This window comes from Pseudomonas sputi, from assembly GCF_021603585.1.
In the GTDB taxonomy this organism is placed as follows: Bacteria; Pseudomonadota; Gammaproteobacteria; order Pseudomonadales; family Pseudomonadaceae; genus Aquipseudomonas; species Aquipseudomonas sputi.
The window spans coordinates 1-55162 of record NZ_BQHI01000026.1 but is presented as its reverse complement, the minus strand read 5'-3'; the positions used below and the strand labels follow the sequence as shown (position 1 = coordinate 55162).

The 55162-nt window shown below is 58.4% G+C and carries 54 protein-coding genes and 5 pseudogenes (1 of these 59 cut by a window edge); 33 read left to right on the top strand and 26 right to left on the bottom strand.

From position 1 onward, the window contains the following. From L6D81_RS24700 to L6D81_RS24685, 4 genes are all read left to right on the top strand, one after another. Positions 1 to 235: the 3' portion of a DUF1120 domain-containing protein gene (locus L6D81_RS24700; RefSeq protein ID WP_236182293.1), read on the top strand. It extends 416 nt beyond the left edge of the window; 235 of the gene's 651 nt are visible here — the last part of the coding sequence; its start codon lies beyond the left edge, outside the window; it ends in the stop codon at positions 233 to 235. A gap of 101 nt (positions 236 to 336) precedes the next feature. After that, entirely contained in the window at positions 337 to 1047 is a 711-nt protein-coding gene (locus L6D81_RS24695; protein WP_236182292.1) for a fimbria/pilus chaperone family protein, read from the top strand. Beyond that, a complete protein-coding gene (locus L6D81_RS24690) occupies positions 1047 to 3470 on the top strand; it encodes a fimbria/pilus outer membrane usher protein (protein ID WP_236182291.1) in 2424 nt (807 codons plus the stop codon). Before L6D81_RS24695 ends, L6D81_RS24690 begins: the two co-directional genes overlap by 1 nt. A 13-nt stretch (positions 3471 to 3483) precedes the next feature. Beyond that, on the top strand, positions 3484 to 4011 hold the full coding sequence (locus L6D81_RS24685; RefSeq protein ID WP_236182290.1) for a DUF1120 domain-containing protein: 528 nt from the start codon (positions 3484 to 3486) through the stop codon (positions 4009 to 4011). Here L6D81_RS24685 and L6D81_RS24680 read toward each other — a convergent pair. Further along, on the bottom strand, positions 4008 to 5429 hold the full coding sequence (locus tag L6D81_RS24680) for an aminotransferase-like domain-containing protein (RefSeq protein WP_236182289.1): 1422 nt from the start codon (positions 5427 to 5429) through the stop codon (positions 4008 to 4010). The two genes, L6D81_RS24685 and L6D81_RS24680, sit on opposite strands and share 4 nt — an antisense overlap. 179 nt (positions 5430 to 5608) lie before the next feature. Between L6D81_RS24680 and L6D81_RS24675 the strand changes: the two genes are divergently transcribed. After that, positions 5609 to 5854: a DUF1127 domain-containing protein gene (locus L6D81_RS24675; RefSeq protein ID WP_236182288.1), complete on the top strand. Its 246-nt coding sequence runs from the start codon at positions 5609 to 5611 to the stop codon at positions 5852 to 5854. A 35-nt stretch (positions 5855 to 5889) separates the two neighbouring features. On the opposite strand, the gene L6D81_RS24670 is transcribed toward L6D81_RS24675, so the two are convergent. Then, entirely contained in the window at positions 5890 to 7200 is a 1311-nt protein-coding gene (locus tag L6D81_RS24670) for an NAD(P)/FAD-dependent oxidoreductase (protein WP_236182287.1), read from the bottom strand. Positions 7201 to 7345: 145 nt separating this feature from the next. Here L6D81_RS24670 and L6D81_RS24665 point away from each other — a divergent pair, with 145 nt between their 5' ends. After that, positions 7346 to 7699 carry a YkgJ family cysteine cluster protein gene (locus tag L6D81_RS24665; protein ID WP_236182286.1) on the top strand — a complete coding sequence of 118 codons (354 nt, stop codon included), beginning with the start codon at positions 7346 to 7348 and terminating at the stop codon, positions 7697 to 7699. Positions 7700 to 7760: 61 nt separating this feature from the next. On the opposite strand, the gene L6D81_RS24660 is transcribed toward L6D81_RS24665, so the two are convergent. After that, positions 7761 to 8249, bottom strand: coding sequence for an Lrp/AsnC ligand binding domain-containing protein (locus L6D81_RS24660; protein ID WP_003177284.1), 489 nt, complete (start codon positions 8247 to 8249; stop codon positions 7761 to 7763). 155 nt (positions 8250 to 8404) lie between these two features. On the opposite strand from L6D81_RS24660, the gene dadA reads away from it, so the two are divergent. The 6 genes from dadA (at position 8405) to L6D81_RS24630 (ending at position 14497) form a co-directional block, all read left to right on the top strand. Beyond that, positions 8405 to 9709 (top strand): D-amino acid dehydrogenase, encoded by a 1305-nt coding sequence (dadA, locus tag L6D81_RS24655; RefSeq protein WP_007954487.1) that lies wholly within the window; start codon positions 8405 to 8407, stop codon positions 9707 to 9709. Continuing rightward, positions 9681 to 10034, top strand: coding sequence for a RidA family protein (locus tag L6D81_RS24650; protein ID WP_039765240.1), 354 nt, complete (start codon positions 9681 to 9683; stop codon positions 10032 to 10034). Before dadA ends, L6D81_RS24650 begins: the two co-directional genes overlap by 29 nt. A 95-nt stretch (positions 10035 to 10129) precedes the next feature. After that, a complete protein-coding gene (gene alr, locus L6D81_RS24645; RefSeq protein WP_236182308.1) occupies positions 10130 to 11203 on the top strand; it encodes an alanine racemase in 1074 nt (357 codons plus the stop codon). Positions 11204 to 11291: 88 nt separating this feature from the next. After that, complete coding sequence (locus L6D81_RS24640; protein ID WP_003229444.1) at positions 11292 to 11840, top strand: cupin domain-containing protein; 549 nt, start codon at positions 11292 to 11294, stop codon at positions 11838 to 11840. Between the two features lie 181 nt (positions 11841 to 12021). Further along, entirely contained in the window at positions 12022 to 12438 is a 417-nt protein-coding gene (locus L6D81_RS24635; RefSeq protein WP_236182307.1) for a c-type cytochrome, read from the top strand. 136 nt (positions 12439 to 12574) lie between these two features. Beyond that, a complete protein-coding gene (locus L6D81_RS24630) occupies positions 12575 to 14497 on the top strand; it encodes an acetyl-CoA hydrolase/transferase C-terminal domain-containing protein (protein WP_236182285.1) in 1923 nt (640 codons plus the stop codon). 68 nt (positions 14498 to 14565) lie between these two features. On the opposite strand, the gene L6D81_RS24625 is transcribed toward L6D81_RS24630, so the two are convergent. Continuing rightward, positions 14566 to 15138 (bottom strand): xanthine phosphoribosyltransferase, encoded by a 573-nt coding sequence (locus L6D81_RS24625; protein WP_003229440.1) that lies wholly within the window; start codon positions 15136 to 15138, stop codon positions 14566 to 14568. A gap of 57 nt (positions 15139 to 15195) precedes the next feature. After that, a complete protein-coding gene (gene rep / locus L6D81_RS24620) occupies positions 15196 to 17205 on the bottom strand; it encodes a DNA helicase Rep (protein WP_011336539.1) in 2010 nt (669 codons plus the stop codon). A 264-nt stretch (positions 17206 to 17469) separates the two neighbouring features. On the opposite strand from rep, the gene L6D81_RS24615 reads away from it, so the two are divergent. Beyond that, positions 17470 to 19140, top strand: a complete 1671-nt coding sequence (locus L6D81_RS24615) for a putative bifunctional diguanylate cyclase/phosphodiesterase (protein WP_236182284.1) — start codon at positions 17470 to 17472, stop codon at positions 19138 to 19140. A gap of 41 nt (positions 19141 to 19181) precedes the next feature. Here the strand turns inward: L6D81_RS24615 and L6D81_RS24610 are convergent, their stop codons facing one another. Next, positions 19182 to 20576 (bottom strand): NorM family multidrug efflux MATE transporter, encoded by a 1395-nt coding sequence (locus L6D81_RS24610; RefSeq protein ID WP_236182283.1) that lies wholly within the window; start codon positions 20574 to 20576, stop codon positions 19182 to 19184. A 159-nt stretch (positions 20577 to 20735) separates the two neighbouring features. On the opposite strand from L6D81_RS24610, the gene L6D81_RS24605 reads away from it, so the two are divergent. Together L6D81_RS24605 and L6D81_RS24600 are read left to right on the top strand one after the other, a co-directional pair. Beyond that, on the top strand, positions 20736 to 21656 hold the full coding sequence (locus L6D81_RS24605; RefSeq protein WP_236182282.1) for a LysR substrate-binding domain-containing protein: 921 nt from the start codon (positions 20736 to 20738) through the stop codon (positions 21654 to 21656). A gap of 182 nt (positions 21657 to 21838) precedes the next feature. After that, a complete protein-coding gene (locus L6D81_RS24600; protein WP_236182281.1) occupies positions 21839 to 23815 on the top strand; it encodes a methyl-accepting chemotaxis protein in 1977 nt (658 codons plus the stop codon). A 104-nt stretch (positions 23816 to 23919) separates the two neighbouring features. On the opposite strand, the pseudogene L6D81_RS24595 reads toward L6D81_RS24600, so the two are convergent. After that, positions 23920 to 24780: pseudogene (locus tag L6D81_RS24595) on the bottom strand (YifB family Mg chelatase-like AAA ATPase); the annotation flags it as partial. Between the two features lie 200 nt (positions 24781 to 24980). On the opposite strand from L6D81_RS24595, the gene L6D81_RS24590 reads away from it, so the two are divergent. Both L6D81_RS24590 and L6D81_RS24585 read left to right on the top strand, forming a co-directional pair. After that, positions 24981 to 26384 carry a hypothetical protein gene (locus L6D81_RS24590; RefSeq protein ID WP_236182280.1) on the top strand — a complete coding sequence of 468 codons (1404 nt, stop codon included), beginning with the start codon at positions 24981 to 24983 and terminating at the stop codon, positions 26382 to 26384. A 387-nt stretch (positions 26385 to 26771) separates the two neighbouring features. Next, positions 26772 to 27236 carry a hypothetical protein gene (locus L6D81_RS24585; RefSeq protein ID WP_236182279.1) on the top strand — a complete coding sequence of 155 codons (465 nt, stop codon included), beginning with the start codon at positions 26772 to 26774 and terminating at the stop codon, positions 27234 to 27236. Here the strand turns inward: L6D81_RS24585 and L6D81_RS24580 are convergent. Continuing rightward, positions 27229 to 27537, bottom strand: coding sequence for a hypothetical protein (locus L6D81_RS24580; RefSeq protein WP_236182278.1), 309 nt, complete (start codon positions 27535 to 27537; stop codon positions 27229 to 27231). The two genes, L6D81_RS24585 and L6D81_RS24580, sit on opposite strands and share 8 nt — an antisense overlap. 113 nt (positions 27538 to 27650) lie before the next feature. Here L6D81_RS24580 and L6D81_RS24575 point away from each other — a divergent pair, with 113 nt between their 5' ends. The 6 genes from L6D81_RS24575 to L6D81_RS24550 all read left to right on the top strand — a co-directional run bounded on the left by L6D81_RS24575 (position 27651) and on the right by L6D81_RS24550 (position 32802). Further along, a complete protein-coding gene (locus L6D81_RS24575) occupies positions 27651 to 27872 on the top strand; it encodes a helix-turn-helix domain-containing protein (RefSeq protein WP_236182277.1) in 222 nt (73 codons plus the stop codon). A gap of 33 nt (positions 27873 to 27905) precedes the next feature. After that, positions 27906 to 28124 (top strand): hypothetical protein, encoded by a 219-nt coding sequence (locus tag L6D81_RS24570; protein ID WP_236182276.1) that lies wholly within the window; start codon positions 27906 to 27908, stop codon positions 28122 to 28124. 198 nt (positions 28125 to 28322) lie between these two features. Beyond that, positions 28323 to 30002, top strand: a complete 1680-nt coding sequence (locus L6D81_RS24565; protein WP_236182275.1) for a Mu transposase C-terminal domain-containing protein — start codon at positions 28323 to 28325, stop codon at positions 30000 to 30002. Between the two features lie 2 nt (positions 30003 to 30004). Further along, entirely contained in the window at positions 30005 to 30913 is a 909-nt protein-coding gene (locus tag L6D81_RS24560; RefSeq protein ID WP_000393453.1) for a TniB family NTP-binding protein, read from the top strand. A 20-nt stretch (positions 30914 to 30933) separates the two neighbouring features. Then, positions 30934 to 32127 (top strand): TniQ family protein, encoded by a 1194-nt coding sequence (locus L6D81_RS24555; RefSeq protein WP_156867124.1) that lies wholly within the window; start codon positions 30934 to 30936, stop codon positions 32125 to 32127. Positions 32128 to 32187: 60 nt separating this feature from the next. Next, positions 32188 to 32802 carry a recombinase family protein gene (locus tag L6D81_RS24550; RefSeq protein ID WP_010981357.1) on the top strand — a complete coding sequence of 205 codons (615 nt, stop codon included), beginning with the start codon at positions 32188 to 32190 and terminating at the stop codon, positions 32800 to 32802. 38 nt (positions 32803 to 32840) lie between these two features. On the opposite strand, the gene L6D81_RS24545 is transcribed toward L6D81_RS24550, so the two are convergent. The 4 genes from L6D81_RS24545 to merB (L6D81_RS24530) form a co-directional block, all read right to left on the bottom strand. Next, a complete protein-coding gene (locus L6D81_RS24545) occupies positions 32841 to 33044 on the bottom strand; it encodes a DUF3330 domain-containing protein (protein WP_005413391.1) in 204 nt (67 codons plus the stop codon). A gap of 132 nt (positions 33045 to 33176) precedes the next feature. Further along, positions 33177 to 33413 carry a broad-spectrum mercury transporter MerE gene (gene merE, locus L6D81_RS24540; protein WP_005413392.1) on the bottom strand — a complete coding sequence of 79 codons (237 nt, stop codon included), beginning with the start codon at positions 33411 to 33413 and terminating at the stop codon, positions 33177 to 33179. Next, a complete protein-coding gene (gene merD / locus L6D81_RS24535) occupies positions 33410 to 33775 on the bottom strand; it encodes a mercury resistance co-regulator MerD (protein WP_000995361.1) in 366 nt (121 codons plus the stop codon). The genes merE and merD (L6D81_RS24535) overlap by 4 nt, the downstream gene beginning before the upstream one ends. Before the next feature lie 111 nt (positions 33776 to 33886). Next, positions 33887 to 34525: an organomercurial lyase MerB gene (gene merB / locus L6D81_RS24530; protein WP_000761850.1), complete on the bottom strand. Its 639-nt coding sequence runs from the start codon at positions 34523 to 34525 to the stop codon at positions 33887 to 33889. A gap of 68 nt (positions 34526 to 34593) precedes the next feature. Between merB (L6D81_RS24530) and L6D81_RS24525 the strand changes: the two genes are divergently transcribed. Both L6D81_RS24525 and L6D81_RS24520 read left to right on the top strand, forming a co-directional pair. Beyond that, positions 34594 to 35028 (top strand): mercury resistance transcriptional regulator MerR, encoded by a 435-nt coding sequence (locus L6D81_RS24525; protein WP_010981353.1) that lies wholly within the window; start codon positions 34594 to 34596, stop codon positions 35026 to 35028. An 84-nt stretch (positions 35029 to 35112) separates the two neighbouring features. Further along, positions 35113 to 35571 carry a hypothetical protein gene (locus L6D81_RS24520; RefSeq protein WP_011405611.1) on the top strand — a complete coding sequence of 153 codons (459 nt, stop codon included), beginning with the start codon at positions 35113 to 35115 and terminating at the stop codon, positions 35569 to 35571. Positions 35572 to 35661: 90 nt separating this feature from the next. On the opposite strand, the pseudogene merD (L6D81_RS24515) reads toward L6D81_RS24520, so the two are convergent. The 6 genes and pseudogenes from merD (L6D81_RS24515) to L6D81_RS24490 all read right to left on the bottom strand — a co-directional run bounded on the left by merD (L6D81_RS24515) (position 35662) and on the right by L6D81_RS24490 (position 39950). Further along, positions 35662 to 36009, bottom strand: a pseudogene (gene merD / locus L6D81_RS24515) (mercuric resistance transcriptional repressor MerD). Continuing rightward, positions 36006 to 36644 (bottom strand): organomercurial lyase MerB, encoded by a 639-nt coding sequence (gene merB / locus L6D81_RS24510; RefSeq protein WP_011405610.1) that lies wholly within the window; start codon positions 36642 to 36644, stop codon positions 36006 to 36008. Before merB (L6D81_RS24510) ends, merD (L6D81_RS24515) begins: the two are co-directional and overlap by 4 nt. Positions 36645 to 36724: 80 nt before the next feature. Then, the gene (gene merG / locus L6D81_RS24505; RefSeq protein WP_011405609.1) at positions 36725 to 37378 is read right to left on the bottom strand and encodes a phenylmercury resistance protein MerG; all 654 of its coding nucleotides are present in this window, start codon (positions 37376 to 37378) and stop codon (positions 36725 to 36727) included. Positions 37379 to 37413: 35 nt separating this feature from the next. Next, positions 37414 to 39123, bottom strand: coding sequence for a mercury(II) reductase (merA, locus tag L6D81_RS24500; protein ID WP_011405608.1), 1710 nt, complete (start codon positions 39121 to 39123; stop codon positions 37414 to 37416). 187 nt (positions 39124 to 39310) lie between these two features. Next, entirely contained in the window at positions 39311 to 39586 is a 276-nt protein-coding gene (gene merP / locus L6D81_RS24495) for a mercury resistance system periplasmic binding protein MerP (RefSeq protein ID WP_011405607.1), read from the bottom strand. Between the two features lie 13 nt (positions 39587 to 39599). After that, positions 39600 to 39950 (bottom strand): mercuric transport protein MerT, encoded by a 351-nt coding sequence (locus L6D81_RS24490; protein ID WP_001294663.1) that lies wholly within the window; start codon positions 39948 to 39950, stop codon positions 39600 to 39602. A 71-nt stretch (positions 39951 to 40021) separates the two neighbouring features. On the opposite strand from L6D81_RS24490, the gene merR reads away from it, so the two are divergent. From merR to L6D81_RS24470, 4 genes and pseudogenes are all read left to right on the top strand, one after another. Beyond that, the gene (gene merR / locus L6D81_RS24485; RefSeq protein WP_236182274.1) at positions 40022 to 40456 is read left to right on the top strand and encodes an Hg(II)-responsive transcriptional regulator; all 435 of its coding nucleotides are present in this window, start codon (positions 40022 to 40024) and stop codon (positions 40454 to 40456) included. 34 nt (positions 40457 to 40490) lie between these two features. Then, positions 40491 to 40949, top strand: a pseudogene (locus L6D81_RS24480) (DUF4113 domain-containing protein); the annotation flags it as partial. 321 nt (positions 40950 to 41270) lie between these two features. Continuing rightward, positions 41271 to 42314, top strand: coding sequence for a nucleoid-associated protein (locus L6D81_RS24475; protein WP_023446890.1), 1044 nt, complete (start codon positions 41271 to 41273; stop codon positions 42312 to 42314). Between the two features lies 1 nt (position 42315). Continuing rightward, positions 42316 to 43266 (top strand): hypothetical protein, encoded by a 951-nt coding sequence (locus L6D81_RS24470; protein WP_236182273.1) that lies wholly within the window; start codon positions 42316 to 42318, stop codon positions 43264 to 43266. Here the strand turns inward: L6D81_RS24470 and L6D81_RS24465 are convergent. The 3 genes and pseudogenes from L6D81_RS24465 to L6D81_RS24455 form a co-directional block, all read right to left on the bottom strand. Beyond that, positions 43214 to 43924, bottom strand: a pseudogene (locus tag L6D81_RS24465) (OprD family outer membrane porin); the annotation flags it as partial. The gene L6D81_RS24470 and the pseudogene L6D81_RS24465 overlap by 53 nt on opposite strands. A gap of 115 nt (positions 43925 to 44039) precedes the next feature. Continuing rightward, positions 44040 to 45266, bottom strand: coding sequence for a benzoate/H(+) symporter BenE family transporter (locus L6D81_RS24460; protein WP_236182272.1), 1227 nt, complete (start codon positions 45264 to 45266; stop codon positions 44040 to 44042). Between the two features lie 16 nt (positions 45267 to 45282). After that, positions 45283 to 45858 (bottom strand): carboxymuconolactone decarboxylase family protein, encoded by a 576-nt coding sequence (locus tag L6D81_RS24455; RefSeq protein ID WP_445009271.1) that lies wholly within the window; start codon positions 45856 to 45858, stop codon positions 45283 to 45285. Positions 45859 to 45933: 75 nt separating this feature from the next. On the opposite strand from L6D81_RS24455, the gene L6D81_RS24450 reads away from it, so the two are divergent. The 3 genes from L6D81_RS24450 to L6D81_RS24440 all read left to right on the top strand — a co-directional run bounded on the left by L6D81_RS24450 (position 45934) and on the right by L6D81_RS24440 (position 49155). After that, on the top strand, positions 45934 to 46776 hold the full coding sequence (locus L6D81_RS24450) for a helix-turn-helix transcriptional regulator (protein ID WP_236182270.1): 843 nt from the start codon (positions 45934 to 45936) through the stop codon (positions 46774 to 46776). Positions 46777 to 47217: 441 nt separating this feature from the next. Beyond that, positions 47218 to 47760 (top strand): recombinase family protein, encoded by a 543-nt coding sequence (locus L6D81_RS24445; RefSeq protein ID WP_236182269.1) that lies wholly within the window; start codon positions 47218 to 47220, stop codon positions 47758 to 47760. A 381-nt stretch (positions 47761 to 48141) separates the two neighbouring features. Continuing rightward, a complete protein-coding gene (locus tag L6D81_RS24440; protein ID WP_236182306.1) occupies positions 48142 to 49155 on the top strand; it encodes a RelA/SpoT domain-containing protein in 1014 nt (337 codons plus the stop codon). A gap of 214 nt (positions 49156 to 49369) precedes the next feature. Here L6D81_RS24440 and L6D81_RS24435 read toward each other — a convergent pair whose 3' ends face one another. The 4 genes and pseudogenes from L6D81_RS24435 to L6D81_RS24420 form a co-directional block, all read right to left on the bottom strand. Next, on the bottom strand, positions 49370 to 51067 hold the full coding sequence (locus L6D81_RS24435) for a recombinase family protein (protein ID WP_236182268.1): 1698 nt from the start codon (positions 51065 to 51067) through the stop codon (positions 49370 to 49372). Between the two features lie 51 nt (positions 51068 to 51118). Beyond that, a pseudogene (locus tag L6D81_RS24430) lies at positions 51119 to 51763 on the bottom strand (magnesium chelatase domain-containing protein); the annotation flags it as partial. Between the two features lie 191 nt (positions 51764 to 51954). Continuing rightward, positions 51955 to 53571 carry an anti-phage dCTP deaminase gene (locus L6D81_RS24425; RefSeq protein ID WP_236182267.1) on the bottom strand — a complete coding sequence of 539 codons (1617 nt, stop codon included), beginning with the start codon at positions 53569 to 53571 and terminating at the stop codon, positions 51955 to 51957. 41 nt (positions 53572 to 53612) lie between these two features. Beyond that, the gene (locus L6D81_RS24420) at positions 53613 to 53786 is read right to left on the bottom strand and encodes a hypothetical protein (protein ID WP_165369534.1); all 174 of its coding nucleotides are present in this window, start codon (positions 53784 to 53786) and stop codon (positions 53613 to 53615) included. Positions 53787 to 54205: 419 nt separating this feature from the next. Between L6D81_RS24420 and L6D81_RS24415 the strand changes: the two genes are divergently transcribed. Continuing rightward, positions 54206 to 54475 (top strand): HigA family addiction module antitoxin, encoded by a 270-nt coding sequence (locus tag L6D81_RS24415; protein WP_236182266.1) that lies wholly within the window; start codon positions 54206 to 54208, stop codon positions 54473 to 54475. Here L6D81_RS24415 and L6D81_RS24410 read toward each other — a convergent pair. Beyond that, positions 54470 to 54997, bottom strand: a complete 528-nt coding sequence (locus L6D81_RS24410; protein WP_236182265.1) for a BRO-N domain-containing protein — start codon at positions 54995 to 54997, stop codon at positions 54470 to 54472. The two genes, L6D81_RS24415 and L6D81_RS24410, sit on opposite strands and share 6 nt — an antisense overlap. Positions 54998 to 55162 lie beyond the last annotated feature (165 nt).

The following is a 55162-nucleotide window of genomic DNA, read 5'->3' as shown; positions in this document are numbered from 1 at the left end:
ACTGCTGACCCGGACGCTGGCGGCCCCGGCATGGCGTGTGCCGACCAGTACGCTGGTCAGCAATGCGCCGCAGTTGTACTCGTGGGGCGCCAGCGCTGCGACCGGTCCCGTTGCCGCTCGTCACCACGGTTTCCCGATGCACCTGCTGCCGATCATCGGCCCAAGCAACGCCCTGCCGATTGCCAACGAAATCCCGCTGGATGGCTCCGTGACATTCGACATGTTCTACCTCTGACGGATGCGTCCCGGTACCTCTCAGGCACCGGGACGGACTGGCTCATGCGAGCGCGGTCCGGCACCTGCCGGATCGCATCCAGGATTTCACGGATTATCCCGATGCCCATTTCTTTCAAGTCTGTTTTCAAGACGGCACCGCTGTGCCTGTCCGCATGGTTTTCAGTGCCTCTGGTCCACGCCGCCGGAATGGTTCCACAGACGCCGGTGCTGTTGGTGGAGGAGGGCATGGGTGAAGCGGTGATGAACGTGCGCAATACCGATACGCAACCTGCATTGCTGCACACCACCGTTGAGGACATCGAAGACAGCGACGACGTACTGCTGATCTTCACCCCACCCATTGCCCGGGTCGAACCCGACGGCATTCAGCAAGTGCGATTCATTCTGCAAAACCGGCAACCGTTGAAGGTGGAACGTCTGAAACGGGTGATCTTCGAGGGAATCAGCCCGGCCAGTGACGCCGCCGGAGCGCGGGTTACTCTCGGTGTACGCCAGAACTTGCCGGTGATTTTGCGTCCTGCCGGGTTGCCGGTCGAACGTGAACCCTGGAAGCGACTGACCTGGTCAATGGATGCCGCAGGTGTGCAGGTCGTCAATCCGAGCCCCTATGTTGTGCGGCTGGCGAAAACCATTGTGCCTCTGCCGGGCACCCGCTCGGTGAATCTCCCAAAGACCTACATCTTGCCCGGCGAGCGCCTGCACGCTGATCTACCCTTGCACGCCTCGGCACAGACGATGGCGGTGAGGATTTTTCCGGCCACGACCTACGGCTTTGCTGTCGATCATTACGATGCGCCGGTTACTCGCTGATGAGAGTCTGCGTTCGTTGGGGCGTGTGGCTGCTCGCGGTCAACGGTACCGCGCTGGCGACCGAGTCACTGGAGTTCGACGCTCAAGTGTTGAGAGACCGTGGCATCGATCCTGCGCTGGCGGCGTACTTTCGTGAGGCGCCGCGCTTCACCCAAGGCGAGCATTCCGTGGCGCTTGAGGTCAACGGACAAGCCCGAGGCCGTGTGCGGGTGTCGTTCAACGAGCGCGGCGAATTGTGCCTGCACCCCCAGTGGCTGAACGCCGCCGGCGTGCGTCCGCCACCCTCGATGGACAAGCTGCGACCGGCGCAGTGCATGACGCTGGCACGGGGATTTCCCGAAGCGGTCGTGCAGCTGGACCCGGGACGCGAACTGATTGACCTGCGGGTACCCACCGACAGTCTGATGTTGCCGGAGCGCGCGCCAAACAACTTCGCCCATGGTGGTACGGCCGGCGTCTTCAACTATGACGCGTTGATGGTCGGCAGCCAGCATGAAGGCCGGCACGACAGGTTTCAAAGCCTGGGGTCGGAGCTTGGTCTGAATGCCGGGGACTGGGTGTTGCGCAGCCGGCAGTCCTACACATCGACCTCCGGCCACTCGCGGTTCGAGCACCTGTATGCCTACGGTGCGCGAACCCTGGAGGACGCCGAAGCCAGTCTGCAGGTCGGGCAATTGAATCTCGCGTCGACCTTGTTTGCCGGTGAGTCATTCACCGGTGTGCAGATCCTGCCGGAAGCGGCATTCACGCAATTACGAACAGCGCAGGACGGCGCGCGCGGGCAGGTGGAGGGAGTCGCATATTCGCCGGCTCGGATCGAAGTCCGGCAGAACGGCGTGATGATCTACACCACTATGGTGCCGAGTGGGCCGTTCACGCTGCGAGCGCTGCCGTTGCTGAGCAACCGGATTGATCTGGAAGTGACTGTCCACGAACAGGATGGACAGGCGCGGCGCTTGCGGGTGCCGGCAGCCAGCCTCCACGAAGCGCAATGGGCCGGACCGAGCGGGTTCAACTTTGCGCTGGGCACGGTGCGACGGCTGGGCTCGGACGACCGACAGACGCCTTCTTTCACCGCCTTCAGCAAGGACTGGGATTGGGGACAGGCCACGCGGCTTACTGCCGGCGTGCTCGCGGCAACCGACTATCTGTCAACAGGCTGGGGCCTGCAGCGGCAGTGGGCCGGCGGCTACGCACTGGGCGTGAAGCAGGTGCTGTCCGATGAACGCTCCCGTGGCGTGGGGGGCAGCCAGACGCAACTGACGCTCAGTGCGCCGCTGTCCGAGCACCTGTCGACGAGCCTGGTTGCCGTGCGCCAGAGTCGGAATTTTCGCACGCTGTCAGACACAGGTTGGGATCAGAACCTTCACCGGGCCGAATCCCCCGGTCGCGATCATCTGGTTTTTTCTGTCACAGGCTCGGTGGATCAATGGGGCGCATTCGGGGCGACCTGGTCGCGATATTCGACCCAGGGTGAACCGTCGCAGTCGCGTCTTGGCCTGTCGTGGTCGCGCACATTGCCTGAGCGCATCAGCCTGTCATTAAACCTGGAGCGTGCTATCGGCGACACGGCGCCCGATCGCCTGGGTAACTCCGCTTACCTGACGCTGGGAATGGCGCTGGGTGGCCAGCGAAGACTGCGCGGCTATTTGCGCCGTGATGATCGATCCGGCGTGCGCCGGGGCGTGGCTGTCAGCGATGTACTGAGTGAAAACCTGGCCTACAACGCCAACGCCGAATACCGCGATGAGACGGCGGCCGGTTACGGAGTACGTTTCACTGCGCTGCCGCGCTACACCAGCCTGGACGTTGGCGTCGGCCAGCGATCCGGCGCGACCGATTACGACGTGGGGCTGCGCGGTGGTGTGGCGTTGCATCGCAATGGCGCAACGTTGTCACCCTATCCCCTGCGCGACACCTTCGGCGTACTCAAGGCCGGTGATCGATCGGGCGTGAAACTGAACACGCCTCAAGGACCGGTCTGGACCGATGGCTCGGGCCGGGCAGTCGCGGCGAGCCTGCCGGCCTGGTCGACGGCGCGGCTGGAAGTCGACCCGCTCAGCCTGTCGCGCAACGTTGAAGTACTCGACGGGGTGAAGGAAGTGCAGCCGGCACGAGGCTCGGTGCAGCATCTGGACTTCTCCCTCGTGACCGTCCGGCGATTGTTGCTCAACGCGATGACCGTCGACCGGCAATGGCTGGCTAAGGGGCTGAGCGTTCACGACGAACAGGGCCGCTACCTGACAACGGTCCAGGACGGCGGAGCGATTTTTCTGCCTGACGCAAAAGCGGGTCAACGGCTACATGTGCAGCTTCCTGACAACACGCGGTGCGAGTTGCGTTTCCCGCTTTCCGAATTTCCTGAAGACAGCGCGCTCATCGAGCGGGTCGATGCCACCTGCGCCCCGGCCGAGCTGTCCTGAACGAGCACATCTGATGAAATTTCTGCCGGTTCTGATCGTCTTGCTGTGCCTGTTATTTCAACCGGTGTGGGGCGCTGAAACATGTCAGTCGAGCCTGTCGCCCGCCAGCGTGAACCTGGGGAGCGCGACGCGCGCCGAGCTGCTGCAACGTGCGGCGCTTGATGGCCGGGGACCGGGTTTTGGCCTGCGTAGCGTGCACCTGCGGGTGCAGTGTCCCGATGTGCGCTTGATGCGCTGGGCATTTGTCGCGCCCCCCGCCGATCCGCAGCGTTTCCGTTGGGCGGCGGGCACGCTGCAATTACGCATAGTGGCCGTGCGTCTGGACGGTGTGGCGGTGCACTGGCGCCTGGACAGCGGCCAGTCGGTCGAAGGCGATTTCCTGCGCCCGGGCATCCACGTCGTCCCATGGCGGGCGGATGCCGGTGCCCGGGGCAGCCGGCTGGAGGTGGAGCTCGAGCTCGATGCGCGAGTCGATGACGCCTCAAGCCGCCCCGTCGATCCGGTGCGGTTTGAAGGGCAGGGCGCTTTTACGGTGGATTAATCGGTCTCGGCCAACAGCTTGATCGCGGCCGCGCCGACCTTGCGCACCGCCTCTTCGATCAGCGCTGTCGGTTTGGCCGCGTAGTTCATGCGCAGGCAATTGCGGTACTTGCCCGAGGCGGAAAAGATGCTGCCGACGGCAATCTGTACGCCTTGATCGTGCAGCGCACGATTGAGTTTCAGCGTATCGAAACCTTCCGGCAGTTCGACCCAGAGCATGAAACTGCCTTGCGGACGGCTGGCGCGGGTGCCGGCCGGGAAGTATCGCGTGACCCAGTCGATCATCACGTCGCGATTACGCTGGTATTGCGTGCGCATCCGCCGCAAATGCGGTTCGAAGTGCCCGGCCTTGAGAAATTCGGCGATGGCGATCTGCGGTTGCGGTGCTGTGGAGCCAGTGCTGATGTATTTCATGTGCAGCACGCGCTCGAGATAGCGACCCGGCGCGACCCAGCCGATGCGCAGTCCTGGCGCGAGGGTCTTGGAAAACGAACTGCACAGCAGCACGCGGCCGTCTTCGTCGAAGGATTTGATCGTGCGCGGACGTGGGTAGGTGTAGGCCAGTTCGCCATACACATCGTCCTCGATGATCGCCACGTCGAAGCGCTGGGCCAGGTTGAGCAGGGCGCGTTTGCGCGACTCCGGCATGATGTAGCCGAGCGGGTTGTTGCAGTTGGGCGTGAGCTGGATGACCTTGATCGGCCATTGCTCCAGCGCCAGTTCCAGCGCTTCGAGGCTGATGCCGGTGAGCGGATCGGTGGGGATTTCCAGGGCTTTCATGCCCAGCCCCTTGAGGGTCTGCATGGCGCCGTGAAAGCTTGGCGAATCCACCGCGACGATGTCACCGGGCTCGCAGATCGCGTGGATGCTGGTGGACAGCGCTTCGTGGCAACCGGTGGTGACTACCAGATCGCTGGCGCTCAACTGGCATCCGGAATCGAGCATCAGCCGGGCGATCTGCTCGCGCAGTTCGAGGGTGCCGTGGATGTTGTCGTAATGCAGACCGGGCATGTCCTGACGGCGGCTGATACGGGCCAGCCCGCGCAGCAGCGGTTTCATCGTCGGCGAGCTGATGTCCGGCATGCCGCGACCGAGTTGCACCACGTCCTTGCGCGGCACGGCGCGAATCAGTTCCAGCACCTGATCCCACTGGGAAATCTCCACCGGGCGTTGCGCCGGACGCCCGATCGCCGGTAGCTCCGGCAACTCACGACCGACCGGCACGAAGTACCCGGACTTCGGTTTCGGCGTAGCCAGACCGCTGTCTTCCAGCATCCGATAGGCCTGCTGCACCGTGCTCAGACTGACTCCGTGTTCGACACTCAGGGCACGTACCGACGGCAGTCGGTCGCCGGGACGGTAGAAGCCTTGTTCGATGCGCGTGCCGAGCAGCTCGGCGAGGTTTACATACAGGGTCATGACGCTGCCTCGGTGCAGGTGATTCGGTAAACCGGTACAGATGCGAGAAAAATCGACAATTCAGAGCTTCAGATGGTCAATCTGTATGGAAGTAATACAGATGTGTTGAATCTGTAATGCTTTTGCTCGCCCGCGCATCATGGAATCTCTGGCTACCCAAGTAAACAGGAGCAATGAAAATGAACGGCTTGAGCGATGTGCGGCTGACGTTACACAGTCAGGAACTGGAGGCAGGGCAACAGGACAATGCGCGCAACGAGAGCATGCGCAACGCACCGTCCGGCCTGAGTCGCTGGAACCTGTTCTGGCATCGTCTGCACACGCGCAAGGCGTTGCTGCGCCTGACGCCGGAGCAGCTCAAGGACATCGGGCTGACCCGCGAGCAGGCGCTGGAGGAGGGGTTGAAGCCGTTCTGGCGGATCTAGAAAGGATCGTTCCCATGCCCTGCGTGGGAACGATGTCAGACCAACTCTTTCAATCGATGCCACAACATCCCCAACGCCAGCAGCGGCGAGCGCAGATGCTTGCCGCCGGGGAAGGTGATGTGTGGCACTTTGGCGAACAGGTCGAAGCCGCCGCCGTGCTGACCGCTGATGGCCTCGGCCAGCAGTTTGCCCGCCAGGTGCGTGGCATTCACGCCATGGCCGGAATAGGCCTGGGCGTAATACACGTTCGGTTGCTCGGCGAGCCGGCCAATCTGCGGCAGACGGTTGGCACCGATGCCGATCATCCCGCCCCACTGATAATCAATCTTCACCGAAGCCAGTTGCGGAAACACTTCCAGCATCTTTGGCCGCATATAGGCGCCGATGTCCTTCGGATCACGCCCCGAGTAGTGACAAGCGCCGCCGAACAACAGGCGCCGGTCTGCCGAGAGCCGGTAATAATCCAGCGCCACCCGCTGGTCGCAGACCGCCATGTTCTGTGGCAGCAGGTTGTGGGCCTGTTCTTCGCTCAGCGGTTCGGTGGCGATGATGTAGCTGCCCGCCGGCAACACCTTGCCGCTGAGTTGCGAATTGAGGTCGTTGAGATAGGCATTGCAGCCGAGCACCAGGGTTTTCGCCCGCACCGAACCTTGTGCCGTGTGCACCCGGACTTCAGGGCCGTATTCGATGCGGGTAACCGCCGATCGCTCGAACAGCTTCACCCCCAGTTGCTGCGCTGCTGCGGCTTCGCCGAGTGCCAGGTTCAGTGGGTGCAGATGTCCCGAGCCCATGTCGATCAGGCCACCGACGTAGCGTCTGGAGCCGACCACGGTGTGCATTTCGTTCGCTTGCAGCAGACGGGTTTCGTAGCGATAACCGAGGCCGCGCAGCTCTTCGGCGTCTTCGGTAAAGCCTTCCAGGTCGGAAGGTTTGTTGGCGAGGTCGCAGTAACCCCAGGTCAGGTCGCAGGGGATCTGAAATTTTTCGACGCGCTGGCGGACGATTTCCACCGCCTCCAGGCCCATGAGTTTCATTTGACGTACGCCGTCGGTGCCGATCACGTTGGCGAACTGATCAAGGCCGTGACCGACCCCGCGAATCAATTGCCCGCCGTTGCGACCGCTGGCGCCCCAGCCGATCCGGTGCGCCTCGAGCAACACCACGCTCATGCCGCGTTCAGCCAATTCCAGCGCGGTGTTCAGCCCGGAGAAACCGCCGCCGACCACGCACGCGTCGGCGATCAGTTCACCTTGCAACACCGGATGGTCGGGTTGCGGCAGGCTGCTGGCGGCGTAATAAGAGGCAACGTGGGGTTGGCTCGCGGAGGCGTGGGCGCGGGCATTCATGGGCGTCATCCTGAGCGGGTGTCGAGAAAATTTGACGGAGCATAAGCCGCAGGCCCGAGGCCGGGCAACATTGGTCGGGCGGTGGTGTCTGGATCACGGCTTTTGCGGCACAATTGCCGCCTATTTCGCTCCGGTTACCGCTGCTATGAGCTGCAACAGCCAGAAAATCCGCGCCCTGCGTCAGCAGATTCCCACGTTCGAGTGCGTGCCTGGCTGTCATGACTGCTGCGGGCCGGTCACCACGTCGCCCGAGGAAATGGCCCGCCTGCCGCGCAAGACCCGCGCCGAACAGGACGCGGCCATGGAAGAGCTTAACTGTGTGCACCTGGGGCCGAATGGCTGCACGGTGTATGACGAACGGCCGCTGATCTGCCGGTTGTTCGGAACGACGCAGACCTTGCCGTGCCCCAACGGCCGGCGCCCGGTGGAGCTGATTCACCCGCGGGTCGAGAAGCAGGTGTTCGAGTACATGGCCGAAAACCGGCAAGTGCTGGTCTGACTCTGTTCGTTCCCTCGCTCTGCGTGGGAACGATCCAGTGGGCAGGTGCTGGTGTGAGCGATCAATCCGGAATCGGCAGGCTCAGGCTCTCTTTCACTTCTTCCATCACGATGTAGCTCTTGGATTCGCGCACGTGCGGCAACTTGAGCAGGATGTCGCCCAGCAGCTTGCGGTACGAGGCCATCTCGGAAATCCGCGCCTTCACCAGATAGTCGAAATCCCCTGACACCAGATGGCATTCGAGTACGTGGGGCAATTTCAGCACCGCACGTCGGAACTCTTCGAAAGTATCGCCGGATTTGTAGTCGAGGCTGATCTCGACGAACACCAGCAGACTACCCTTCAAGTGCTGCGGATTCAGGCGGGCGTTGTAGCCCATGATGATCCCCTCGCGCTCCAGGCGTCGCACCCGCTCCGTACACGGTGTGGTGGAGAGCCCGACCTTCTCGCCCAGTTCGGTGAATGAAATCCGCCCGTCCGCCTGCAGGATACGCAAGATGTTGCGGTCGATCTTGTCCAGCTCACGTTTGGTCTGAGTGTTGGTTCGCATAGGGGATGCGCCTCCGTGAAAAGGGTTTTTGCCGAGAATTGTCGCCAAATATAGGCGCTTATACAGTGAAAAGCACTGGCAAATCTTTTTTACACTGCGCGCATCATTGCTCTGACAACACACATGCGCGGCACGCCGCGATGAGGGATACAAAAATGCGCGTTATGGTCTTGGGTAGCGGCGTCATCGGTACCGCCAGTGCTTACTATCTGGCCCGTGCCGGGTTTGAAGTGGTGGTGGTCGACCGGCAGCCCGCCGCGGCCATGGAGACCAGTTTCGCCAACGCCGGCCAGGTCTCGCCGGGCTACGCCTCGCCGTGGGCTGCGCCGGGCGTGCCGCTCAAGGCCATCAAATGGCTGCTGCAACGCCACGCGCCGCTGGCGATCAAGGCCACCGCCGACATCGACCAGTACCTGTGGATGGCGCAGATGCTGCGCAACTGCACCGCCAACCGTTACGCGGTGAACAAGGAGCGCATGGTGCGTCTGTCCGAGTACAGCCGCGACTGCCTCGACGAATTGCGCGCCGAAACCGGCATTGCCTACGAAGGCCGCAGCCTCGGTACGACCCAGCTGTTCCGCACCCAGGCGCAACTGGATAACGCCGCCAAGGACATCGCTGTATTGAAAGAATCCGGTGTGCCGTTTGAAGTGCTCGACCGCGCTGGCATTGCCCGCGTCGAACCGGCGCTGGCGGGTGTCACCGATATCCTCGCCGGTGCCCTGCGCCTGCCGAACGACCAGACCGGCGACTGCCAGATCTTCACCACCCGCCTCGCCGAAATGGCCACCAAACTGGGTGTGGAATTCCGCTTCGGCCAGGACATCCAGCGCCTCGACTTCGCCGGTGACCGCATCAATGGCGTGTGGATCGACGGCAAGCTGGAAACCGCCGACCGCTACGTGCTGGCCCTCGGCAGCTACTCGCCGCAACTGCTCAAGCCGCTGGGCATCAAGGCCCCGGTGTATCCGTTGAAGGGCTACTCGCTGACCGTGCCGATCACCAACCCGGCGATGGCCCCGACGTCGACCATTCTCGACGAGACCTACAAGGTTGCGATCACCCGTTTCGACAACCGCATCCGCGTCGGCGGCATGGCGGAGATCGCCGGTTTTGACCTGTCGCTGAACCCGCGTCGGCGCGAAACCCTGGAGATGATCGTCAACGACCTTTATCCTCAGGGCGGCAACCTGGCCGAAGCGAGCTTCTGGACCGGCCTGCGTCCAACCACCCCGGACGGCACGCCGATCGTCGGTGCCACCCCGTTCAAGAACCTGTTCCTGAACACCGGTCACGGCACCCTCGGCTGGACCATGGCGTGCGGCTCCGGTCGCTTGCTGGCCGATCTGATGGCGAAGAAAAAACCGCAGATCAGCGCCGAAGGCCTCGACATTTCCCGTTATGGCAACACCACCCAGGAGTCCGCAAAGCATGGCAATCCAGCGCCAGCTCACCAATGAGCGCATGAGTCAGATCGTCAGCCACAACGGTACGGTGTATCTGTCCGGGCAGGTCGGCGATGACTTCAACGCCGGTGTCGAACAGCAGACCCGCGACGTCCTCGCCAACATCGAGCGCCTGCTTGATCTGGCCGGCACCGACAAACAGCATCTGCTGTCGGCGACGATCTACCTGAACGACATCGAGGCGCACTTTGCCGGCATGAATTCGGTATGGGATCAGTGGCTGCCCAAAGGCGCCGCCCCGGCCCGCGCCACGGTCGAAGCGAAGATGGCCAAGCCAAGCATCCTGGTCGAGATTTCCATCGTCGCCGCGTTGCCGTAACCCGTTGTAAAGATCCCTCTCCCGGTGCTGTTGGCGGTTCACGCCGCCAGCCAGCGCCGGTTTTTATTCCCATGACCGCCAAGAAGTCTGCTGCCATGCGTCCTGCCCGTGCCCTGATCGACCTTCAAGCCCTGCGTCACAACTACCGTATCGCCCGTGAAGTCACCGGTGCCAAGGCACTGGCGGTGATCAAGGCCGATGCCTATGGCCACGGCGCGGTGCGTTGCGCCCAGGCGCTGGAGGCTGAGGCGGACGGTTTTGCAGTGGCGTGCATCGAAGAAGCCCTGGAGCTGCGTGCCGCCGGGATTCGCGCGCCGGTGCTGTTGCTCGAAGGCTTTTTCGAGGCCGAGGAACTGGCGCTGATCGTCGAGCACGATTTCTGGTGCGTGGTGCATTCGCTGTGGCAGCTCGAGGCAATCGAGCAGGCGGCGTTGAGCAAACCGATCACCGTGTGGCTGAAGCTCGATTCGGGCATGCATCGGGTGGGCCTGCATCCGAAGGACTACCTGTCGGCTTATCAGCGTTTGCTGGCCAGCGGCAAAGTGGCAAAAGTCGTGCTGATGAGCCACTTCGCCCGGGCCGATGAACTGCACGAGCAGAGCAGCGCCGAGCAGGTCGCGGTATTCGAAGCGGCGCGTCAGGGCCTGGCGGCCGAAGTCAGCCTGCGCAACTCGCCGGCCGTGCTGGGCTGGCCGCAGATTCACAGCGACTGGGTGCGTCCGGGCATCATGCTTTACGGCGCCACCCCGTTCGAAGAAGCCAACGCTGTGGCCGATCGCCTGCAACCGGTGATGACGCTGGAATCGAAAGTCATCAGCGTACGCGAACTGCCGGCCGGCGAGCCGGTGGGTTACGGTGCGAAATTCATCACCGACAAACCGATGCGCATCGGTGTGGTTGCCATGGGTTATGCCGACGGTTATCCGCGTCAGGCACCGACCGGCACCCCGGTGCTGGTGGCCGGTCAACGCAGCCGCATTCTTGGCCGGGTCTCGATGGACATGCTGTGCATCGACCTGACTGACGTGCCACAGGCCGGCCTCGGTTCGACCGTCGAGTTGTGGGGCAAGAACATCCTCGCCAGCGACGTGGCGAAGTGGGCGGACACCATTCCGTACCAGATCTTCTGCAACCTGCGCCGGGTGCCAAGGCTCTATTCCGAGGGTTGAAGCGCAAGCGGGGCCCAAGTGTTGTAAATACTGAACGCTGTCGCCATGATAACGCTCAATATTTCTACAACATCTGGAGGCTCCAGCCTTGGACGTCGGTGAACGACTGCAATCGATCCGCAAGCTCAAAGGGCTTTCCCAGCGTGAACTCGCCAAGCGCGCGGGCGTCACCAACAGCACCATTTCGATGATCGAAAAGAACAGCGTCAGCCCTTCGATCAGTTCGCTGAGGAAGGTTCTGGGCGGGATTCCCATGTCCATGGTCGAGTTCTTTTCCGAAGAGATCCTGCAGGAAAAACCGACCCAGATCGTCTACAAGGCCAACGAGCTGATCGACATTTCCGACGGCGCCGTGACCATGAAACTGGTCGGCCGCGCGCACCCGAGTCGGGCCATCGCGTTCCTCAATGAAATCTACCCGCCGGGCGCCGACACCGGCGAAGAAATGCTCACCCACGAAGGCGAAGAAACCGGGATTCTGGTGGAAGGGCGCCTGGAACTGGTGGTGGGTCTTGAAACTTTTATCCTCGAAGCCGGCGACAGCTACTACTTTGAAAGTACCAAGCCGCATCGTTTCCGCAATCCGTTCGATGCACCGGCGCGACTAATCAGCGCAGCCACGCCGGCGAATTTTTAAACCAAGAGGCGCCAGGCCATACGGCGAAGGCGCCCGAAACGTTTTTCCACAGCGCGATATAACCCCTTCGACTTTGGGGTTGTTTCAGTGAAGCGGGCTAACCGCTATACTTGCGCCCGCCTGCGAACCGTGGCCGCAGGCGTGAATAGCCACCATTGAGGGTGAACGCGTGAATCTAATTATGAAAATGCTGGCTGCACCAGCAACCGTACTGGCCCTCTGGGCTGTCAGCGCTCAAGCTGCGACGAATGACGACATTGCCAAACGCCTCGAGCCGGTCGGCCAGGTGTGTGTTCAAGGGCAAGAGTGCAAGGGGATGGAAGTCGCTGCTTCGGCAGGCGGCGGTGGCGGCGCCAAGACGCCGGACGAAGTGATTGCCAAGCATTGCAACGCTTGCCACGGCTCCGGCCTGTTGGGCGCACCGAAAATCGGTGACACCGCGGCCTGGAAAGAGCGCGCCGATCACCAGGGCGGCCTCGACGGCATCCTGGCCAAGGCCATCACCGGCATCAACGCCATGCCGCCAAAAGGCACCTGCGCCGACTGCACCGATGAAGAGCTCAAGGGCGCCATCCAGAAGATGTCCGGCCTGAAATAAGCCGCGCTTCTGACGAAAAAAACCGTCTCCGGACGGTTTTTTTGTGTCCGCGATTCAGGCCTGAGGCTGTTCTTTGCAGCAAACAACCGGCAATCTCGGTCGTACCTCTATTCACGGAACGGGCAGGAGGCTTCAGATGGTGCAGTTGTGTTCGATCGAACAGGCGGTGGACGATGTGCTGGCGCGGTTGCCGGCGCACATCCACATGGGCCTGCCGTTGGGGCTGGGCAAACCCAACCCCTTCGTCAACGCGCTGTACCGGCGGGTGGCCGGATTGCCCGAACGTCAGCTGACGATCTACACCGCCCTGTGCCTTGGCCGTCCTGCCTTGGGCGACGGTTTGCAGAAACGCTTCATCGAACCTTTCGTCGAGCGGGTATTTGGCGATTACCCGGAGCTGGAATTCCTCGCCGACCTGCACCGCGACAGCCTGCCGGCCAACATCCGCATCGAGCAATTCTTCATGCAACCCGGCAGTTTGCTCAACTGTGCACCGGCCCAGCAGGACTACGTCAGCAGCAACTACAGCCACGCCGCCCGCGACATCAACGCCGCCGGGCTGAATCTGGTGGCGCAGTTGCTCGCCAGCAGCAGCGAACATCCCGATTGCCTGAGCCTGAGCTGCAACCCGGACATCACCCTCGATCTGTTCCCGATGATCGCCAAACGCCGGGCGGCGGGGGAAACGATCCTGCTGGTCGGGCAGGTGCACACCGAGCTGCCGTACATGCCGGGCGATGCCGAAGTCGACATCGATACCTTTGACCTGCTGATTGACGAGAAGGACAGCAGCACGCTGTTCTCCACGCCGAACATGCCCGTGGGTTTTCAGGATCACTTCATTGGTTTGCACGCCAGTACGCTGGTGCGCGACGGCGGGACTTTGCAGATCGGCATCGGTTCGATGGGCGATGCGCTGACCGCTGCGTTGCTGGCGCGTCAGGCCGACAATGCCGAATACCAGGACTTGCTGGCCGATGTGAACCTCAGCCAATGGGCGCAGTTGATCGAACGCGAGGGTGGTATCGAACCGTTCGCCAAGGGCCTGTACGGTTGCAGCGAAATGTTCGTCAACGGCCTGCTGGTGCTGGCCGAAGCCGGGATCATCCGGCGCAAGGTCTACCCGGATGTGCAGACCCAGCAGCAGGCTAACGCCGGGACCCTCGACGAGACGGCGCAAACCGATGGCATCTCGATCCATGGCGGTTTCTTCCTCGGACCGCGCAGTTTCTATGAACGCTTGCGTGAATTGCCGCTGAGCAAACGCCTCGAATTCAACATGACCCGCATCAGCTACATCAACGAGCTGTACGGTCAGGAAGAGCTCAAGCGCCTGCAACGTCTGGATGCGCGGTTCATCAACACGGTGTTCACCATGACCCTGTTGGGCGCGGGGGTGGCGGACCAGCTGGAAGACGGGCGGGTGCTCAGTGGCGTCGGCGGCCAGTACAACTTCGTTGCCCAGGGCCATGCGCTGCACGATGCGCGCTCGATTCTGCTGCTGCGCAGCTGGCGCGAGTCCGGCGGCGATGTCAGTTCGAACATTGTCTGGGAGTACGGCCACTGCACGATTCCACGGCACCTGCGCGACATCGTGGTCACCGAGTACGGCATCGCCGATTTGCGCGGCAAGTCGGATGCGGTGGTGATCGAGGCGCTGTTGAACATCAGCGACTCGCGCTTCCAGCAAGGCCTGATCGAACAGGCGCAGAAGGTCGGCAAGCTGCCAAAGGATTTCCGTCTCGATCCGCGCTTTACCGACAACACCCCACAACGCTTGCAGGCGATTGCCGCACGGCATCCGAACCTGTTTCCGGAGTATCCGCTGGGCTGCGATTTCACGGAGGTCGAAAAGGATTTGTTGCGGGCGCTGAACTGGCTCAAGAGCAAGTTCAAGCTGACCGAGATTCTGGAGTTGGGCAAGGCCGCGCTGGACGCGCCTCAGGCTTCGCTGTATCCGGAACATCTGGCGCGCATGCAGCTCACCAGCCCGGAAGGTCTGAAAGAAGACCTGTTTCAGCGGTTGTTGCTCACTGGTCTGAAGGCCAGCGCGCCATAACTGTCCACCCCAAAACAACGGTGGGAGCCAGCAAACGGGCTCCCACATAAGTCCTGCGGTGTTGCGGGTTACTCGATGAAAGTCACCACGCCATCCTTCAGCGACTTCACGCGAGCCAGCGACTCGACGCGGTAACCCTGGGAATCCAGCTCCGCACGGCCGCCCTGGAACGACTTCTCGATCACGATGCCCAGGCCTGCGACAGTGGCGCCGGCCTGCTTGATGATCGAGATCAGCGCCTGGGATGCCTTACCGTTGGCCAGGAAGTCGTCGATGATCAGCACGCGGTCGCTGCTGGTCAGGTGACGCGGGGAGATGGCCACGGTGCTTTCGGTCTTTTTGGTGAACGAGTAAACGGTCGCCGACAGCAGGTTTTCAGTCAGGGTCAGGGACTGTTGCTTGCGGGCGAAGATCACCGGTACACCGAGGTTCAGACCGGTCATGATCGCCGGAGCGATGCCCGAGGCTTCGATGGTGACGATCTTGGTGATGCCCGAATCCTTGAACAGCGTGGCGAATTCGTCGCCGATCAGCTTCATCAGGGCCGGGTCGATCTGGTGGTTCAGGAAGGCGTCGACCTTCAGGACCTGGTCGGAAAGCACAATGCCTTGTTCGCGGATTTTCTGGTGCAGGGCTTCCATGAAGCTGTCCTCTGTTGGCGCCTTGTGCGCCCTAAGGTTTTAAAAAAGTGGTCAATTCTAGCGCTTTAACATCGCGCGTATATCGGCCAGTGCGCTATTGCCCCGCACGGCTTTGACTTCGGTCGGTGTGTCGTCGTTGCCTTCCCAGGCCAGATCGTCCGGCGGCAGCTCATCGAGGAAGCGGCTTGGCGCGCAGTCGATGATCTCGCCGTACTGTTTGCGCTTGGCGGCGAAGGTAAACGCCAGGGTCTGGCGCGCGCGGGTGATGCCCACGTAGGCCAGGCGGCGTTCTTCTTCGATGGTGTCGGCTTCGATGCTGGAGCGGTGCGGGAGGATTTCCTCTTCCATGCCCATGATGAACACGTAAGGGAATTCCAGGCCCTTGGACGCATGCAGGGTCATCATCTGCACGCCTTCGGCGCCTTCTTCCTCTTCCTGCTGACGTTCCAGCATGTCACGCAGGACCAGTTTGCCGATGGCGTCCTCGACGGTCATTTCGCCGTCTTCGTCTTTTTCCAGAGTGTTCTTCAAGGCTTCGATCAGGAACCAGACGTTGCTCATCCGGTAGTCCGCAGCCTTGTCGCTGGAGCTGTTGGTGCGCAGCCAGTTCTCGTAGTCGATGTCCATGACCATGCTGCGCAGGGCGGAGATCGGGTCTTCGCCGGCGCACTGCTCGCGCACCTTGTCCATAAAGCGCTTGAAGCGCGACAGGCGATCGGTGAAGCGGCTGTCCAGATGTTCGCCCAGGCCGAGTTCGTCGGTGGCGGCGTACATCGAAATCTTGCGTTCGGTGGCGTAGTTGCCGAGTTTTTCCAGGGTCGTCGAGCCGATCTCGCGGCGCGGCACGTTGATCACCCGCAGGAAGGCGTTGTCGTCGTCCGGGTTCACGATCAGGCGGAAGTAGGCCATCAGGTCTTTCACTTCCTGACGGCCGAAGAAGCTGTTGCCGCCGCTCAGGCGGTACGGCACCTGATGGTGCTGCAGTTTCAGCTCGATCAGCTTGGCCTGGTAGTTGCCGCGATAGAGGATTGCGAAATCGCTGTACGGGCGGTCGGTGCGCAAGTGCAGGCTGAGGATTTCCATGGCCACGCGCTCGGCTTCGGCGTCTTCGTTGCGGCAGCGGATCACGCGGATCTCGTCGCCGTGGCCCATCTCACTCCATAGCTGCTTTTCGAATTCGTGGGGGTTGTTCGAGATCAGCACGTTGGCGCAGCGCAGGATGCGGCTGGTGGAGCGGTAGTTCTGCTCCAGCATCACCACTTTCAGGGACGGATAGTCGTCCTTGAGCAACATCAGGTTTTCCGGCCGCGCGCCGCGCCAGGCGTAGATCGACTGGTCGTCGTCGCCCACCACGGTGAACTGGTTGCGTTTGCCGATGAGCATTTTCACCAGCAGGTATTGGCTGGCGTTGGTGTCCTGGTATTCGTCGACCAGCAGGTAACGCACCTTGTTCTGCCACTTTTCGAGGATGTCGGCGTGCTCTTCAAAGAGTTTTACCGGCAGCAGGATCAGGTCGTCGAAGTCCACCGCATTGAACGCCTTGAGCGTGCGCTGGTAATGGGTGTAGACGATGGCGGCGGTCTGTTCCTTGGGGTTGCGGGCGTTTTCCAGGGCCTGGGCTGGCAGGATCAGGTCGTTTTTCCAGGCGCCGATCATGTTCTTGATCTCGTCGACGCCGTCGTCGCCTGCGTATTCCTTCTGCATGATGTCGGTCATCAGCGACTTGACGTCGGTTTCGTCGAAGATCGAGAAACCGGGTTTGTAGCCCAGCCGTTCATGTTCCTTGCGGATGATGTTCAGGCCCAGGTTGTGGAAGGTGCAGACCGTCAGCCCGCGGCCTTCACCTGGACGCAGCAGGGTGCCGACCCGCTCCTTCATCTCGCGCGCGGCCTTGTTGGTGAAGGTCATGGCGACGATGTACTGGGCGCGGATGCCGCAGTTCTGGATCAGGTGCGCAATCTTGCGCGTGATCACACTGGTCTTGCCGGAGCCAGCACCGGCGAGCACCAATAGAGGGCCGCCGACGTAGTTCACGGCTTCTTGCTGCCGGGGATTGAGTCGGGACATACGAAAATTCGGGAGTCGTTGACGAAATGGGCCGGCATTTTAACAGGCTCAGCGATTTGTGCTGCTCTCTCCGACTTGTGACGCAGCACGCGATTCAAATTTGCCGGTTTTGTTACTTTCACGCAGGATGCGCGGTGATTTTGCGGCTAATGTTCTCATTCGTGACACAAAATAACGGTTTGATAACCGTTGTCGTTTGGTCATTGGTTGCCGCAACGGCATAATGCCCGCCGCCCACATCATTGCAGAGTCTAGGGAGTCAGCTTGACTACGCCTGTCGAACCCTTGCGTTTGCTGCTACTGGCCGAAGAGCCAGCGTGGACAGCGTTATTGCGCGAGTGTCTGGCTCCGTTGGGGAGTGCGGCGGTGCTGATCAGCGCGCCGAACTGGGAGTCGGTCAGCAGCCTGTTCGAAGACAACCGCCACGCGGTGTTGTTGACCGTTCCCGCGTTGCAGCCGGCGCCCGGCCGCTGCAGCCTGCCGACGGTGTTGCTGCTGGAGCACGAACCGGCGACCGCGCCCGACGGCGTCAGCGACTGGCTGGTATTCGATGCCCTCGATCCCGGCATGCTCCGGCGTTGCCTGCGCCATGTGCGCGAACGCGGCGTGCTGGAAAACACCCTGCAACGCCTGGCCGAGCAGGATCCGCTGACCGGCATCGCCAACCGCCAGGGCTTCCAGACCCTGCTCACGGCCCGTCTGGCCGAAAACGATGGCCGCGGCCTGGCCCTCGGGCACCTCGATCTCGACAACTTCCGCCACGCCAATGACGCCCTCGGCCACCAGGCCGGCGACCGCCTGATCCTGCAAGTCGTCGCACGGCTGAAAAGCCAACTGGAAGTCGGCGATCAACTGGCGCGCCTGGGCAGCGACGAATTCGCCCTGCTGATCGACACCCGCCGCGCCCCGCAACGGGCCGAATGGATGGCCGAACGCATCACCGAAGCCTTGGCCGAACCTTATTGGGTCGATGGCGAAAGCCTGTTGATCGGTTCCAGCCTGGGCATCGCCCATGCCCGCGCCCAGGGCGGCGCCGATCCGCTGATGTGGCATGCGCACATCGCCATGCAGCAGGCCAAGAGCACCCAGGGCTGCACCTTTCACATCTTCAACGAGCGGATCAACCGTAACGCGCGAAGCATGGCCGACCTCGAAAGCGAGCTGCGCCGGGCCTTGCGCCGTGACGAGCTGGAGCTGCATTACCAGCCGCGCCTGAACCTGCAGGACGGCCAGATCGTCGGCCTCGAAGCGCTGGTGCGCTGGCGCCACAGCGAGCGCGGCCTGCTACCGCCGAGCGAATTCGTGCCGCTGGCCGAGCAGAGCGGTCTGATCGTGCCGCTGGGTTACTGGGTGATTTCCCGGGCCCTGCGCGACATGCAGGCCCTGCGCGAGCGCGGTCTGCCGGCGCTGCACATGGCGATCAACCTGTCGTTCCGCCAGTTCCAGGACAGTCAGTTGTTGCCGACGCTCAGCCGACTGATCGCCGAGCGCGGTGTCGAGGCGCAGTGGCTGGAATTCGAACTCACCGAAACCGCCGTGATGCGCCGCAGCGACCTGGTCAAGCAGACCATGGACGCTCTGGGTCGCCTCGGCGTGCGTTTTTCGCTGGATGACTTCGGCACCGGGTTCTCGTCGTTCGTGCACCTCAACAGCCTGCCGATCACTTTGCTGAAGATCGACAAGAGCTTCGTCGGCGGCATGGAGCAACGCGAAGAGAACCGCAAATTGGTGCACGCGATGATCAATCTCGCGCACAACCTGCACCTGGAAGTGGTGGCCGAAGGGGTGGAAACCCGGGAGCAGCTGGATTTGCTGCGTGGGTTCGGCTGCGATCAGGTGCAGGGCTATCTGATCAGCAAGCCGTTGCCGTTGGCGGAGCTGGTTGAGTACCTGATGGCTGATGCCAGTCAGCCGCCGCTGGGGATCGTGGTTTAGCCTCAAATCCCTGTGGGAGCAAGCTCGCTCCACAGGGAAACTCACTCGGCCTGGGCGATCTTGAAGCCTTGAGCATGCGGCTCGAGCCGAATCATCCGCTTCATCTTCCATTCGAACGCCAGCGTCAGGCTCACCGCCGCACAGGCCAGCCCCAGCGCCAGCCCCCACCAGACGCCGGTCGGCCCCCAGTGCAGATGGAACGCCATCAGCCACGCCGCCGGCGCACCGATCAGCCAGTAGCAACCGAGCCCGACCAGAAACGTGGTCTTGGCATCCTTGAGTCCACGGATGCAGCCCATGGCAATCGTCTGGGTGCCGTCGAACAGCTCGAACCACGCCGCCACGGCCAGCAGGCTCACCGCCAGACGAATCACCTCGGCAAACGCCGGGTCGTCATGGTCGAGGAACAAACCGACCAACTGATTCGGCAGCAGCCAGAACACCATGGCAAAGCACAGCATCGCCACTGCGCCGAACGTAATGCCGACCCGTCCCGACATCCGCGCATCCATCAATTGCCCGGCGCCGTAATGCTGGCCGACGCGCATGGTGATCGCATACGACATGCCCGCCGGGACCATGAATGCCACCGAGACGATTTGCAGGGCAATCTGGTGTGCCGCCAGTTGCGTGCTGCCCATGGTGCCCATGCACAGCGCCGCGAAGGCGAACAGGCCGACTTCCACCGCATAGGTGCCGCCAATCGGCAGGCCCAGGCGCCAGAGCTCTTTCAGGTACTGCCGGTTCGGCCGCGACAGGCCTTCGCGCAGCGGGTAGGCGTCATAGGCCGGATGCCGGCGAATGTGCCAGGCCAGTGCCAGTGCCATGCAGTTGGCAACAATCGCCGTGACCAGACCGATACCGGTCAGTCCGAGTTTCGGCAGGCCGAACATGCCGGTGATCAGTGCGTAATTGAGCAGGAAGTTGGCCACCGTTCCGGCGAGACTGATGACCATCACCGGTGTCGCCCGGCCGATAGCGCTGGTGAAACCGCGCAGGGCCATGAAGCTCAGGTAGCCGGGCAGGGCGAAGGGCAGGGCGATCAGAAATTGCCCGGCGGCGTTGACGTTGGTTTCGGTCTGGCCGAACAGCAACAGCACCGGTTTCAGGTTCCACAACAGCAGCCCGGCACCGAGCGCCATCAACCACGCCAGCCACAGTCCGGCCTGGGTCAGCCGGGCAGCGCCGATGATGTCGCCAGCGCCCTGACGAATCGCCACCAGGGTGCCGACCGCCGCGATCACGCCAATGCAGAAGATCGACACGAACGAATAACTCGCCGCGCCCAGACCGCCGCCGGCCAGCGCTTCGGGACTGAGGCGCGCCATCATCAGGGTGTCGGTCAGCACCATCAGCATGTGCGCCAACTGCGAAGCAATCAACGGCCCCGCCAGCCGCAGGATGGCCCAGAGTTCGGTGCGCACAGGTTGTTGCATGAGGTGGGTGCCTGTTGATCGATTTGTAGGAAAAGTCCGTCGATTCTCGGCGCTCGTACCGCTTTGCACAAAGGGATAAAAAGGATGGGTGGCATGATTAAAACTCATCCTGCGGCGATTCTGCTAAGTTGGCGCAATCCCGCCATAGGAGCGCTGTGCATGTCCCGTCGTCTTCCCCCCTTGTATGCCCTGCGCGCATTCGAAGCGGCGGCCCGCCACAGTTCGTTCACCCGGGCTGCCGAAGAACTGTCGATCACTCAGAGTGCAGTGAGCCGGCACATCCGCACGCTCGAAGAGCATTTCGCCTGCCGGTTGTTCCACCGCAGCGGGCGCAACCTGCAATTGACCGAGTCGGCGCGGCTGCTGCTGCCAGGCATCCGCGAGGGGTTCGCTGCACTTGAGCGGGCCTGCAATACCTTGCGTGCCGAAGATGACATCCTGCGCATGAAAGCCCCGTCGACCCTGACCATGCGCTGGTTGCTGGCGCGGCTCAGTCGCTTCCGGCATCTGCAGCCAGGCAATGAGGTGCAACTGACCAGCGCGTGGATGGACGTGGATTCGGTGGACTTCAACAACGAGCCCTTCGATTGCGCGGTGCTGCTCAGTGACGGACATTTCCCGCCGGACTGGGAAGCCAGCCTGCTGTTTCCGGAGGAGCTGATTCCGGTCGGCGCGCCGAACCTGCTCAACGATCAGCCCTGGGACGTGGCGCGGCTGGCCAGCGCCGAATTGCTGCACCCGACGCCGGATCGTCGGGACTGGCGCAGTTGGCTGGAGCACATGGGGCTGTCGGATCAGGTGTCGCTCAAGGGCGGGCAGGTGTTCGATACCCTCGAACTGGGCATGATCGCGGCGGCTCGGGGCTATGGGGTGTCGATGGGCGATCTGCTGATGGTGGCGGAGGATGTCGCGCAAGGACGATTGAGCCTGCCGTGGCCGACGGCGGTCGCCAGCGGACTGAATTATTATCTGGTGTGGCCGAAGACCCGTCCGGGAGGTGAACGTTTGCGCCGCCTCAGCGACTTCCTGCAAGGGGAAGTCCGCGCCATGGCGCTGCCGGCGGTCACGCGCTTGAGCTGAATCGTTCGAGCCTGCACAATGCCGGCCTTTGGCCATAACCCTGCTGTTCGCTCAAGTATTCGGTTTTACCGCCGAATACGTGCATGTGGAACCGTCGTGCCGGTCTCCACGATTCACCCCACTATTAGAAAATTTCCGAGTCAGGATCAAGGAGGATCCCGAGGCTCGGCCAGGAGCTGTCCATGTCTCAACCTCGCGCTCGGATCGCCTCGCAGCTGGGCCTCGCGCTCGCCGTGATACTGGCGATAGTCATCAGCGGCAGTACGGTGTTCGCCCTGCGTTCGCTGGACACCGCCAACCTCGCCACTCGTGAGGAGCACCTCGCCAGTGAAGCGCGTCTGCTCGCCGACCAATTGAGCACCTTCCACGGCACGCTGCGCGAAAGCACCCAGCGCCTGAGCGGGTTGTTCGAGAAGCGCTTCAGCGCCGGTCTGAGCATTCACCCGAGCGAGCCGGTCAATGTCGCTGGCACCCAGACGCCGGGCCTGCACCTGGGCAGCGAAGTGTTGAACAACAACTTCAAGGAAGTCGACGAGTTCAAACAGATGACGGCCGGTGTCGCCACGCTGTTCGTGCGCAGCGGCGAAGACTTTGTGCGGGTCAGCACCTCCCTGACCAAACAGGATGGCACCCGCGCCATTGGCACCTTGCTCGACCACGCCCATCCAGCCTATGCGAAGTTGATGGCGGGGCAAGGGTACGTCGGCCGCGCCTTGCTGTTCGACCGTTCCTACATGACCCAATACACCCCGGTGCGTGACAGCAGCGGCAAGGTGATTGCGGTGTTGTTCGTCGGCTTCGATTACACCGACGCGCAAAACGCCCAGTTCGACAACCTCAAGCGCTTCCGCATCGGCCAGACCGGCTCGCTGGCGCTGCTGGACGAGAAGAATCAGTGGCTGGTCGCGCCGGCAGGCGTGCAGGCGCTGGATCAGGCGATTCCTGTGGTCAACGATTTGGCGAAGGCGCCGGGTAAAGGCCGGTTCTGGAGCGACAAATCCGAAGATTTCTACAGCATCGCCGTGCCGTTCGAGGGTGGACCGTGGTCGGTGGTGGCGAGCATGCCGAAGGCCGAGATCCGCGCGGTGACCTGGAGCGTCGGTACCCAACTGGCCATCGGCAGCCTGCTGGCGATGTTGCTGGCGGTCGGCTCCGTGGTCTGGTTGCTGCGCAGCAAACTGGCACCGTTGAGCGATCTGGTACGTCAGGCCGAAGCCTTGGGCGCCGGTGATCTGAGCGTGCGTCTGAGCGTGTCGAGCAACGACGAGATCGGTCAGCTGTCGCGCGCGTTCAACCAGATGAGCCAGGCCCTGTCGACCATGGTCGAGCACATCCGCCGCGCCTCGGAAGAGGTCAACCGTCGGGCTCAAGCCCTGTCCGGCCTGTCCGGTGGTGCCTACGAAGGCATGGAGCAGCAGTCCGGCGAGATCACCAGCATGGCCGGCGCGGTAGAGGAGTTCTCCGCCACTTCGCTGAACATTGCCGACAACATGGGCAACACCCAGCGTCTGGCCCAGGAAAATGCCCAGCAGACCCAGATCGGTCGCACGTCGATGGAAGAAGCGTCTTCCTCGCTGGAGCAGATTGCCGGCGCACTGAACACCACCGCGACCGTGATCAACACGCTCGGTCAGCGCTCTCAGGAAATCGGCGGCATCGTCAGTGTGATCACCTCGATTGCCGAACAGACCAACTTGCTGGCACTCAACGCGGCCATCGAAGCGGCCCGTGCCGGTGAACAAGGTCGCGGCTTTGCCGTGGTGGCCGACGAGGTGCGCAGCCTGGCCTCGCGTACCCGTCAGGCGACGGATGAAATTTCCAGCATGATTCACAGCATTCAGCAGGAAACCGGCAACGCCATCAGCAACATGGAGCAAGGCAACCTGCTGATGCAGGAAGGCCTGTCGCGTAACGCCAATGTCGCCTCGGCGCTGGCGCGGATCGATGAGCAGAGCCGTTCGGCCGGACAACAGTTTGCGGCGATCACCACCGCGACCCAGGAACAGAGCAGCACCGCGACGCTGTTGAGCAGCAATCTGCAGAGCATCGCGATGGCCAACAGCGAGCAGCGCGAAGTGGTGTCGAACCTGGCCATCACCGCCAAGGAACTGGAAGGCCTGGCAGCCGACCTGCGCCAAGAGGTCGACCGTTTCCGTTAAGCCGCCTTCGAAACAGTTATCGCGAGCGGGCTCGCCCCCCACAGGATTTGCGTTGGACCTGTGAGCGAGCCTGCTCGTGTTTGGGCTCGCCACAATCTCGGCATTCACTGAGTCGTCGGCCGATACTGCAACGCTTCGGCCAGATGCTCGCGACGGATATCTGCGCACTTTTCGAGATCCGCCAACGTCCGCGCGACCTTGAGCAGCCGGTGCGCCGAGCGCAGCGACAAGGTCAATCTTTCGCACGCGGTCTCCAGCCAGGTTTCATCGGCTGTGGATAACTTGCAGTGCTTCTTCAGCCCCGGCAAATCGAGAAACGCATTGGCGCAGCCCTGGCGTTTTTGCTGACGCTCGCGGGCTTCGGCGACCCGCGTGGCCGCGCTGGCGCTGTCCTCACCCGGTTTCACCGCCGGGTTCAGCGCTGTCGCCTCCCGCGCCACCGTCAGGTGCAAATCGATCCGGTCCAGCAACGGCCCCGACAGTTTGTTGCGATAGCGCTGCACCATGTCCGGCGTGCATGAGCACTTGCCGCTCGGTTCGCCAAGATATCCACAGGGACAGGGATTCATCGCCGCTACCAACTGGAATCGTGCGGGAAACCGCACGCGCTCTTTGGCCCGTGCGATCACGATGCAGCCCGACTCCAGCGGTTCGCGCAGAACCTCGAGCACCTTGCGATCAAACTCGGGCAGCTCATCGAGAAACAGCACGCCGTGATGAGCGAGGGTGATTTCGCCGGGTTGCGGTTTTGAGCTGCCACCGACCAATGCCGGCCCGGAGGCCGAGTGATGGGGTTGGCGGAACGGGCGTTGCGGCCAGTGAGTCAGCGGCGCTCCACTGGCGACGGATTGAATCGCTGCCACTTCCAGCGCTTCACTCTCGGCCAGCGGTGGCAGCAACCCCGGTAATCGACTCGCCAGCAACGTCTTGCCCGTCCCCGGTGGCCCGCTGAACAGCAGGTTGTATATAGATACAAAACAAACAAATCGAAAATCATTCAAGTTTCAATAATTCGTGGGGCAGTTGTTTGCTTCGCCCAACTCGAGTTAATCTCCGTTACTCACGTGGTCACTTCCGTAACGGCGTTAATACTTAAGAAGTGACAGTTTAGTTGCTCTGGCGGGATAGTCAGAATTACATATGAAGTACAGTTGAGGGGTGGCGGATGGGTGTGGATCAAGGAAGTTCGATAAAGCAAAAAATTGTGCTCTTTATAGGTAATGCAGATTATGAAGGGGTAACTGCAAAGCTGAAGACTGTCGGGACACCATATAAAAGAAAAATGCTAGAATCTCGCCCCGATAACTGGAAGACGATAATTTCTATTTTTCATGAGTATGATGTGTCTTGTGTGGTCGCGAAGCTGACGAGTGCAACATTTCACGTTCTTTGCAGGCCTCAATATAGTGAGGTAAGGAGGGAGCTACTAGAGTTGATTTCTGGAAAGCCAAACCTGCTTATGGCTCATGAATCTATATTGATTGGAGATCGGGAAAAGTCGACCTCCGAGCATGTTCATCAATCTTATGATTTTGACCCCGACCTAGTCGATGACTATGAGTATGAACTTTCCGACTATAGTGAGATGTTTGTCTCTCCTTCGACTGAGATAGTGGATGAAGTTGTTGAATTGTTTTCTGAATATGGAATGATAGTTGTTCCTTATAGGAAAAACGTAGAACTTGTTGTGGTTGCATCGTCGTTCGTCGAAAAAAATGAAAGCAACTTAATTTTTAGAATTTATGTTCCTTCTGAGCGAATGTGGGCAAATGAAGCGGAGAAGCTACTACAGTTGTTTCGCGAGTATTTGCAGAAAGTTTCTGGTTTGAATGTCCGGCATGATCAATACCGAACAAATCAGGGAGTTGTGTATGAATTTTTCGGTGGCGAAAGCTTAGAGTCGAACTCGTTGCCTCAAAAGTTCAATGAATTTTCGACGTTTATGGAGATGTGCGTCACAAACCCCCACGATGCACAGTTTTTGTTGGCCTCTTCTCATCTTAATAAAATTGAAGTGTTCGATTTGGTTGAAAGGTACAGCAAGGAGGCGAGAAGACTTCATGTTGATATAAAACAAGAACGTGAAAGAAAGCTTCTCGCTATAAGACACGGCTTGGAGGCTGAGCTTGCTGAGTACGTAAGAACAGAGCAGGACTGGAGTGTAATTAACCGTTTGGTAGAAAGTAGTATACCTGCTGCAAGTGGTGTACTGTCGTCATTGACAATTGATCGACATCCTCTGCCTGAAATTAATAATAACCTAACATTCAATATCAATTCCCAGATCATCGAGAAAATTAACGGAGTGGTCGCTCAGCAAATACATGGAAATCAGCACTTGGGGGTAGATGGAAAACAGTTGCTTGAACTTATTGAGCAATATGGGGCAGCTAACAAGGCTGCTCTCGCGTCGGCCGTGCATGAGTTGGCGGATGAAAGTGCTAAATCTGAAGATAGGATTTCGGCGAAACAAAAGCTGAAGGGTTTTCTCTTTTCGATAGGGGGGAAGATTGGAGATGTGGCTACCGGTGTTCTTCAGACTTACATTGAGCAGCAAATAGGGCTATAGAGTTTGTTGGTTGCGTCGGTGAATTTCACTGGCGCCTCCCATCTGCGTAATTGTTTGGTTTGGCACAAACCCAAAAAAAACCTGATTTAACCGCTATAAAACATGTGGTTTTTATCGATGACGGAGAGTACCGAAGCGCGAAAGCCCCCGGTTTTATGGACGAACGCTTGACAGAGGCCTGATTGCGAAACGGTTTTTGAGTTTCCCGCACTACTAATGCATAATTTTCACAAAATTAAGCCTCAGAATGGTTCCCTTCGGCCTCGGTATAAGCCAACGCTGGCGCTGTCTCCGGTGTCTAATGGTCAGCCGGATTTGCTGTTCAATCAATCAGCAAGTATAGGAGGGGAACTCCAAGTATGTTCATCAGTGAGGAGGTATAGAGGGATGAGTGAATCCAGTGAAGACAAGACCAAGAGAAAGTACTTGGCTGTACTCCGTTCCTACCAATGGTCATATCAACATTCCATCTTCTATGATGACCCAGAACAAAGTCATGCGTTGCTTGATCACATGGTGAAATTCAAACAGACACTCCGTAGGCGGTGTCCTGATCAACCCTTTCTCATCAGGGTTCAAATGTTGAAAAAAGGGGGGAGGCCGTTACAAGCCTACCTGACCATCTTCACAACCGAGAAAGTCGAAGACCTTCGAAATATGGCGAATAAGGTCTTTCCTACGGTCATGAATGTTCTGGGAAAGAAATTGTCTACCGAGAAACTTGATCAGATTGCAACTGCTATCGAGAAACAGAAACCACACGATCTCTCTAAATTGTTTGGTAAACAGGGAGTCAATCGGTGGTCTGTGCTTAACAAGCATTTGTTGCTGCCGTCTGGAGCGACTATCTGAAGTAGAAAAACAAAAACGCTACCACCAAAATCACGAAAATTACTCGCCCTTGAAGCACGTCAGAGTTCAATTGGTCATTCTTGATCTGCTTGTAAGTCTCGTTATCACTCAAGCCTTGCGTCTTGTAGTGCATGATTTGATTGATTTGCTTATCGATCCTTTTGTTGTGGGCGTCGTTGCTTCGCATGGTGATGCCCCACACGATCAACCAAAGACCTCCAGTCAGCACTGTCATGATCACGTGCAGGATGTGATTGGTTTTCTTCTTCTGGGTGGTCAGAACAAACAGTTTTTCGTTCATGGGGCGTCCCTGTCAGGTGCAAGCTGGGTGAGCATTGAGCATACCAATGTATCAGTTAGTGTGTCACCAGTTGGTGTGTTCACGATTGGAGCACGTCCCACCATCATTCGGGCATGCAGCCAAATCAAAATCTGAGAAAGGGCTTCGGCCAACGAATCCGAGAACTACGCACCAGTCAGGGCTTCAGTCAGGAGGCTTTCGCTGATAGGTGCGGGCTCGTTCGTACGTACATGTCACGAATTGAGACGGGCACAGCCAACCCCAGCCTAGATGCGGCCAAGGTGCTTGCTGATGGGTTGGGAATGACCCTGTCAGAGCTACTACAAGGGCTCTGACGGCTTCTACACACAAACTCAAGGAAATGAGCCGTGCCAGACAACACAGAAGCCCATATAGCCACAGCGGACGTACTAACCCTCCTGCTGCACAACCAGCACGCACTTGCAGCAGCGATTGAAGAAGTAGCCCTGTGGGTTAGGGCCAATGGTTCCAGTGACGTGCATGAGAACGCAGTCACTGCATTGCAGACTCTCGATGTGAATGCATCAGCAATCACCGCTGGAATTCTCAAGCTTCGCCAATCCTGATCATTGTATTCAATTAGGTACACCCTATTGACCTTATGTCGGTGAATACAGAATCTGTCATTTTCAGAAGACGACTGCACCAATTGACGGGGCGTAACGCCAGATGTGCAGGCGACTCCTGACAACGCAATATCAGAAGTCATCTGCACCAATCTCGACTATGCTCAATACTCGTGTGCACCAAAGCGAGGTGTGAGCATGGCGTCAGACACATCATTGATTGCCGAGCAAGGCGTGGCCACCCTGCCCGATGCGGCTTGGGCGCAGGCCCGGCAACGGGCGGAAATCATCGGGCCGCTGGCAGCGCTTGATGTGGTCGGGCATGAAGCCGCCGATGCCGCTGCTCACGCGCTTGGCCTGTCCAGGCGGCAGGTGTATGTCCTAATCCGCCGTGCCCGGCAAGGTGCTGGGCTTGTGACGGACCTGGCTCGCAGCCGATCCGGCGGCGGAAAAGGCAAGGGACGCTTGCCGGAATCAGTTGAGCGCATCATCCGCGAGTTGCTGCAAAAGCGCTTCCTGACCAAGCAGAAGCGTAGCCTGGCAGCGTTCCACCGCGAGGTCGCGCAGGCTTGCAAAGCGCAAAAGCTGCGGGCGCCGGCGCGCAACACCGTGGCTCTGCGGATCGCCGGCCTCGATCCGCTCAAGGCCACTCGCCGCCGGGAAGGTCAGGATGCGTCCCGCAGCCTGCAAGGTGTCGGTGGTGAGCCTCCCGCCGTGACCGCGCCACTGGAACAAGTGCAGATTGATCACACGGTCATCGACCTGATCGTGGTGGACGAGCGCGACCGGCAACCGATTGGCCGTCCGTATCTGACCATCGCCATCGACGTGTTTACCCGCTGCGTGCTCGGCATGGTCGTCACGCTGGAAGCGCCGTCATCTGTTTCGGTCGGCCTGTGCCTTGTGCATGTCGCCTGCGACAAGCGTCCCTGGCTGGAGGGTCTGAACATAGAAATGGAGTGGCCGATGAGCGGCAAGCCCAGGCTGCTCTACCTGGACAACGCGGCCGAGTTCAAGAGCGAAGCGCTACGCCGAGGCTGCGAGCAGCATGGCATCCGGCTTGACTATCGCCCGCTCGGGCAGCCGCACTACGGCGGCATCGTGGAACGGATCATCGGCACGGCGATGCAGATGATCCACGAATTGCCAGGGACGACCTTCTCCAACCCTGACCAGCGCGGCGACTACGATTCCGAAAACAAGGCCGCCCTGACGCTGCGTGAGCTGGAGCGCTGGCTCACATTGGCGGTCGGCACCTACCACGGCTCCGTGCACAACGGCCTGCTCCAGCCGCCGGCAGCGCGCTGGGCCGAAGCTATCGCGCGGACCGGCGTGCCAACCGTCATCACTCGCACCACGGCTTTTCTGGTCGATTTTCTGCCCATCATCCGCCGCACGCTGACCCGCACCGGCTTCGTCATCGACCACATCCATTACTACGCCGATGCGCTCAAGCCGTGGATAGCTCGGCGCGACCGCTTGCCTGCGTTCCTGATCCGGCGCGACCCGCGCGACATCAGCCGCATTTGGGTGCTGGAGCCGGAGGGGCAGCACTATCTGGAAATTCCATACCGCACCTTGTCGCACCCGGCTGTCACCCTCTGGGAACAACGACAGGCGCTGGCGAAATTGCGGCAGCAAGGGCGCGAACAGGTGGATGAGTCGGCGCTGTTTCGCATGATCGGCCAGATGCGCGAAATCGTGTCCACCGCGCAGAAAGCTACGCGCAAGGCGCGGCGCGACGCGGATCGACGCCAGCATCTCAAGGCAACGGCAGTTCTTTTCAAAACCACGCCACCACCGGACGCGGACATGGCTGACCCGCAGGCAGACAACCAGCCACCTGCCAAACCGTTCGACCAGATTGAGGAGTGGTAGCCGTGGAAGAATATCCCATCATCGACTTGTCCCACCTGATGCCGGTGGCCCAGGGCTTGGCCCGTCTTCCGGCGGACGAACGCATCCATCGCCTTCGCGCTGACCGCTGGATCGGCTATCCGCGAGCAGTCGAGGCGCTGAATCGGCTGGAAGCCCTGTATGCGTGGCCGAACAAACAACGCATGCCCAACCTGCTGTTGGTCGGTCCAACCAACAACGGCAAGTCGATGATCGTCGAGAAATTCCGCCGCACCCACCCGGCCAGCTCCGACGCCGACCAGGAGCACATTCCGGTACTGGTCGTGCAGATGCCATCCGAACCGTCGGTAATCCGCTTCTACGTCGCGCTACTTGCCGCGATGGGCGCGCCATTGCGCCCGCGCCCACGGCTGCCGGAAATGGAGCAATTGGCGCTGGCACTGCTACGCAAGGTCGGCGTGCGCATGCTGGTGATCGACGAATTGCACAACGTCCTGGCCGGCAACAGCGTCAACCGCCGGGAATTCCTCAACCTGCTGCGTTTCCTCGGCAACGAGCTGCGCATCCCGCTGGTCGGGGTCGGCACACGCGATGCCTACTTGGCGATCCGCTCGGACGACCAGTTGGAAAACCGCTTCGAGCCGATGATGCTGCCGGTGTGGGAGGCCAACGACGATTGCTGCTCACTGCTGGCCAGCTTCGCGGCTTCGCTCCCGCTGCGGCGACCCTCGTCGATTGCCACGCTGGATATGGCCCGCTACCTGCTCACGCGCAGCGAGGGCACCATCGGCGAGCTGGCGCACCTGTTGATGGCGGCGGCCGTCGCTGCCGTGGAGAGCGGTGAGGAAGCGATCAACCATCGCACGCTCAGCATGGCCGATTACACCGGTCCCAGCGAGCGGCGGCGGCAATTCGAGCGGGAACTGATGTGAAGCCAGCGCCACACTGGCCACTGCATCCGGCTCCCAGGGAAGGCGAAGCCTTGTCTTCGTGGCTCAACCGCGTGGCCCTTTGCTATCACATGGAGGTGTCCGAGCTGCTGGAGCACGATCTTGGTCACGGCCAGGTTGATGACCTGGACACCGCGCCACCACTGGCGCTGCTGGCGATGCTCTCCCAGCGGAGCGGCATCGAGCCGGACCGGCTGCGTTGCATGAGTTTCGCCGGCTGGGTGCCTTGGCTACTGGACAGCCTTGATGATCAGATTCCAGATGCATTGGAAACCTATGCGTTCCAGCTCTCGGTGCTGCTGCCGAAACTCCGCCGTAGGACGCGATCCATCACGAGCTGGCGTGCCTGGCTGCCCAGCCAGCCGATACATCGCGCCTGCCCGCTCTGTCTGAACGATCCGGAGAACCAAGCCGTACTGCTCGCGTGGAAGCTGCCCCTGATGCTGAGCTGCCCACTGCATGGCTGCTGGCTGGAATCCTATTGGGGCGTGCCAGGGCGGTTTCTCGGCTGGGAGAACGCCGACGCCGAACCGCGCACTGCCAGCGACGCGATTGCGGCGATGGACCAGCGTACCTGGCAGGCACTGACGACCGGCCACGTGGAGTTGCCGCGCCGACGCATCCACGCCGGATTGTGGTTTAGGCTGCTACGCACGCTGCTCGATGAGCTGAACACCCCGCTTTCGACGTGCGGCACCTACGCGGGGTATCTCCGCCAAATCTGGGAATGCTGCGGGCATCCGCTGCGTGCTGGGCAAAGTCTGTGGCGACCGTATGAAACCCTGAACCCGGCAGTACGGTTGCAGATGCTGGAGGCGGCGGCAACGGCAATCAGCTTGATTGAGGTGAGGGATATAAGCCCGCCAGGCGAGCACGCAAAGCTATTCTGGTCCGAGCCCCAAACCGGGTTCACCAGTGGCCTGCCGGCGAAAGCGCCGAAGCCCGAACCCGTCGATCACTGGCAGCGTGCAATCCAGGCCATTGATGAGGCCATCATTGAAGCACGACACAACCCCGAGACGGCACGCTCGCTGTTCGCGTTGGCTTCCTATGGTCGGCGCGACCCCGCTTCCTTGGAACAGTTGCGCGCCACCTTCGCGAAGGAAGGCATCCCCCCGGAATTTCTGTCACATTATGAGCCTAGCCTACCCTTTGCATGCCTTAGACAGAATGACGGGTTAAGTGACAAATTTTGACGTGCAGAGCTTCCCGATGCAAACTGTCACATAATCGAACGTATATGTGACAGGTACAAGATGCTGATTGGCTACATGCGAGTATCGAAGGCGGATGGCTCCCAGGCGACGGACTTGCAGCGCGATGCGCTGGTCGCGGCCGGTGTTGATCCGGCGCATCTCTATGAAGACCAAGCGTCCGGAAAACGCGAGGATCGTCCCGGTCTGGCGAGCTGTCTGAAGGCACTACGGCCAGGCGACACGTTGGTCGTTTGGAAACTGGATCGGCTCGGGCGCGACCTGCGCCATCTGATCAATACCGTCCATGACCTGACCGGACGCGGCATCGGCCTCAAGGTGCTGACCGGGCACGGCGCGGCCATTGACACCACGACCGCCGCCGGCAAGCTGGTCTTCGGTATCTTCGCCGCGCTGGCCGAGTTCGAGCGCGAGTTGATCGCCGAGCGCACCGTGGCGGGCCTGGCCTCAGCACGGGCACGCGGCCGGAAAGGCGGCCGGCCGTTCAAGATGACCGCCGCCAAGCTGCGGCTGGCGATGGCGGCAATGGGGCAGTCAGAGACCAAGGTCGGCGACCTGTGCCAGGAACTTGGCATCACGCGGCAGACCCTGTATCGGCATATTTCACCCAAGGGCGAGCTACGTCCAGATGGCGAGAAGCTACTCAGCCGAATTTGATGCCGACATGAGGCGACGTAGCGAAAGCGTGGTTTGTCTCAATTTGACGGCGGCGAACCGCAAGCGTTCGGTTCGCCGCTCGTTTCGGTCGCAGTGCTGGCCCGCGCCTGGAAACGTTGATAACACTCCAGCCCGCAGAAGTGCTCGACGTACTCCGCGCCTTCCGGTGTGAAGGCGGCATCGAGCGGAATTTCCTTGCAGCACACGCAGCAACTGGTGGCGGTCGGATCATTTGCATTCATGGTGGCACCCCTCCATTGACTGACGAAGACGGCGAATGCCGCCGCCGGCATCGGCTTTGCGAACAGAAAGCCTTGCCCGCGCTCGAACGCTTGGGCCCTCCGCCGTAGTCCATCCATCCGGCCGGGAAGCGCTCATGATCTTTCCCTGAATGCCCGCAACGCCCGCGCCAGTGACAGAAGAAACAGGCCGGTCAAACCGAGCGCCGTGATGACCCAATACTCGACAAGGAATGCACCGGCGGTTGTGCCGGCCAGCACGGCAGCGAGGATGGACAGGTGGCAGGGGCAAGTCAGCACGGCCAGCGTGCCCCACAGGTAGCCGGTGAACGGTTTGTGCGTCTCGGCCGGCATGCGCTCGGGGCTGTTCATGGCAAACTCTCCGCATGCTGTGCCGGCGCGGTCGGCATGGCGGCCAACTGCACTTCCAGATTGGCCAACGCTTCGCGCCGGCGTTCGACGAACTGACGCAGCACAGCAAGCTGCGCGGCAGTTTCATCGCAGTTCGCCGCATCCAGCGCCCGGCACAGCCGCGCCAATGCGCCGAGGCCGATGCCCGCCTCGAAGGCGGCCCGCACGAAGCACAGTCGCTGCAAGGCGGCGTCATCGAACAGGCCGTAGCCACCCGTGGTGCAGGCGACTGGCCGCAGCAATCCGCGCAGCAGGTAGTCGCGCACGATATGCACGCTCACCCCGGCATCAAGGGCCAGCCGGGACACCGTGTAGGCGTTCATCGAACACCTCCTTTTGGTCGGTTCACGGCAATGCATATACCGTTTCGCCGAGTTCAATCCGCGCGCTGCGAATCCGATGCCGGTGCCGTAGAACATTGGGTCGATATCCGATCACGGTGTCCTAGATGACATGGTCTGCAACAGATGTCGATTAAACTCCTGGCCCAAGCCGAAAGCCTCGTGGACACTGACGATCGCCAATCCTTCCAATCCTTGATGCTTGGAGGCCCAGTCTTCCGCCGTCGGGACAGATGCAAAGAAATGTACATGGCAACAGAAGGACTGACGAACGTCGGCTGCTTCCTGCGGCAATACCAAGGACACCGCCATGCCGGCAGGTTCGACAGCCTGTATCTCGCTGGGTGAAACCGTGAGTGAAACGGGTGCTCCGGTTGCAGCGCAATGCGATGAGACGCGAGCTGTACGGCCGATCAGCGCCGGAAATATCAAGGTGTCCAGCGCGCACCAGGCATACAGACGGCGGTCGTCAATTTCAAAGACATACGAAGTCTCGCGCAAGGTGAGGCCGTAGCCGATGATGTTCCCATCTTTGTCATATTCGGTACTGGTGGCCTGTTCGAGTACGGCGGCCACTCGCTCAGCGGGCCAGTCGAGAATCCCGGCAAGTGTCGTTCGTGAAACCGGACGCCCCTTGGCGAGTTCCCGCAGTAGCGGGACCAAGAGATCCGCAGTACCATTGGTACGATTGACCGAAGTGAGACGTTCTAAAATATATGGGGCGAGCTTCATGGTTCCATCTCCTATTTGAATTGGATAGCGTAACCTTACTTCCGTACTCATGTACGGAGTCAAGCGGTATGGAAAATAATTTGGAGAACCTGACCATTGGCGTTTTTGCCAAGGCAGCCGGCGTCAACGTGGAGACCATCCGGTTCTATCAGCGCAAGGGCTTGTTGCCCGAGCCGGACAAGCCCTATGGCAGCATTCGCCGCTATGGCGCGGCGGACGTGACACGGGTGCGATTCGTGAAATCGGCCCAGCGGTTGGGCTTCAGCCTGGATGAAATCGCCGAGTTGCTGCGGCTCGACGATGGCACCCACTGCGAGGAGGCCAGCAGCCTGGCCGAGCACAAGCTCCAAGACGTGCGCGAGAAGATGGCCGATTTGGCGCGCATGGAGGCTGTGCTGTCTGACCTGGTGTGCGCCTGCCATTCGCGGCAGGGGAATGTTTCGTGTCCGCTGATTGCGTCGTTGCAAGGTGGAACGAGCTTGGCAGGGGCTTCCACAGCTTAGCGTGCTTTATTTTCCGTTTTCTGAGGTGCCCCCTACCAGCAACGCACCGCCGAAGACCGGCAGCAGGAGCGCGAGCAATTCCAGATGGTTAACCGGGGCCTGAAAGACCAGATTCAAGACCTGCAAAACCGGCTCATCCAAGCCGAGTCAAGAGCGTCCGAGCTGATAGACACTAATGCGCAATTACAACGACAAACGCATGAGCTCGAACAGGCCAATGCGATGCACAAAAGCACCTTGGATAGGCAAGTGGCCGATATCCAGAACTTGGAGCATCAACTTAACGACGCCTCGGCAAAAAACCGGGAGCGGAAGCATGAAAGCAAACAATTGGCGGATAATATTGCCGCACTCGCAAGCCAGAAAGCAGATGCCGATAAGCAGGTGGCCGTACTATCCCAAGCATTAGAGGTCACCAAAACGGATCTGAAAGCCTCTCAGAATAGAGCGGAAGTTCTGTCCGATGAGAACAAGTTGATTCTTCAGGAAAAAGCGGTGATTCAGGGGCAGTTTAAGCAGCTTCAGGAGTCACTGTCGCGATAAAGGCTTTAGTCAAACATTCATCGAAAAAGCTATATTAATCAATATATTATATACGAAGTGGCTAATTCCAACGCTTTTACCGGCCGGACCTCAAGTAGCTGCACCGGCCGCCATTTCATTCAAAGAGGCCTCGACGACAGTCAAAACTGTTCGACGCACGTCGATCTTCCATCGCACGCGCTCGACGCATCGGTCCAGGCTTTCGCTATCGTCTGCGTCCAATGCTTTGCAAAGTCGCGCCAGTTCGTCGAGCCCAATTCCGGACTCGAAGGCTGCGCGGAGAAACCGCAGCCTTCCGAGTGTTTTGTCATCGAAAATGTTCTAGCCACTTTCGGTTCGCCGAGCAGGGTGCAACAAGCCGCGTATCATGTAGTCGCGCACGACATGCACGCTGACGCAAGCATCATCAGCCAGCTTCGATATCGAGTACGCATTCATACTGGGCTTTCCTCGCAGTCCTCTAGCAGCTTAAGCGCGACATCATGACCAAGGTCGAACGCACTCTCGACAGGCACGACCTCAATCCCTTGGTGGGTCGAAGCCCACGAATTTGCAATAGACGGAGACGCAAAGAAATGCACATGACAGCAAAACGAACAACGAATGTCGGGCGAAGTATCCGGAGTTCGCAGTGAAACCATTGCTTCTGCCGGTTCGACATGAAGCACTGCTTCTGGTGCAACGGTGAGAGTGATCGGCCTACCGGTGGCGGCGCAGCGGGAAGTGACACGGGCAATCTTGCCGGTCAAGGCGGGAAACATCAAGGTGTCCAGCGCACACCATGTGTACAAATGACGGCCATCCACCTCAAAAACGTGAGAGGTTTCACGTAGTGTCAGCCCCAGTCCAATGATATTGGCCTCGTCGTCATATTCCGTACCAGGTGCCTGCTCAAGTACCGTTGCAACTCTCGCTCCAGACCATCCGAGTGCGCCGGCGAGCTTTTCGCGTGATACAGGTCCCCCCATCGCTAGCTGTCGGAGCAGCGCGACAAAGAGCGTTGCGAACTCTTTAGGATGATTGCCAGATGAAAGGCTTTCGGCAATCTTTTTGGAATAAATAGTCTTGTCCATTTTCCACCTGTTATATCGGGCAGCGATCAACCGGGATAAACCTTACTCGGCGGTTACGTCCTGCGCTTAACAAAGACGAATTACTTTGTGCCTTGCCGGCGTTGCCATTCCTCGGCCAGCAGCTGGGCTTGCTGTAACTGTTCGGGCTTCATTTGAGCTGCATAGTCTGCAACGACTTTTGCTGCTGTCGGTTCTCCCGACGCTGCGGCCAGACTCATCCACTGGTATGCCTGCACCTGGTCGGGCGCGATGTCGGTAAGACCCTTTGCAAACAGCTGGGCCAGCCTGACTTGAGCCTGCGTGTGTCCCTGCTCGGCAGCGAGGCGGTACCACTTGAAAGCCTCTGCATCGTTGGCAGGAGCCGCACGCCCATTCTTATACATACCGTCGACTTCACTTCCGTAGAGGCGCCCGAGGTTGAACTGTGCATCGGCTTCACCCTGCTCGGCCGCCCTGCGGAACCACTGGATCGATGCCGCGTGGTTTTGCTTTACGCCCATACCGCATTTGTACGCAAGACCCATGATGTTCTGAGCCATGGCATCGCCAGCCCTGGCCTTCTTTTCCCAATCACTGACGGTCTCTGGCGACAATGTTTCAATCGCGGCGCCGAGCTTAGAAAAATCATAAGCCGCCAACGCTTGGTTTGGCATGCCTAACGTTGCGGTACTTGCCAGTACGATCGTCAAGCACGCGCGTACACGGCGTAATTTAAGTCTGATGTCACAAAACATAAAAACTCCTCTGTCCCTGTTTTGGTGCCCAAGGTTTAGCCGGCACAGCACGATAGCTGTGTCACATCCTTCGAAAAAGTCTGTGCCACCAGTTTGAGACCTTCAACCATGGTGAGGTAAGGGAAAAGCTGGTTAGCCAGATCCTGGACGGTCATGCGGGCCCGGATGGCAATCGCGGCAGTCTGGATGATTTCGCCTGCTTCCGGTGTCACAGCCTGGACTCCGAGAATGCGTCCGGACCCTGCCTCAGCAACAAGCTTGATAAAGCCGCGGGTATCGAAGTTGGCGAGTGCACGCGGCACATTGTCGAGCGTGAGCGTACGGCTTTCGGTTTGCAGACCAATGCGCTGGGCCTCTGCTTCACTGTAGCCTACCGTGGCAACTTGCGGATCGGTGAACACGACTGCCGGCATGGCGTCGAGATCGAGCTTTACGTCGCCGCCGGTCATATTAATGCCAGCCCGGGTACCAGCCGCGGCTGCAACGTAGACGTACTGAGGCTGGTCAGTGCAGTCGCCAGCTGCGTAAATGTTCGAAGCACTCGTGCGCATGCCTTGATCGATCAGGATGCGATGTTGCGAGTCAAACGTCACACCTGCGCGCTCGAGATTCAGGCTTGCGGTATTTGGCGTGCGGCCGGTGGCAACAAGCAATTGATCCACCTTTAACTCGCCCTGCGCGGTCGTCAGGATGAATTGGCGGTCGCAATAGGTCACGGCACTCGCCTGCGTCTGTGTCAGCACCGTGATGCCTTCCGCACGGAAAGCTGCAGTCACGGCCTCGCCAATGGCAGGGTCGTCACTGGCAAACAAGGTGCGCCGGGCCAGGACCGTCACCTCGCTGCCCAAGCGCGCAAACGCTTGTGCCAGTTCCAGTGCTACGACCGAGGCGCCAATTACTGCCAGCCGTTTAGGAATGGCTTCGCTAACCAGGGCTTCGGTGGACGTCCAATATGGCGTTCCTGCAAGACCAGGCAACGGCGGGATGGCAGCGCTTGCACCAGTGGCAATGAGACAGCGATCGAAGGCCACTTCGCGAGTGTCACCTTCTGCCGCTTCCACGATAAGCGTTTGGCCATCCTTGAATCGGGCGCTGCCTCGCACCAGATTGATCGACGGATTGCTTTCGAGGATGCTTTCATATTTAGCATGACGCAGCTCGTCCACACGGGCCTGCTGTTGCGCCAGCAGACGGTCACGCAGGACAACTGGGGGCGTTGCCGACAGTCCCACGTCAAAAGGACTTTCGCGTCGCAGATGAGCGATATGCGCTGCCCGAATCATGATCTTAGAAGGGACGCAGCCCACGTTGACGCAGGTGCCGCCGATAGTTCCCCGCTCGATCAGGGTGACACGGGCACCGTTTTCAGCTGCCTTCAGCGCTGCTGCCACAGCGGCGCCGCCAGTACCGATGATCGCCACATGCAGCTGACCTGCCGGTTTCTCCACCGCGCGCTCGCCGCTCAGCCACTGGGCGGCTTTGCCAAGGAGTCCTGGCTGTTCAACACTGCGCTCTTTGCTTTCAAATTCGTCTGTAGGCGTAGCACCGTAACCAAGGGCGCCCACTGCTGCTACGAGCGCGGACACGTCAAGCCTATTGCCTGTGACTTGCGCCTTGTTCGATGGATAATCGACAGCCGCTCGCGTTACGCCGGGGACCGCCAGCAGCGCGTCCTCAACGTGCCTTGTACAACTTGGGCAAGTCATTCCCGCCACGCTCAAACCAACTTCGTTTAACTCTTGCATTCCGCTCTCTCTTTTATCCGTTGTGCCCAAGCCAACTAGTACGACGCCTCGGTCACTGAATCGGTTGTGCGCTTCAGGGAACAGGCTCCGTGGGTCGTTTACAGGCTGCTCACGCGATGACGACCGGCAGAATCGCCTGAGCGGCATCTCTGCCGTGGTTCTAGCGATGCTGCCGTTATTTGTTGCCTTACTTCTTCAGCTCAGATGGGTAGCCTACATCCGTCGTCGCCTTGCTAAGCGCCTGGACGTTGGTCTTCGCATCGTCAAACGTTACGACGGCAAGCTTGGTTGAGAAGTCGACCTCGGTCTTGCTAACACCGTCGACCTTGCTCAAGGCCTTTTTAATGGTGATAGGACAAGTCGCGCAGGTCATGCCAGGAACGGCCAAGGTGACCGTCTGCGTGGCGGCCCACACCGGGGCAACAGCGGCGGCGAGGGCAAGGGAGGCAAACAGTTTCTTCATGATGAACTCCTGGTTAATAGAAAAATGGAACGACATAGGGAAATCCAAGCGCGACCAGGACCAGCACGGCCACGATCCAGAAAATCAGCTTGTAGGTGGCGCGCACCTGCGGAATCGCGCAGACCTCACCTGGCTTGCATGCCTGCACGGGCCGGTAAATCCGCTTCCAGGCGAAGAACAGCGCCACTAGCGCCGCGCCGATGAACAACGGTCGATAGGGTTCCAGCACCGTCAGGTTGCCGATCCAAGCACCGGAGAAGCCCAGGGCGACCAGTACTAGCGGCCCCAGGCAGCAGGTCGATGCAAGAATGGCGGCCAGCCCGCCGGCGAAGAGCGCACCGCGCCCGTTTTGTGGTTCAGACATACGTTGGCCCTTTTGAATTTGGATTGGATAGCGTAACCTTACTTCCGTACTCATGTACGGAGTCAAGCGATATGGAAAATAATTTGGAAAACCTGACCATTGGCGTTTTTGCCAAGGCGGCCGGGGTCAACGTGGAGACAATCCGCTTCTATCAGCGCAAGGGCCTGTTGCCGGAACCGGACAAGCCTTACGGCAGCATCCGCCGCTATGGGGAGGCGGACGTGGTTCGGGTGAAATTCGTGAAATCGGCACAGCGGCTGGGGTTCAGTCTGGACGAGATTGCCGAGCTGTTGCGGCTCGACGATGGCACCCACTGCGATGAGGCCAGCAGCCTGGCCGAACACAAGCTCAAGGACGTGCGCGAGAAGATGGCCGACTTGGCGCGCATGGAAACCGTGCTGTCTGAACTCGTGTGCGCCTGCCATGCACGAAAGGGGAATGTTTCCTGCCCGTTGATCGCGTCACTACAGGGCGAAGCAGGCCTGGCAAGGTCAGCTATGCCTTAGCGTGCTTTATTTTCCGTTTTCTGAGGTGCCCCCCGCCAGGGCCAGCGAGAAACTGCGGAAGCAGCAATCGATGTGCAAGCGCGTACGAGTGAGCATCCGCACCGGCATGTTCAATCCCGACGAGCCCAAGTTCGCAAAAGGGGTAGTGTGCGAGCTGCCGTACCCCACTGATGACACCCGGCACATCACTCGGGCGGCTATTGCAGGTCTGGAACACGTTTATCGGGACGGCTTCTCTTTCAGCAAGGCCGAGGTCCTTTTGATGGACCTCCGCCAGCGCGGCGAATATACCGCTGACCTCTTCACCGAAACCCAGCCTGCCGCCTCGGAGCGCGTCATGGGCGTGCTCGATGCGATCAATGCCAAGTGGGGCCGCAATACCCTGAGACCAGGCCGAATAACTACGACGCCGGATTGGGGAATGCGACGGGACATGATGAGCCAGAGTTTCACGACCAGGCTGGATCAGCTATGGGTGGTTCGCTGCAACTAGGGGAGCGGATGTGACACTTCCCAACTGTCGGAGGGATGACGGGAAAAGTTAGTTTGATATGGGGTTCAGCAATGTCTGCTCTCGGCCAAAAGGAGACGTACAGGTGGGCCAATCACAACGGGGCAGCCCACGAAACGATTTCAGCTTCTGTTGATGCCATTCCCTGATCGATTTGTCAGAGGCTGCAGCCTTAAATGCGGGCAATTAGGTTGGGAGTAGCACCCGTAACTGTTGTGTAGTTAACTGTGGCCTGCACAGAAGCAGCTTGCATTCCGCTAAACAAAGCGTGAAAGCCGACCCCACCTGAGAGAAGGGAATCCAGTGAATATTACAGAGTCCATCATCCACGGGATTGAGAAAGCCCGAGACACGTCAGGCCCAGGTAGCGCCACTGTGGTCCCCCGACTGACTCCGTTGCCGCTAGACGATCGACTTCAGAATCTGGGGGATGATGTGCTGAAGCTGTATGGGAGACTCAGTAACGGCTACGGGACTCTAGGCGCCAACCATATGATCCATATCTTCCCTAAGATCCTGACCGACTACCATGCCGGGAAAACTGATCTGGTGGCAATGAGTAAACTTTGCACCGAAGTTATTTCGACAGAAATGGCGAACAGCAGGTTGACTACCACAAGCTATCCTGTGTTCATCCGGTATGAGAATCAGGGGCGGGACTGGCTACTGATTGCGATGCTGAAGCTTAAAGAGGGAGTAGGGATAGATAGTACGACGCTCGACTTAAACGACTCGCTTTTCTTTGATGTTAGCAATCTGCGCGAGGCGGCGCGGATCGATATTGAGAAGTGGCAAAACGATGAACAACCTTACCTTTCCTTCATTAAAAAAGGAACAGGCGCTGAAGGCGACTCATCCGCATACTTCAGGCAGGCACTCGCATGCATTGATTACACGGACTCCAAATACAACACGCAAAAGCTTATCGAAACGATAGATTCATATTGCGAAGAAAATGAGTTCGCCGCGGCGGAGCGCCAATCCATTCGCGCCAAGGTTTACGAACACTGTAAAGAAATGAAGGACGATGACAAACCAGTTCATTTGGTAGCACTTTCAGCGTTCATTAACCCAGAAGAGCCCGCTTCGTTTATCGAGTATGTCAAAGACAATAACGTTGAGATTCACGAAACTTTCTCTCCGCACAGTAGCAGCATTAAGAAACTGCAGCGCTATACAACAAAGTTTGGCACTATAAGTCTTGGGTTTGATGTTGAGGATATATTCAACGAAAGAGTATATCTAGACGACGACGAAGAAAGCATTATCATCAGAAATCCCCCAGTCGATCTGATAGCAAGAATAAAAAAAGAGAAAGGTATAGATCCAGAAGACAACGAAGAATGAGATGAACGATTTAGAGCTCGCTATTCATTTAAGCAAGAAAATAGCAGGGCCCGTTTCTTCTGGCCGGGTGCTGTCTGGTCGCCTTCCGCAGGCAGAATATGCGAGTATTCACTCAGACCTCGAAAAAAGCGGATTGGAGGCTCAGTACGATCAAAGGATTGAGCAACTATCTTTTAAGTTGCCGTCCCAAGATGATTTAATCTTTGCCAGCTGTTTGGAAGATTTGATTTCGGCTCCGTCTCGCCAAGCACGCGTGCCGAAAGAGTTTTATTTGTCTGATATTGACTACCACTACAAGGGTGGAGAAAACGCACCCGACCGGATTGTACAGTATTATCTAGATACTGCTCGTTTTATCCAAGAAATCGCTAAAGTCGCGGATCATTCGGTATTGAAAGGAAAGTTAAAAGCCATTTTCTTACATGGCCAGAAAATCGAGTTATCTCTAGGCTACACCGTTAATGATCTCCGTCCCCTCGATGGCTGCCAAGATTTTTATGCCGAATTCGTTAATGCTCAGATTCATAAAGAACAAAAGTCCTCAATCATAAAATCAGTTCTGATTGAAATGTTGAAGACAAATGAGCTCGACAGACTAACACTTCCCTGTCTGCTTAAACGGTTTTCGGAATTTGTAGAACGCGTCAATGCGAATTATCAGTTATACGTCTCTGAGTTTTCTTTTGAAAAAATAAGAGATCAAGTAGAGAAAGAAAAGCTTGACTTTATGCTTAAGCTGAATAAGGTTTTTTCTGAGATACAGAATCAACTTCTCGCCATACCGGTAGCTTTAATACTTATTGGAAGCCAGACAGCGCCGACGGAAAGCATATCTCTTCATAATATATTCATTTTTTTTAGCATGCTTGTATTCGCTGCCCTTATGTCTCTACTGCTTCGATATCCTCCAGCTGCGCGTACCACACCCCCACCGACGTGCGCTTGTCGTTGAAGGCGTAATCGGCACCCGCGTAGTGGAAACGGTCGCTGCTTCTATTGCCGCCCAGCCGTGGCGTACTGCCGAGCTTGGCGAACATCTCGCCATCGCCTGCCTCGTTCAGCAGGCTTCCCGAGCGCAGCTGGCCGGCCTGCAGAGTCAGCCCGGTGATTTCGTTGGAAACGATGCTGGCGCCCTGGTAAGTCGGCGGCAGCAGGCGGATATCGCTGAAGGCGAGTACCGGCAGGTTGGGCGTCAGCTCGCCGACGCGCAGCTCGGTCTGCGACAGGCGCACCTTGAGCGCCGCACCGAGTCGACTGTAGTCGTCCTGCGCCTTGCCGTCGCTGCCAGTCGGTAGCAGACCGGTGTTGATCCGGCCGCCGCCGCTGTCGAGCTTGATGCCGAGCATGCCGATGGCGTCGATGCCGAAGCCGACCTGTCCCTGGGTGAAGCCCGAATTGACCTTGAGAATGAAGCCCTGCGCCCACTCTTCGGCCTTTGACTGCTGATTGGGACCGACGATGTCGGAGAAATCCCGACTGAAATAATAGTTACGCGCCTGCAAGGTTGCGGTGGCGTCTTCAAGGAAACCGCCGTCAGCGGCAAACGCGCCAGGGATCGTGGCGACTGTACCGATGGCCAGTGCAAGGCGGGAGATTCGAGTTTTCTGCATGGTGTCGCTCTCTTGTTTTTGTTTTTTCGGGTGCACGCAGCCGCCCCTCCGACGAAATCGGAAGAACGACAGATGGGTGGTTGGAACGCTAAAAAGCTACCTGCTCAGATTGAGGTCACCGTGCCGGCTGCTGCTCCTCGGAGCTCGTCGCGAGAGGCACTGCCGGAGCGCTTCGGCGTTGTCGCAGCCCGAGCAGCGCGTGGGCGCAGAGGCCGAATACCAAGCCCCAGAACGCCGCCGACAGGCCGAGAAACGACATGCCGGACGCCGTGACCAGAAAAGTGATCAGCGCCGCCTCGCGGTCGGCCGGGACCGCCATCGCGCCGGACAATGCAGCACCGATCGCCGCCAGCAGCGCCAGGCCGGCCAGCGCGGCGATCATCGCCGCGGGGAAAGCCGTGAAGAGCGAAACCAGCGTCGCCCCGAAGATCCCCAGCAACAGATAGAACACACCGCCGGAAACACCTGCGACATAACGCTTGCGCGGGTTTTCGTGCGACTCGCGGCCGGTGCAGATCGCGGCGGTGATCGCTGCCAGGTTCAGACCGTGGCAACCGAACGGCGCCAGCAACAGCGAACCCAGCGCGCTGCTGCTGATCAGCGGGCTGGCCGGCGTTGCGTAACCGTCATTGCGCAATACCGCCATACCCGGCATGAACTGCCCGGCGAGCGCCACCATCACCAGCGGAAAGGCAATATTGAGGATCACCTGCCAGCTGAACTCCGGAGCGATCCACACCGGCGTCGCCAGCCCGATCACCAGCGCCTCACTGCGCAGCTCGCCCGAGGCGATCGCGATAGTCACACCGACCACCAATACCGCGAGTACCGCATAGCGCGGCAGCGAGCGTTTGAACAACAGATAGGTGCCGAACATCGCCAGCACCAGCCAGGGCTGGTCCTTGACTGCGACGAACAGGCCAGTGCCGAAGCGGAACAGGATCCCCGCGAGCATGCCCGCCGCGATGGCCGCGGGCAGACGGTCAATGATGCGGTCGAAGGCACCGGACAGGCCGACCAGCAACACCACCACATTGCTGACGATGTACGCCCCCACCGCCTGGTTGAGCGTGATGTCGGGCAGCATGGTCACCAGCAGCGCCGAGCCGGGCGCCGACCAGGCGATGACGATGGGGACCTTGTAGCGAATGCTGAGCGCAATGCCGAGCACACCGCTGCCCATGGAGATCGTCCAGACCCACGACGACAGCACGTCATGCGGCAGGTCCGCAGCCTTGGCCGCCTGGAAGATGATCACCAGCGGACCGGCGTAGGAAATCACGGTCGCGATGAAGCCGGCGACCACGGCGGACAGCGAGAAGTCTTTGAGTAGCGCTTTCATATCGGGCCTATGGAGATCAGACGGCGACCACGGGGAAATCCACCGTGGTGTCGGCGATGTGGCTGGTGTAGTTGGTGAGCGTGTTCAGCGCGATGTTGGCGATCACTTCCAGTATCAGGCCGTCGTCGAGCCCCGCGCGGCGGTAGTTGGCCATGGCGTCGGCCGACACCACGCCGCGTTGCTCGACCAGCGCGCGGGCAAAGCCGGCAATTGCATCGTCAAGTGCGTTGGCCGCCTGGCCGGTGCGGGCCGCGGCGATGGCCTCTGCCGACAGTCCGGCACCTTTGCCGATCAGGGTGTGTGCGCTCAGGCAGTACTGGCAGCGATTGGCTTGACCGGCAGCCAGCGCAACGATCTCGCGCTGGGTGGCACTCAGGCGGCCGGTGCCCAGCGTTTCGGACAGGCCGAGGTAGCCGTTGAGCGCTGCCGGCGCGTGGGCCAGCGTGGCGAGCAGGTTCGGCACCACGCCGAGCTTGGCTTTGACGGCCTTGAGTGTGGCAGCGGTAGCGGCGTCAGCGGTGTCGATGGTCAGGGGGGCGATTTGGGTCATGTCTATCTCCGTAGTGGGTGAGGTGCAAGAGCACGTGGGCATGATCGCCCTTTGTTTGGTACGATATGGCACGTAAAGTATCAAATACGTAACCTATCGTCTTATATGGAGAGTGGAATGGCGGATCGACTGGCCGGCTTGCTCCGGCACTACTCGCTTTCGGCGCGCGTTTTTCACAGCGGCGCCTTCTGTGGGCAGCATCATTGCGCGGCGCCGCATGGCTATATCCATCTGGTGCGGCGCGGCCCGATTACGGCGCGTTCGCCCGTGCATGAAGATCTGCTGGTTACCGAGCCGAGCCTGCTGTTTTATCCGCGCGTGGCGTCGCATCGTTTTGTCGCCGCCCCCGGCGATACCGCTGAGCTGTTGTGTGCGGAGGTCGATCTGGGCGCTTCGACGGGCAATCCGTTGGCCATGGCCTTGCCGTCGATGCTGCTGATTCCGCTGGCGGACTTGCCCGGCCTCGGGCCGACGCTAGAGCTGCTGTTTGCCGAAGCCGAGCGCGACCAGTGCGGTCGGCAGGCCGCCATCGACCGCTTGTGCGAGTTGCTACTGATCCAGTTGCTGCGTTATCTGATGGATGGGCGGCTTGGCGCCACCGGACTGCTGGCGGGCCTGGCCGACCCGAAACTCGCGCGCGCCATAACCGCCATGCACGATGCGCCGCAGACCGCGTGGTCGCTCGAGGCGCTGGCGGCGAAGGCGGGCATGTCACGCGCGCGCTTCGCCGCCGCGTTCAAGGACGCGGTGGGCGTCACGCCGGGCGACTATCTGGCCGACTGGCGGATGAACGTCAGTTGCACCCTGCTCAAGCAGGGGCGGCCGGTGGCGGTGGTGGCCGACCGCGTCGGCTACGGCAGCCCGAACGCTCTGGCGCGCGCCTTCCGCGTGCGCATGGGCTGCGCCCCGCGCGACTGGCTGGCGCAGCAGCGCGGTGACGCGGCGCTCAGCGGTTCGTGAGTTTGAGTTCGATTCGCCGGTTCTTGGCGTAGGCGGCGCCGGTGTTGCGCTCGTCGAGCGGGTGAAATTCGCATCACGCCGGAACAACTGGCGGAACTCCAGGTGGCGATCCGTCAACGGCTGGTCAGTCTGTTCGTGCGGCGCGGCCGGCTGGACAAGGCTGAGTCAGTGGCGCAGGTAGCTGGATGACGCTGTCCCGCCCTGAGCCGACGCTCACAGGCGGGGATTTCCAGTGTCGTCATTGTCGGCTATTGGCCGGCAGCAGCCCGTCGTTGCCTGATGGATCCAACCCCTCCGCTGCTATAGTGCAGTCGGCTTCTGACGTTCAGTGCAGCCGTCTTCTGAAAACGACAGAATCTGTATTCAATAGGATTGATTTCGCATTTAGAATACATTCATAATGCCAGCCTCTAGAGCCAAATGAATACAGAGGGCGGGAATATGGCGAGCATTGGCTATGTACGGGTTTCATCGGCTGACCAGAATACAGATCGTCAGTTGGACGGGGTTGCACTAGATGAAGTGTTCACCGACAGGGTGTCAGGAGCGACAACAGACCGCCCAGAGCTACAGGCAATGCTTCGCCACATCCGCAAGGGTGATGTTCTCCACGTCCACAGCATCGACCGTCTGGCTCGTTCGTTAGAAGACTTGCTGTCTCTAGTGAAAGGGATGATTGCCAAGGGTGTGGCGGTGCAGTTCCACAAGGAAGGTCTCCACTTCACTGGCGAAGCCAGCCCTATGCAGGAACTCATGTTGGGCCTGTTGGGCAGCGTCGCTCAGTTTGAGCGTGCATTGATCCGTGAACGTCAGGCAGAAGGCATCCAGAAGGCCAAGGCAGCTGGTATCTACAAGGGGCGTGTGAAGACGGTGGATGATGCAGCCATCCGCAAGGCAATGGCAGAAGATGGAGCCTCATTTCGCAAGGTGGCAAAGGCTCTTGGAGTGAGTCTGAGCAGTGTGCAACGGGCTATGAAAAACTAGCCCCTGTGAGGGTTCTACAAGCTCGCTCAAGGCGAGCTTTGTTGTTTCTGGTGTCGTGGCTTGATGTAAAGCGGCGTGCCCTCAACGGCCTTGTACAAGCCTCTAGGCGTGTAGGGTTATTTCTATATTTCTCGGGTTTCCATTTGGACCTGTCGCACTTGGCTTAGCGCCTCAGGCAGAACTACGGTTTATTATTTTCTGTGCTTCAAAATCAACCGACTGTCGAATAACACCAGAAATTTTGGCGGGCAGTGGGGGGCGTCTGGAAAGGGCTCCCGGTTGGGCAGGGCCAAGGGGTGGCTTTTTCTTTTCACCTCTCATACCCTCCAACAAGAATCCATCGCGCATTGCTGCCAGCAAGGACGAAATCAAGTGAATGATATGGTCGTAGGTTTTCCGGGGGGCTCGAAATCGCGCGTCAATGCTGCTGGCTATAGCATCCGCGACCAGCGTGCGAGCGTTGAAGATATGCACGTAATTGATGAGTGGCGAGCTGCCCACCGTATCGTCTTGAATACATTCCAAGCGAGCTTGCGAAGTCGCACTCGAGGTAAGCAAATCGTTGTTGCTCAAAGGCATAAACGCAAGAACACGATCTTCCATAAATTGATGCGACTTCCAAAGATGGAACTATCCCGCATGGATGATGTAGCGGGATGTCGCCTCATATTTCGCTCGATTGATGAACTATATGAGTTTCGAGAGAGCTTTCATAAGGCACGATTCAATCACAAGCGCAAAAATGAAACCGACAAATACGATTACATCAAACGCCCGAAACAAACAGGCTACAGAGGCATCCACGATGTCTACTCATATGATGTGCGGTCAAAGAATGGTGATCAGTACCGTGGGCTGTTACTCGAAATCCAGTATAGAACCCTAGTTCAACATGCGTGGGCAACGGCAGTTGAAGTTATTGGCTTCATCACTGAAAGTCAGCCAAAGTTCCAGCAGGGCGACAAAAGATATGAAAATTGCATGGCTCTTGCCAGCGAGATTCTCAGTAGAGCCCACGAAAGCAAAACTGGTCCATTTCCTGATTATAGTGATGGGGAATTGCTGCAGAGATTTGAAGCTGTTGATAAAGAGATTCATATCATCAGAACCCTTACAGGGCTGAATTCTTCGGAGACGGTGTACACAGACAGTCGAAACTCCATTCTCATTTTCAAAGAAGATGGCAGCCTCGAGGTGAGGAGCTTTAAAGAAGCTCCAGATGCATTAAGGGAGCTATTTCGATTGGAGAGGGACTATCCCACCCTTGATGTTGTTCTCGTAAAGGCGGACACGAACGAAGAGATTCGTATGGCGTTTAAGAACTACTTCTCTGACGCAAAGGATTTCATAAAACTACTGACAGAAGGACAGCATATCCTCGAATTGACGGCCTGAATAGGCAAACGTCTAGAGCCCGCCTTTGAGCGGGCTTTTCTTTTCACTCAGTTCTTAAAGCCCGGTAGACCATTCGCCCGGCAATAGTCGCTCACTGTGCGTGCCACGCCATCTGCTGAATCATCCTGGACTATCCCGGCTTGGGCTGGGGTTGCCTGACGTTAAATGGATGCTCAAGAGCTGGCTTTAGGACAAATCCCAAATGCAGTCGCAGCTATCTTCTCTTGGCAAGCTCTGCGAAGACTTCGTCCGGTAGCTCGTCCCATGACTCGGATTTTTCAAGCAGTGCCTGTAGCGGCGTTAACTCGCCTTGTATCACCTGCAAGTCTATTAACTCGTCTCGCATTCCAAGAATCGTTACTCCTTCTTTTCTGTGGGTGGCAATGAAGTGCAGATTGGAAAATGAAGGCGAAAATGGTAGCGGTACTTCATTTTTCTCAGAAACAAAGTATGACTGCTCAGTGGGTGCCTGGCTAAGTGCGAAAATGTACAGGTTGAGGCGCTTCAGAAGGCTATTGGCTGCGTGTCGACCTTCATATGAGGCTAGGTCTAGACGCTCCAAGAAGTGCTCTTTGGATACGACTTTAGAGGCCGCCACGCTTTGTTTGAGAGCCTCTTTTTCAGTTTGCAGGGCGGATTGCTCTGATTCCAATTTGGAAATCATCCGTGCGACAGCGGTTGATGGTGACGCGTAGTAGTCAGCATTCATTTGCGAATGTCGTTGACTCAACGTTTCGAGTTTTCCTTCCACTGTTTTGAGTTGTTTGAGTGCTTCACCTTGGCTCGTTTGTATGAGGCTCAGTGAGTCAACCTTCGCGAGAATCTCACGTAGGATAAATTCAGCTCGCTCCAAGCGAATGTAACCATTTTTACACACGCCCTTGCGTGCTGAATGACATTGAATATAAGTCGCCCCCTTGGGTGGTCTACCCTTGTTGACGATATGCATTGCATCACCGCACGTATGACACTTAATTACGCCCTGTAGAACATTGAAACGCTTCGACTGCTTACCTGTTTTGTGTGTTCTGCGTTCAGCTCGCACTGCCTGTGCTTGATAAAATATATCTTCTGTAACCACTGTAGGAAAGAATCCAAGGATAGCGTCTCCGTCATTTACTCTAATGCCATCAACGATATGGGTTGGTTGGTACTCGCCCAGTAGTGCTCGGTTGTTCAGTATCTTGGAAACGCTGCTCGTGCCCCATGACCCAGAGTGGTTTCTATTGCGACTACCAAAGACAGGTATCTGCCGATCATTTAGCATCCGTGGTATGACGCCTTGTCCGTATCCAGCGATTGCTAACTCGAAGATCAGCCCGATGGTTTCGACACGTTGTTGGATAGGTTGATACTTCTCATCCCTTAGTTCGAGCCATGCTGGACATGCCCGACCTAATGGCTTGAGTTGTGTCCGAGCGAGGGCCTTCTTGTTATCCCAAGCTGACGACAGTCGTTGAGCCTTTATTGAACTTTCGTTGTGAGCTCTGCTCATGTGGACGATGCTGATAATCAAATCCAGTTCGTTGAATTCTTCCGTGTAGAGGCGATTATCCGACAGCGTAACCACACGTATGCCGCTGTTGAGTAAGTCCATGAATCGAGGGAGGGCGGTACTCACCTTTTCCCTTGAGAGGCGATCCAATGACTCTACGAGCAAGTAGCTTCCACGTACGACAGCGCCACTATCGACAAGGTCGAGAAATCTCCGTAACTGCCCTTCGTCATCAAGGTGGCGACCTTTGTAGGCGCTCCGCCCTTTATCGAGAAACGTGTATTCCCGTGATGAGGCGAGCTCTATTCCATGCGTTGAGCAATACTCTTCGGCGGCTTTCCGTTGCCTCCTGTAGCTATCACCTTTGGCTTGCTCGGGCGAGGAAAACCGGATGTAGGAGTACGCTTTGCTGGTCATCAGATGTTCGATCGCTTTATCACAGTGATGTTTTGTAACCTATCATAATGTCAGCAGGTTGTGGGCGCCAGCAGCGGCAATCAGCAGCGCCCGTTTGGCGGCGAGTTGGCCCTGTACTTCATTCAGATCGGGATAAGGTTTGGCGGCATGGATCAGCCCATCCGAAACATAAGGCTCGACCGGTGTATGCCCGTTGAAATGCGCCACGGCTTCGAGCAGATGATCCACCGCAATCACTCTCAGTCCCGAAGCCAGACAAGCCTCCTCGGCATTCGCCCGCGGCACCACCAGCGTCCGCCCGGCCTTGCGCGCTGCCAGCGCTGCCGGCAACACCCCGCGCACCGCCCGCACGGCGCCGGATAACGCCAACTCACCCAGACATTCCACGTCATCCAGCGTCAACGTCGGCACCTGCACACTCGCCGACAGGATCCCCAGCGCAATCGCCAGATCGAACCGCCCGCCATCCTTGGGCAGATCCGCCGGTGCCAGATTCAGAGTGATCCGCCGCGCCGGAAACTGCAGCCCGGAATTGATGATCGCACTGCGCACCCGGTCCTTGCTCTCCTTCACCGCCGCTTCCGGCAGGCCGACCATGGTCAGCGAGGGCAAGCCGTTGGCCAGGTGAACTTCGACGGTGACGGCGGGAGCATCCACGCCTATCTGGGCGCGGCTGTGGACGATGGCGAGGGACATGGTCGTTCCTTGAGTTGAGTCAGGGGCCGCTTCCTGCGGGTTTTTGAAGGGTAGTAGGGGGCGTGGAGTTTTGCGGGAGATTACGAGGACAAATATAAACCAAATATTACTTGGATTTACTTTATGGAAAAAACGACAAGCGTTTAAGTTTTAAGTAGAAGATGGAGAGATATTCTCACCATCTTCATTTTTTAAGCCGCTCTTGGCGGTGTAGGAGAGGACGGCGGTGGAGGAACATCTATAGGGGGAGTTGGTTGTGTAGAGGGAGATACCTTGGACATTAGGTCTTGAACAACCTTTCCTTCGATTGTTTGATAGGGGTCAAGATACTCTGTTCCAATATGCGTTGCGTCAGTTTTGATTATATCAATTGCCGAACCTGAGCTATCCTTTCTGTTGCCGCGAGCTATGAAGAATGATGCATATTTGCTCGGCGCTACTCCTGAGAATGTTTCAAACAAGGTTTTTCCGACATGGTTTTCATCGGTTGTAATTGCATCTTCATGAAGGTCTAATGCGAGACTTTTTTCGTAAGGCTCAATGTAAACTACACGCTTGATTCCCGCAGCGATAATATGTCTGGCGCAATTGTGGCATGGAAATGTTGTTGTATATAGTACGCAGGAGTCAGTAGAGTTTCCTTGCGAGCGCGCGAGTCCTAATATAGCCTCCATTTCCGCATGAATAGCTCTGGAAAACTCAATGATTGATCCTGCTCTGGTTTCTTTCTGAATGAGTTTTGCTAGCTCGTCTTTTACGTCGTCGGTTACAGTTATTTTTTGGCTAACAATTTTTACAATGTCTTGAATGAGTGCTGACTTATGAATGTCGTTATAGCATTTTCCGCCATGGTAAATACATCTTTGATCGTTTCTAGAGTCTGAAGTGTAGAGCCCTCCTCCAAACTTTGGTACGTCATTCCATCCCAAAGAAATTATGTTGCCCTCTTTGTTCGCTATTGCAGCACCCACTTGCCTGCTTAAGCAAGCGGACTTCAACGAGGCGGAGTAGGCAGCATACATTCCTGATTCGTCCTTGGTAGGAGTTACACCATTTTTTCCATGGACTAGAGCTACGAAACGTTGGCAGGGATGTAGCAGATTTGAAATAGAGTCCTGATTGTTTCGGATGAAATAATCGGCAAGTTGGACAGTTTTTTCTAATTTTTGCCCATATGAAGTTCTTAACTCGTCCCTGTCCCGATCTATCAGGAACTGTGCGTCGTGACCAGGTATGCGTTCAGTTCTTGTTAAGTAATTGAACCTGACATTCTGCGGGCTCAAAACACCAATAAGATAAAATATGTTTCCATAAACGAGTTTGAATAGTTCAGCTTCTTCGGGGTGTTTTAGCTGGTCAACTATATAGACCGTTTTGGGCGGTTTTTCTATATCATTTTTTCGCATGGCGATGTCGCGGTTTGCGGCTACTTTTGCCATGGCGAGTGCAGCTAATATCTGGGAGTCAAAGCGTTGACGTAAATCATTTCCAAGGTCTTGCAGTGTTGTATACCGCTCTTTACCCGGCGAGGGGTTCAACGACAATTTTGAGAGTCTCGGAGGTAGTCCATTTTCTCTGTAATAGTCTTTAATTATATCGCTGATCTTAATGTGTTCGGTTAGGTACCCGTACTCTTCGAACTGAGCTCGAATAGTTCGTATTACATCGGCAAGGTTACAGCCTACGGGACCGCAGAACGCAATAACTATTTCGTCGCTGCGGCGACCTTCTATGCGCTCCCCAATTGTTCGAATATTTGAATGGCTGTCATTATTTTTAGGATGACTTTCCTTGGGGACTGCTGACATTTTTCGCGCCTTTCCCTGCGCGAGCTAAAGGAACTGGTGTGTTACCAGTCAACTTTTTGCGCGCGAGCCAAAATGTTATTTATTGCTTTTTTATATTCTTCATCGGCTTTTTTTTCTTTGAAAGCGGCGAAGCCGATAATGTTGGAGCTCTGATTGTTGTCCAGACGTGACGATTTATCATTTTGATAAATTTTTGTGTCATCAGATCTCTTCATTTCGTTTCCCTTCCTCTCAATGCATACGAGGTTTGACTTTAAAAATCGGAGCATTCTACAGTCAATAATCACGAAATCAACGGCTTTGCAAGCCATAGATTAGCTTGTGATGGAGTGATGGCAAGCTGATTGGAAAAATTGACATTTGCATGGTGAAGCTCCGCGAGATTTGAAGGCCGCTGGCTTTAAGCAATGCTCGAATCTGATCTGAGGCGTTCTGAGGAGCTCATTTTGAGATTTGCTGCCAGACGGCCGAATCATAGGTTAAAGAGAGAAGAGCTAGAATCAGGCGCGAGAGCTAATCCTTGTAGGACCATGCCCAAATTGCTGAAGGACGTCGGCGAAAGGGTTCGGAGGTCTTGAATAGCTGGATTGGATGTTCCAGTTTGGCCGCTCAATGCAGCCGCTGGAGGCAAAAAATGGACCGCAATGGTATGCGCCCGATTCATCCGGGCGAGGTGCTGAATAAGGAATTCATGGAGCCATTGGGCATGACGGTCATGGACTTGGCCACGCCCACGAACTGGCCTGAAACCGAGATCGAGAAGCTTGTGAAATGCCAGCTCAGGATCTGCGCCGATCTGGCAATCAGGCTGGCCATCCACCTCAACACCACACCTGAGTTCTGGATGAATCTTCAGTCGACTTACGATTTACGCAGGGCTCAGCTCCGGCATGCGGGCCTATAGCGATTGCAGCATCCGCGAAGCTCTCTTCCACCAAGTGCCCGGTTCTGGGCGCTTTAGCTTTTCCCGTTCTACCACCATCAACGGCACATCCTGCAACCGAATCCACGGCTGGTTATTCCAGTGCAGCAAACTCAACGACATCTCGGGCCAATTCAGCAGGCTTAGCTGTGGGCGTTCGCTTGTGGTGGGGTGCTGGGCGTCGCGCAGGGTGGGGATAACCTGATGGGTGAGCCATTCGCGTAGCGCTCGGTATTCGGGGCAGTAGTGGTAGACGAGGAGGGCGTAGATACCGGATTCGCTGATCAGGAGGGTGTTTTCGATCTGGTTGTGGATCAGGGTTTTGCGGGTTTGGTATTGGTCGGGGTCGAGTTTTCGCAGCATGCGTTTGTTGAGGTAAATGTGCAGCAGGCGGCCCAGGTCGCGGGCAGAGAACCAGGGTTGGTTCTGGATGAGCAGGGCGTGGAGAGGGAGTTTGTGGCGGGTGAAAACCTGAGGAGTGAGATACGTCTCTTCGTTATTCATTGAACAGCTCCTTTTGCTTTAAGGGCTGCCCTCAATTGGGGGGTGTCAGAAATTTTGTGTTCGGGCATAACATGAGTAAGAGGTGCATGTATGCCAACCAAAAAGAAACCCGCGTTGCGAGAGCTGCCAAAAATCCCGAAAGAGCTGCTTGAGCAATTCACAGAT

What these genes read in the sequence shown, in the direction of transcription:
- L6D81_RS24695 (WP_236182292.1), top strand. Translation starts at nt 337, where the DNA reads ATGCCCATTTCTTTCAAGTCTGTTTTCAAGACGGCACCGCTGTGCCTG.
- L6D81_RS24690 (WP_236182291.1), top strand. Translation starts at nt 1,047, where the DNA reads ATGAGAGTCTGCGTTCGTTGGGGCGTGTGGCTGCTCGCGGTCAACGGT.
- L6D81_RS24685 (WP_236182290.1), top strand. Translation starts at nt 3,484, where the DNA reads ATGAAATTTCTGCCGGTTCTGATCGTCTTGCTGTGCCTGTTATTTCAA.
- L6D81_RS24680 (WP_236182289.1), bottom strand. Translation starts at nt 5,429, where the DNA reads ATGACCCTGTATGTAAACCTCGCCGAGCTGCTCGGCACGCGCATCGAA.
- L6D81_RS24675 (WP_236182288.1), top strand. Translation starts at nt 5,609, where the DNA reads ATGAACGGCTTGAGCGATGTGCGGCTGACGTTACACAGTCAGGAACTG.
- L6D81_RS24670 (WP_236182287.1), bottom strand. Translation starts at nt 7,200, where the DNA reads ATGAATGCCCGCGCCCACGCCTCCGCGAGCCAACCCCACGTTGCCTCT.
- L6D81_RS24665 (WP_236182286.1), top strand. Translation starts at nt 7,346, where the DNA reads ATGAGCTGCAACAGCCAGAAAATCCGCGCCCTGCGTCAGCAGATTCCC.
- L6D81_RS24660 (WP_003177284.1), bottom strand. Translation starts at nt 8,249, where the DNA reads ATGCGAACCAACACTCAGACCAAACGTGAGCTGGACAAGATCGACCGC.
- dadA (WP_007954487.1), top strand. Translation starts at nt 8,405, where the DNA reads ATGCGCGTTATGGTCTTGGGTAGCGGCGTCATCGGTACCGCCAGTGCT.
- L6D81_RS24650 (WP_039765240.1), top strand. Translation starts at nt 9,681, where the DNA reads ATGGCAATCCAGCGCCAGCTCACCAATGAGCGCATGAGTCAGATCGTC.
- alr (WP_236182308.1), top strand. Translation starts at nt 10,130, where the DNA reads ATGCGTCCTGCCCGTGCCCTGATCGACCTTCAAGCCCTGCGTCACAAC.
- L6D81_RS24635 (WP_236182307.1), top strand. Translation starts at nt 12,022, where the DNA reads ATGAAAATGCTGGCTGCACCAGCAACCGTACTGGCCCTCTGGGCTGTC.
- L6D81_RS24630 (WP_236182285.1), top strand. Translation starts at nt 12,575, where the DNA reads ATGGTGCAGTTGTGTTCGATCGAACAGGCGGTGGACGATGTGCTGGCG.
- L6D81_RS24625 (WP_003229440.1), bottom strand. Translation starts at nt 15,138, where the DNA reads ATGGAAGCCCTGCACCAGAAAATCCGCGAACAAGGCATTGTGCTTTCC.
- rep (WP_011336539.1), bottom strand. Translation starts at nt 17,205, where the DNA reads ATGTCCCGACTCAATCCCCGGCAGCAAGAAGCCGTGAACTACGTCGGC.
- L6D81_RS24610 (WP_236182283.1), bottom strand. Translation starts at nt 20,576, where the DNA reads ATGCAACAACCTGTGCGCACCGAACTCTGGGCCATCCTGCGGCTGGCG.
- L6D81_RS24605 (WP_236182282.1), top strand. Translation starts at nt 20,736, where the DNA reads ATGTCCCGTCGTCTTCCCCCCTTGTATGCCCTGCGCGCATTCGAAGCG.
- L6D81_RS24600 (WP_236182281.1), top strand. Translation starts at nt 21,839, where the DNA reads ATGTCTCAACCTCGCGCTCGGATCGCCTCGCAGCTGGGCCTCGCGCTC.
- L6D81_RS24590 (WP_236182280.1), top strand. Translation starts at nt 24,981, where the DNA reads ATGGGTGTGGATCAAGGAAGTTCGATAAAGCAAAAAATTGTGCTCTTT.
- L6D81_RS24585 (WP_236182279.1), top strand. Translation starts at nt 26,772, where the DNA reads ATGAGTGAATCCAGTGAAGACAAGACCAAGAGAAAGTACTTGGCTGTA.
- L6D81_RS24580 (WP_236182278.1), bottom strand. Translation starts at nt 27,537, where the DNA reads ATGAACGAAAAACTGTTTGTTCTGACCACCCAGAAGAAGAAAACCAAT.
- L6D81_RS24575 (WP_236182277.1), top strand. Translation starts at nt 27,651, where the DNA reads ATGCAGCCAAATCAAAATCTGAGAAAGGGCTTCGGCCAACGAATCCGA.
- L6D81_RS24565 (WP_236182275.1), top strand. Translation starts at nt 28,323, where the DNA reads ATGGCGTCAGACACATCATTGATTGCCGAGCAAGGCGTGGCCACCCTG.
- L6D81_RS24550 (WP_010981357.1), top strand. Translation starts at nt 32,188, where the DNA reads ATGCTGATTGGCTACATGCGAGTATCGAAGGCGGATGGCTCCCAGGCG.
- L6D81_RS24545 (WP_005413391.1), bottom strand. Translation starts at nt 33,044, where the DNA reads ATGAATGCAAATGATCCGACCGCCACCAGTTGCTGCGTGTGCTGCAAG.
- merE (WP_005413392.1), bottom strand. Translation starts at nt 33,413, where the DNA reads ATGAACAGCCCCGAGCGCATGCCGGCCGAGACGCACAAACCGTTCACC.
- merD (WP_000995361.1), bottom strand. Translation starts at nt 33,775, where the DNA reads ATGAACGCCTACACGGTGTCCCGGCTGGCCCTTGATGCCGGGGTGAGC.
- merB (WP_000761850.1), bottom strand. Translation starts at nt 34,525, where the DNA reads ATGAAGCTCGCCCCATATATTTTAGAACGTCTCACTTCGGTCAATCGT.
- L6D81_RS24525 (WP_010981353.1), top strand. Translation starts at nt 34,594, where the DNA reads ATGGAAAATAATTTGGAGAACCTGACCATTGGCGTTTTTGCCAAGGCA.
- L6D81_RS24520 (WP_011405611.1), top strand. Translation starts at nt 35,113, where the DNA reads ATGGTTAACCGGGGCCTGAAAGACCAGATTCAAGACCTGCAAAACCGG.
- merB (WP_011405610.1), bottom strand. Translation starts at nt 36,644, where the DNA reads ATGGACAAGACTATTTATTCCAAAAAGATTGCCGAAAGCCTTTCATCT.
- merG (WP_011405609.1), bottom strand. Translation starts at nt 37,378, where the DNA reads ATGTTTTGTGACATCAGACTTAAATTACGCCGTGTACGCGCGTGCTTG.
- merA (WP_011405608.1), bottom strand. Translation starts at nt 39,123, where the DNA reads ATGCAAGAGTTAAACGAAGTTGGTTTGAGCGTGGCGGGAATGACTTGC.
- merP (WP_011405607.1), bottom strand. Translation starts at nt 39,586, where the DNA reads ATGAAGAAACTGTTTGCCTCCCTTGCCCTCGCCGCCGCTGTTGCCCCG.
- L6D81_RS24490 (WP_001294663.1), bottom strand. Translation starts at nt 39,950, where the DNA reads ATGTCTGAACCACAAAACGGGCGCGGTGCGCTCTTCGCCGGCGGGCTG.
- merR (WP_236182274.1), top strand. Translation starts at nt 40,022, where the DNA reads ATGGAAAATAATTTGGAAAACCTGACCATTGGCGTTTTTGCCAAGGCG.
- L6D81_RS24470 (WP_236182273.1), top strand. Translation starts at nt 42,316, where the DNA reads ATGAACGATTTAGAGCTCGCTATTCATTTAAGCAAGAAAATAGCAGGG.
- L6D81_RS24460 (WP_236182272.1), bottom strand. Translation starts at nt 45,266, where the DNA reads ATGAAAGCGCTACTCAAAGACTTCTCGCTGTCCGCCGTGGTCGCCGGC.
- L6D81_RS24455 (WP_445009271.1), bottom strand. Translation starts at nt 45,858, where the DNA reads ATGCCCACGTGCTCTTGCACCTCACCCACTACGGAGATAGACATGACC.
- L6D81_RS24450 (WP_236182270.1), top strand. Translation starts at nt 45,934, where the DNA reads ATGGCGGATCGACTGGCCGGCTTGCTCCGGCACTACTCGCTTTCGGCG.
- L6D81_RS24445 (WP_236182269.1), top strand. Translation starts at nt 47,218, where the DNA reads ATGGCGAGCATTGGCTATGTACGGGTTTCATCGGCTGACCAGAATACA.
- L6D81_RS24440 (WP_236182306.1), top strand. Translation starts at nt 48,142, where the DNA reads ATGGTCGTAGGTTTTCCGGGGGGCTCGAAATCGCGCGTCAATGCTGCT.
- L6D81_RS24435 (WP_236182268.1), bottom strand. Translation starts at nt 51,067, where the DNA reads ATGACCAGCAAAGCGTACTCCTACATCCGGTTTTCCTCGCCCGAGCAA.
- L6D81_RS24425 (WP_236182267.1), bottom strand. Translation starts at nt 53,571, where the DNA reads ATGTCAGCAGTCCCCAAGGAAAGTCATCCTAAAAATAATGACAGCCAT.
- L6D81_RS24420 (WP_165369534.1), bottom strand. Translation starts at nt 53,786, where the DNA reads ATGAAGAGATCTGATGACACAAAAATTTATCAAAATGATAAATCGTCA.
- L6D81_RS24415 (WP_236182266.1), top strand. Translation starts at nt 54,206, where the DNA reads ATGGACCGCAATGGTATGCGCCCGATTCATCCGGGCGAGGTGCTGAAT.
- L6D81_RS24410 (WP_236182265.1), bottom strand. Translation starts at nt 54,997, where the DNA reads ATGAATAACGAAGAGACGTATCTCACTCCTCAGGTTTTCACCCGCCAC.